Source organism: Stenotrophomonas sp. FR024 (genome assembly GCF_047500745.2).
Lineage (GTDB): Bacteria > Pseudomonadota > Gammaproteobacteria > Xanthomonadales > Xanthomonadaceae > Stenotrophomonas > Stenotrophomonas maltophilia_A.
The window spans coordinates 1-54,004 of record NZ_JAXAXM020000010.1; the positions used below are offsets into that span (position 1 = coordinate 1).

The window sequence follows — 54,004 nt, forward strand, 5'->3', positions numbered from 1 at the left end:
TTTAGGGGGCCCCCCCCCCCCCCCCCGCAACCGGACCCACCCCGCCATCCCACGGAATGCATGCTGTTGTTGCTGTTGCTTTGGCCTCGGCAGGTGCAGGGCTGCAAGCCCTGCCGAACACCCCCTACCTGCGAGGCGCGAGCTGCTCGAGCATTTCCCAGGACTTCAGGCCGCGCGGCCCCAGGTGATGGGCCAGCACCCGCCGCATCGGCAGGCGCAGGCTGGCCAGGTCGGCGGCATCGGGCTCTTCATCGGCGGCCAGCGCCAGCAGCGCAGAACCCGTCGCGGCCGCCCGGCGTTCCCCACCGCGCTCGCTGAGCAGGCGCTGCGCGCCTTCCTGTGGGTCCAGTTCGTAGCGCGCGGCCGGGTCGATCGGCTGGCCGTCGCTGGCGCTGTCCAGATCGAAACCCAGGCCCAGCGCAGACAGCAGCTCGCGCTCAAACCGGCGCAGGGTCCAGGCCAGGCCGGCGCCCACGGCCAGCCGCGCGCGTGCCTCGCCGTAGGCCAGGTACAACTCCGGCAGCGGGTCCTGGCGCGGGGCCAGGCGCAGGGTCAATTCACTCAGATAGAAGCCGGCCAGCATCGCCTGGCCGACCAGGCGCGGGGCAGCATCCAGTGCCTCGGCACCCCGCAGCTGGGCCAATTCGCCCCGCTGCTGGGCACTGAAGCGGATCCACTGCAGCGGCTGCAGGGCCGCGCGCAGCACCTGTCCCTTGGCGGTGGATACGCCACGCGCGAGCAGGCCGATCCGGCCATGCTGCGCGCTCAGCACTTCGACCAGCAGGCTGGTCTCGCGATAGGCCCGTGCATGCAGCACGAAGCCGGTGTCGTCCTCGATCATCATCGAAGCGACTGCAACGGCTTACTCGTAACCGAAGGCCTTCAGTGCGGCCTCGTCGTCGGACCAGCCTTCACGCACGCGCACCCAGGTCTCCAGGAACACCTTGGCACCGAACAGGCGCTCCATCTGCAGGCGGGACTTGGCCCCGATCTCCTTCAGGCGGGTACCACCCTTGCCGATCACGATCGCCTTCTGGCCCTCGCGCTCGACCCAGATCACCGCACCGATGCGCAACAGGTTGCCATCTTCGGTGAAGCGCTCGATTTCCACGGTGGTGGCATACGGCAGCTCTTCGCCGAGCTGGCGCATCAGCTGTTCACGTACCAGTTCGCCGGCCAGGAAGCGCTGGCTGCGGTCGGTGATCTCGTCTTCGCCGAACATCGGCGGCGCTTCCGGCAGCAGCGCCAGTACGTCGCGTACCAGTGCTTCCAGGCCGTTGCGCTTCTGCGCCGAGATCGGATGTACCGACGAGAAATCGCGGCCGGCCGTGACTTCCTGCAGGAACGGCAGCAGCGCGCCCTTGTCCTTCAGTCGATCGATCTTGTTGACCACCAGCACCACCGGGATGCCGGCGTCACGCAGCACGTTGAACGCCAGGCTGTCTTCCTCGTCCCAGCGACCGGCTTCGATCACCAGCAGGCCGGCATCGACGCCTTCCAGCGAGCCACGCGCGGCGCGGTTCATCACCCGGTTCATCGCCCGCTTCTGCACCTTGTGCAGGCCGGGGGTGTCGACCAGCACCAGCTGGCCTTCCGGATAGGTGGCGATGCCCAGCAGGCGATGGCGCGTGGTCTGCGGGCGGTTGGAAACGATGCTGACCTTGGCGCCGACCAGGGCATTGGTCAGGGTCGATTTGCCCACGTTCGGGCGGCCGATGACGGCCACGCTGCCGCAATGATGGGAAGTTTGTTCGCTCACTTGGAATCCAGTTGTTCTAGGACGGCTGCAGCCGCCTGTTGTTCGGCAAGCCGCCGCGAGGCGCCTTCGCCCTCGGTGCTGGCGGCCGGGTCGGCTACGTTGCAGCGTACCCGGAAGTGCTTGGCGTGGTCGTCACCGGATTCTGACACCAGTTCATACTGCGGCAACGCCTTCTGTCGGGCCTGCAGCCATTCCTGCAGGCGGGTCTTGGGGTCCTTCTCGGGCCGACCGGAAGCCGGCAGTGCCTCGATCGAAGCGCTGAACCAGGGCAGTACCACCGCCCGGCAGGCCTCGAAGCCGGCATCCAGGTAGATCGCGGCCACCACGGCTTCCACCGCGTCGGCCAGGATCGAATCGCGGCGATGACCACCGGACTTCATTTCGCCGGGGCCCAGCGTCAGCCGCTCGCCCAGTTCCAGGGTGCGCCCGATCACCGCCAGCGCGCCTTCACGCACCAGCTCGGCACGGGCACGGGTCATCGCGCCTTCGTCAGCCTTGGGCCAGCGTCGGTACAACGCCTCGGCCGCCATCATGTTGACGATGCTGTCGCCGAGGAACTCCAGGCGCTCGTTGTGCGGCGCACCGGCACTGCGATGCGTCAGCGCCTGCTTGAGCAGGGCCGGGTCGCTGAAGGCATGACCGATCAGGTCGCCACGTTGGATGAATTTACTGGGCACCGCTTCGTGTCAGGTCCTGGGAAGAATCGAATTTGCCAACCACATCGAGGTTGCCGATCAGCTGACGGCGCACTTCGTAGTTGACCTTGAGGGTCCAGCCATTGTCGCGACGGTCGAACTTCACGTTGGCCGGCTTCACGTTGTCCGAATAGTTGATGTACAGGCGCTTGAAGAACAGGTCCTGGATGCGCGCCGGCTCCATGCTGCCCACGCCCGGCTCGTTGGCCAGGCTCTTCATCGCCGAGCGCACCGCGTAGTACTCCTGATACATCGGGAACAGCTTCATGCCGATGTAGAGGAAGAAGCCAACCACGATCAGGACCGTCAGGAACGAGGTCAGGGTCATGCCACGCTGCGTGTTCATCGTCTTCATTGCGTTCTCCCCAGATACGCGTTGGATGTGAAAATACTCAGTTGGTGCCCGCTCAGTTGATGCTCGAGCCGATCCGCGACGGCTCGAAGCCATCCTTGCAGAACCAGCCCTGGCAGTTCAGCCAGATCAGGAATGCCTTGCCACGCAGGTTCTCTTCCGGCAGCAGGCCCCAGAAACGGCCATCGTCGCTGTTGTCGCGGTTGTCGCCCATCACCAGGTACTTGCCGGCCGGCACGGTCCACTGGCCCTGGCCACGCGGATAGTCGGTCTCCAGCACCGTGTGGGTGCGGCCCGGCAGGTGCTCGACCAGCAGGTTGGCGCCCTCGCCCTGGCCCTTGTGGCCGGCGTAGATGCCCTTGTTGTCGTACTTCAGCGGCTCACCGTTGAGGATCACGCCGTCGCCTTCGAAGACCACGGTGTCGCCCGGCACGCCGATCACGCGCTTGATGAAGTTCTCGCCCTTGGCCGGATCGTTCTCGCCATGGCCGGGGAAGTGGAACACCACCACGTCACCACGCGAGGGCTCGCCCACCGGCACGAACTTGGTGTTGCTGATCGGCAGGCGCAGGCCGTAGGAGAACTTGTTGACCAGGATGAAATCGCCGATCAGCAGGTTCGGCATCATCGAGCTGGACGGGATCTTGTACGGCTCGGCAATGAAGCTGCGCACGATCAGCACGATCGCCAGCACCGGGAAGAACGCACGCGAGTAGTCCACCAGCACCGGCTCGGAATCGAGCAGGCCCGCGCGCTGGGCGCGACGCTTGGCGAGGTACAGCTTGTCCGCGAGCAGGATCAGGCCCGAGGCCAGGGTCAGCACGACCAGGAGGATCTCAAACAGTTTCATTCAGGGTCCTTTGCAACGTCACCAGACGACCGGCCCCGCAGGGCCGGTGCGGGCTTACTTGTTGTCCATCTGCAGCACGGCCAGGAACGCTTCCTGCGGGATCTCCACGCGGCCGACCTGCTTCATGCGCTTCTTGCCTTCCTTCTGCTTTTCCAGAAGCTTCTTCTTGCGCGAAACGTCGCCACCATAGCACTTGGCCAGCACGTTCTTGCGCATGGCCTTGACCGTGGTACGGGCGATGATCTGCGAGCCGACGGCGGCCTGGATGGCCACGTCGAACATCTGGCGCGGGATCAGGTCCTTCATCTTTTCGCACAGCTCGCGGCCGCGACGGTCGGCATGGCTGCGGTGCACGATCAGCGACAGTGCATCGACCTTGTCACCGTTGATCAGTACGTCCACGCGCACGAACGGGCCTGCGTCGAAGCGCACGAAGTGGTAGTCCAGCGAGGCATAGCCACGGCTGACCGACTTCAGCTTGTCGAAGAAGTCCAGCACCACCTCGGCCATCGGCAGCTCGTAGCTGATCTGCACCTGGCTGCCCAGGTAGTTGATGCCGATCTGGCTGCCGCGCTTCTCTTCGCACAGCTTGATGATGTTGCCGATGTACTCCTCGGGGGTGAGCACGTTGGCACGGATGATCGGCTCGCGGATCTCCTCGACCTGGTTCACCGGCGGCAGCTTGGCCGGGTTGTCCATGTTGATGATCGAGCCATCGGTCTTCAGGACTTCATACACCACCGTCGGCGCGGTGCTGATCAGGTCCAGGTTGTATTCGCGCTCCAGGCGCTCCTGCACGATTTCCATGTGCAGCATGCCGAGGAAGCCGCAGCGGAAGCCGAAGCCCATCGCCTCGGAGCTTTCCGGCTCGAAACGCAGCGCGGCATCGTTCAGGCGCAGCTTGTCCAGCGCTTCGCGCAGGTCCGGGTAGTCCTCGGCATCGACCGGGAACAGGCCGGCGAACACGCGCGGCTGCATTTCCTGGAAGCCCGGCAGCGGCTTCGGCGCCGGGTCGCCGGCCAGGGTCAGGGTGTCGCCGACCGGCGCACCGTGCACGTCCTTGATGCTGGCGGTGACCCAGCCCACTTCGCCAGCCTTCAGTGCCGGCAGCACCTTGCGCTTCGGGGTGAACACACCGACGTTGTCGACCTGGTGGTTGCGGCCGGTGGACATCACCTGCAGCTTGTCGCCGGCCTTGATCTCGCCCTGCATCACGCGCACCAGCGAGACCACGCCCAGGTAGTTGTCGAACCAGGAGTCGATGATCAGCGCCTGCAGCTTCTCGGTGTCGCGCGGCTTCGGCGGCGGGATGCGATGCACGATCGCTTCCAGCACGTCCTGCACGTTCAGGCCGGTCTTGGCACTGACCGGCACGGCGTCGGAGGCGTCGATGCCGATCACGGCCTCGATCTCGGCCTTGGCACGCTCGATGTCGGCGGTGGGCAGGTCGATCTTGTTGATCACCGGCACCACTTCCAGGCCCTGCTCCACGGCGGTGTAGCAGTTGGCCACCGACTGCGCTTCCACGCCCTGGGCCGCATCGACCACCAGCAGCGCGCCTTCGCAGGCGGCCAGCGAGCGGCTGACTTCATAGGAGAAGTCGACGTGGCCGGGGGTGTCGATGAAGTTCAGATGGTAGGTCTGCCCGTCCTTGGCCAGGTACGGCAGCGACACCGACTGCGCCTTGATCGTGATGCCACGCTCGCGCTCGATCGGGTTGGAGTCGAGCACCTGCGCTTCCATCTCGCGGGCCTGCAGGCCACCACAGAGCTGGATGATGCGGTCGGCCAGCGTGGACTTGCCGTGGTCGACATGGGCGATGATGGAGAAGTTGCGGATGTTCCGCATCGAATCAGAAGACATAGGTGGCGGCGGCGCGCGGCGTCGTCAGGGTAACGGTCGATTATCGCATGCCCGGCGCCCGCCCGCGAAAACGGCCTCATCGGACCGGGCCCGGAATGGCCGAAGCCCCGCCAGGGCGGGGCTTCGGGGAAAAGCAGGAGCCGCCGAAGCGGCCCCGGCAGGCCTTACTGGCCGGCCTTGACCGCGACGAACGCGCTGTTGCCGCTGCCGGTGCGCACCAGCAGCATCACCACGTCACCCTTCTTGTAGCTGGAAAGCGCACGGTTCAGCGCGTCCACGCTGCCGACCTGGGTGCTGGCCACCTGCAGGATCACCATGCCCGGAGACAGGCCCGCATCACGCGCGCCCTGGCCCTTGACCCCGGTGATGCGCACGCCTTCGCCCGATTCCAGGCCCAGCTGCTTGCGCTGCGGTGCGGTCAGGTCACTGACGTCCAGCCCCAGCAGGGCATTGGCGCCGGCCTGCGGAGCCGCATCGCTGTCGCCGGTGGCCGGGCCACGCGAACCGGCCTGCCCGTCTTCGGTCAGTGCGGTCAGGGTGGCACTGAGGTCGCGCGGCTTGCCATCACGGATCACACCCAGGGTGACCCGGCTGCCCGGTGCCATCGCGCCGATCAGCGGCGGCAGGTCGGACCAGCTGTTGACCGGCGCGCCGTTCACCGAACGGATCACATCACCGATCTTCACCCCGGCCCGGGCTGCAGCCGAGTCCGGCACGATCTGGTTGACCAGGGCGCCGCGGCTGTCCGGCAGGCCCATCGCCTGCGCCTTCAGCCCGTCGATTTCCTGCACCACCGCGCCGAGCTGGCCACGGGTGACCTTGCCGGTCTTCTTGATCTGCTCGACCGCGCTCATCGCCAGGTCGATGGGGATCGCGAAGCTGATGCCCATGTAGCCGCCCGAGGCGGAGAAGATCTGCGAGTTGATGCCGACCACTTCGCCACGGGTGTTCAGCAGCGGGCCACCGGAGTTGCCCTGGTTGATCGCCACGTCGGTCTGGATGAAGGGCACGTAGCGCTGGTCCGGACCACCTGTGCTGCGGCCGAGGGCGCTGACCACGCCGGCAGTGACCGAGTGGTCGAGGCCGAACGGCGAACCGATCGCGACCACCCACTGACCCGGCTTGAGGGAGTTGGAGTCGCCAACGCGCACGGTCGGCAGGTTCTTGCCGTCGATTTTCAGCAGTGCCACGTCGTACTGCTGGTCGCTGCCCACCACTTTCGCGGTGAACTCACGGCGGTCACCCAGCTTGACCTTCACCTCGCTGGCATCGGCCACCACGTGGTAGTTGGTCAGCACATAGCCATCGGGCGAGATGATGAAGCCCGAGCCCATGCCGCGGCCCTTGATGCTGGGGCCACCGTCCGGACCGCCCGGGCCCTGCCCCGGCATCGGGAAATCCGGGCCGAAGAAGCGGCGGAAGAACTCCGGCATGTCATCGTCGCCGCCCATCGGGCCCCGCGAGGCCTGGCGGTTGTTGCGGACGATGGTGGTGTCGACGTTGACCACGCCAGGCCCGACCTGCTCGACCAGATTGGTGAAGTCAGGCAGGCCCGTGACCAGCGGCTGGGCCGGGGCCCGCGGCGCGGCGGCCGGCGCGGCCTGGGTCTGGGCGGCCGGAGCCGGGGCCTGCGCGCAGGCCACCAACGGCAGGGTCAGGGCCAGCAGGCCCATGGCCTGCGTGCGGAGTCGGGGAGTCATCGGACGGCAACCTCCGGATCGGATGGAAAGAGGAATACGGGCCCCGCCGACGGCGGGGCGTGAAAGCGCCCGGCTCAGTCGCGCGGGCGCGGCGGCACCGGCAGGTCGTCCTGCAGGCGCGGCTCGAACGGGTAGAACGCGGCGCCACCGGCGTGGGCCGGGAAGCTCGCATTGAGCGCGCCACCGGCAGCGGGCGCCAGGCTGGAGCGCGGCCACGGTCGCGCCTGCAGGCCACCAACCTCACCGAACGGCATGTTGCGGCTGGCATTGGCCGGCACGGTCGGGGTCAGCGGCGCCTGTGCGGCGGCCACGGCGCGTTGCGGCATGTCCTCGCGCTGGGCGGCACGCGCAGCCTGCTGGCTGCGGGTAGCGCTGGCGCGACGGGTGTCCTGGCGTCGGCTGGCCGCGGCCATGGCCACTGCCGGTACACCGGCCACGGCCATTGCGGCGGTATCCACCGAGGCTTCGGTTACCGGAGCCGGCGTCGTCGGCGCGGGCGCAAGTTCGGCCTGGCTGGCGATCACCTGCGGTGCCAACGGCTCGCCCGGGGTGGCTTCCTTCAGCTTCTCGCCGCCCATGAACAGCGCCACCGCCGCCACCGAGGCGGCCAGTGCGGCGCCACCGCCCCAGGCCCGCCAACCGCTGCGGCGCACCTCGCGGCGCGGCTCGGCCTGCGGCGCCGGTTCGGCAGCGATGGCGGCGGCCACGGCCGCGCTGAAGCCGGCCGGCGCCAGCGCCGAGGCCTGCCCGCGCATCACGTCACCCAGCAGCTGCCAGCGTTCCTGGCAGCCGGCCAGCTCGGGGTCGTGCTCCATCCGGCGCAGCAGGAAGCGCGCTTCGTCGGCGCCCAGCTCGCCATCGACCAGGGCCGACAGCTGTTCGCGATGGCGCTGGTCCAGGCGCTGCCCGGCGGGCGATTGGTGGTTCTGCGATTCGTTGAACGGATTACTGGTCATACGCGGCTCTTCTCACGGGTGGCGCTGCCGATGTCCAACAGCGGCCGGAGTTCGGTGTCGATCGCCTCGCGCGCCCGGAAGATCCGTGAACGCACGGTGCCGATCGGGCACCCCATTTTCTGCGCGATATCTTCGTAACTCAGGCCTTCCACCTCGCGCAGGGTGATCGCCAACCGGAGTTCTTCCGGCAGCGCATTGACGGCCTTCATCACCGTCTGTTCCAGTTCCTGGCGCATCAACTCGCGTTCGGGCGTATCGGTGTCGCGCAGGCGCGTCCCGCTGTCGAACTGTTCGGCGTCACCGATGTCGATGTCATCGGTCGGCGGCCGGCGATTGTGTGAAGCCAGGTAGTTTTTGGCGGTATTCACGGCGATTCGATGCAACCAGGTTGAGAACTGGGCATCGCCGCGGAAACTTCCGATCGCGCGGTACGCACGGATGAAAGTGTCCTGGGCGACGTCCTGACATTCGCTCCAGTCGGCGATGTAGCGACCGACCAGGGCCACCACGCGATGCTGGTACTTGCGCACCAGGACATCGAACGCGGCGCTCTCGCCGTGCTGCACGCGCCGGACCAGTTCCAGATCCAGCTCCTGAGGTGTATCAACATCGGCCATGAGGGGCCGCACTCCTGTCAGCCCAACCGACGTCGGGCAATGAGACTGCCAATCCCGGGAAAAGTTCAGTCGCCGATCACCTGGCGCCGCACCAGCTTTTAACCACCGTTCCGTTAGCGTCCCGGTCCACGGCCATGGATCCGGGGTCGCCACTCCCCTGCTATTGGGATTTGACGCGGGGGAAACAACCTCTGGATCATAGCCGCTTCTCCATACACAACCGGATGGAACGTCCATGCTCTCAGGCTTCGATGGTCTCCGCTTCAGCCACTGGCACCCCGAGATCCGCGACGACGGCGTGGTGGTTCTCTCCCTGGATCGTCAGGACAGCAGCGTCAACGCCATGTCGCAGGACGTGCTGCTGGAACTGGGCGACCTGCTTGAGCGCATCGCCATGGACCCGCCCAAGGGCGTGGTGATCCAGTCGCTGAAGAAGGCCGGCTTCATCGCCGGTGCCGACCTGAAGGAATTCCAGGAATTCGACCGCCGCGGCACCGTGAACGATGCCATCCGCCGTGGCCAGTCCACCTACCAGAAGCTGGCCGAGCTGCCCTGCCCGACCGTGGCGGCGATCCATGGCCACTGCCTGGGCGGCGGCACCGAGCTGGCGCTGGCCTGCCGCTACCGTGTGGCTTCGAATGACAGTTCGACCCGCATCGGCCTGCCGGAAACCCAGCTGGGCATTTTCCCGGGCTGGGGCGGCAGCGCGCGCCTGCCGCAGCTGGTGGGCGCACCGGCGGCGATGGACATGATGCTGACCGGCCGCACCCTGTCAGCCTCGGCTGCGCGTGGCATCGGCCTGGTCGACAAGGTGGTGGCACCGGCGGTGGTGCTCGACACGGCCGTAGCGCTGGCGCTGTCCGGCACCACCCGCCCGTTCAAGCAGCGCGCGACGGCCTGGGCCACCAACACCTGGCTGGCACGCACCCTGCTGGCACCGCAGATGGTCAAGCAGGTCGCACGCAAGGCCAAGAAGGACCAGTACCCGGCGCCCTACGCGCTGATCAGCACCTGGCAGCGCAGCGGCGGCAAGCCGATCCAGGCACGCCTGGATGCCGAGCGGCGTGCCGTGGTGAAGCTGGCCAGCACGCCGACCGCGCGTAACCTGATCCGCATTTTCTTCCTGACCGAGCGCCTGAAGGGCCTCGGCGGTGGTGATTCCGGCATCCGCCACGTGCACGTGGTCGGCGCCGGCGTGATGGGCGGCGACATCGCCGCGTGGGCCGCCTACAAGGGCTTCGACGTGACCCTGCAGGACCGCGAGCAGCGCTTCATCGACCCGGCCATGGAGCGCGCGCAGGCGCTGTTCGCCAAGAAGGTACGCGACGAGAGCAAGCGTCCTGCAGTGGCCGCGCGCCTGCGTGCCGATCTGGAAGGCAACGGCGTGGCCGAGGCCGACCTGGTGATCGAGGCGATCATCGAGAACCCCGAGGCCAAGCGTGCGCTGTACCAGACGCTCGAACCGAAGATGAAGCTGGACGCGCTGCTGACCACCAACACCTCGTCGATTCCGCTGGTGGAGCTGCGCGACCACATCCAGCGCCCGGCACAGTTCGCTGGCCTGCACTACTTCAACCCGGTCGCGCAGATGCCGCTGGTGGAAATCATCCATCACGACGGCATGGCGCCTGAGACCGAACGTCGCCTGGCCGCGTTCTGCAAGGCACTGGGCAAGTTCCCGGTGCCGGTGGCCGGCAGCCCGGGTTTCCTGGTCAACCGCGTGCTGTTCCCGTACATGCTGGAAGCCGCCACCGCCTATGCCGAAGGCATCCCGGGCCCGGTGATCGACAAGGCCGCTGTGAAGTTCGGCATGCCGATGGGCCCGATCGAACTGATCGACACCGTGGGCCTGGACGTGGCCGCTGGCGTTGGCCGCGAACTAGCACCGTTCCTCGGCCTGCAGATTCCGGCCGCGCTGCAGACGGTGGAACCGGACAAGCGCGGTAAGAAGGATGGCCAGGGCATCTATACCTGGGAAAACGGCCGTGCGAAGAAGCCGGACGTGGCCAGCGATTACCAGGCACCGGCCGATCTGGAGGACCGCCTGATTCTGCCGCTGTTGAACGAAGCGGTGGCCTGCCTGCACGAAGGCGTGGTGGCCGATGCGGACCTGCTGGATGCCGGCGTGATCTTCGGCACCGGCTTCGCACCGTTCCGCGGTGGTCCGATCCAGCACATCCGCGCGGTGGGTGCCGACGCGATCGTCGAGCGATTGAAGGCGCTGCAGCAGCGCCATGGTGACCGTTTCGCCCCGCGCCCGGGCTGGGACAACCCCGCCCTGCGCGAACCGGTGGTGTGAATTTATCGGCCGGGCCTGCGGCCCGGCACCCGCAGAGGCAACAGCAACAGCCGAAGCCAGAGCCGGAGCAACAGCCGGCTCTGGCTTTTCTGTTTGTTGGGCGGGGTGGTGTGGGCTTGCAGGACACGCCGTAAACCCGTCCATGGGGGCTCGATGGCGCCATCCATGGCGCCAACGGTCCTGCAAGCCCACACCGCCCCACCCCTGACAGTTTCCCGGTGACGGTCAGTGACCTTCGGGAGCTGGTAGGTGTCGACCTTGGTCGACACGCTTGGTCCACGCCATGCGTGGATGCGAGCGAAGCGACCGGCGTTTGATTTTGATTTTCTTTTTTCTTCTCCGTGGCTGGACGCACACGGAAACTGTCAGAGGCCGGGCGGGGTGGGTTCGCGGGGGTGTCCGCGGCATGGATGCCGCGGCCAAGCCTCCAAGGACGGATTCTGTTCAGGGGTGAGATATATCAGGGGTGTTGGCGAGATATATGCCGGACAACCCCGGACAACGCGGGATTACCGCTCACCTTCATTCAACACTCATTGCGCGTGGCGCAATCACTCGCCGGCCTGTTCCAGGTTAGCGAGTTGCGTGAGGATCTGATGCTCTCGAACTCTAAGCTGCCCCAATTCGATCAGTAGCCCGATCTTGCTGCTGCTCAAGGCCCCAGACTTCCGACGACGCTGCATCATCGTGGCGATGATATCTCCATCTTCAGCGTCCAAAGTGCGGAGTTGCTGTGAGTAGTCGTTGACCGTCGTCTTGCTGATGGAAAAGCCGAGCTCAGCCAGCCATTGGGAGATTTCGACAGACTGCGAATACCCGTTGTTCCGCAGTCTCTCCTGTACCTCGGCCAGGACTGCAGGTGGCAGCGTGGTCATTTTGGGCGGTCTGGGCATGGCTTCTCTCGAAAGTTGCAGTCAGGGCGATGAGCGAAACAGATCCAGTTGATCAAGCCCGCCGGCACGATCCTGAGCCCGACGGATCAGCCGGCGAATGCTTCTTTCGTGCATCCCGGTCTCGTGGGCCAGTTTAGCGGTCGAAGCGCCGGCCAGGTAGGCGCGCAAGATCTCGATCTCCCGCTGCGTAGCTTTGAAGTGCGCATCCTTCGGGTACGTGATGGTCTGCCCGCCCCAGTGTTCAGCCAGGCTATCGGCCACCGCTGCTCCCACCAGGTCAGCAACCTCGGCTGGAAGCGCATGCTCACGACTTAGCAGACCTGCCACCACTTCGGCAATCTCGCTGAGAAGCTCATGACGGCGGGCCTCCATCGACCTCATGCCGAAGGGGCCTCCCGCCGGGCGCGGCGATTGGCATCGATCTGAAGAGCGGCAATCACTTTGGACAACTGATCCGGGTTGCACCATTCCAGGCGTCCTACCTTGAACATGTGGCGGGCCACCGAATGGGCATATTCCCACTCACGCCCCGAATCAGCCAGCAGGGCTTCGATCTTGGACAGCTGAGGGGACAGGTCGCCCTTGGGGCGGCCTGCCCAACGTTTGGCTGCGTACGCCGCCTTGGCGGGAATTCCACCCAGGCGACGCAGCTCGTTGGCGATCGCATCGAGCTGCCGGCGATCGCATTTGCCGGCGCTTCGCTGGGAGGCCCCGTGCTCCTTGGAGACGCGCTCAACCAAGTCACGGTAGACGTCCTCGGAGAGACCGAGCTTCTTGGCGCCGGCGTGGATCGCGGCCAGCACCCGGTTACGGCCGTCGCCGGCCTTGCGAATGCGCGTCATGCCTTGCTCCTTGCGCCCTGAGCGGCCCGGAGGGCGGTCTGCCATGCCGGCACTTCCTGACCGGCATGATCCAAGAGCCGCCGCAGTCCTTCGCGCGCACCAGGCACGATACGGCCGCCGTCCTTCAGGACGGCGGCCACCTGGGACTTCTTCGTCAGCGGATTGCGGCGGATCAGCGGCCCCTCGCTCGCGGCCAGCTCTGGCGGGAGCCAGAAAAGCGGGACGGTGTAGGTTGCCCGCATGGCCGGCCAGTGGCCGCGCTGGCTCTCACTGCCCATCTCCATGAGGTCCGCCGGCACTGCCCGCCGCAGTTTGCGGTCGGCGAAGAACGCTGGCGTCGAACCAGGCGGCATCAGGTAGCCAAGAACCGCATCCACCGCCGCTCGAACGGCTGAGCGTGACGGGCCGTTGGCCACGGCGCGAGGCGCGGCCTTGTAGGCCCGCCATGCCGCGTCGTACACGGTCTCATCCATGAGACACCTCCACTTCCTCGACCTGCATGAGGCAGGAATCGAGATCGGGCCGGTCGTCCCAATCGACCAAGCGGATGCCGTGGGGCGACGGCCAGCCCTCCAGCTGATCGAACTCACGCTGCATACCCTCGGTCGAGTAGCTGGAGTTCACGTCCAGCACCCACCCCATGAACTCGGCACCCGCCATCTTGATGACGGCCAGTACCGCGTCGCCGTCGGCTTCTCCAAGGCGCTCATCGGCACCGGTCCAGAACTTGTTGATTTCCGTCGCCAGCTTCGGCGTCAAGATGCTGTGGTCGATCTCAAGCTGTACCTGGCCTTCGCCCCAGTCACGTTCAATCTTGTAGCGCTTGATGGTCATGCCGGGCCTCACGGGTTCGTTGAAAGGTGGAAGGCCTGTTCCAGCAGCACGAACAGGTAGCGAATCTCACCGCTCTGGAGGGCGAAGCGGGCATCGAACTCGGCGCGATGGCTATCGGCGTCGGCTTGCTCCAACTGCGAGAGCGCACCGTCCAGGAACTTCAGCTTTCGCACCACCAGGTCATCGCCCAGCTCGAAGGACAGCGCGTCCTCCAGCACCAGGGCCAACTTGGTGACCTGCTTGCCGGCATCCAGGTGCTTGTCGATCTCGTCGCTGCGCAGTTCCTGGTCGCTGCAGCGCACCTTGGCGCCACCCTCGACCGGATCGCGCAGCTCGGCGGACTCTCCAAGGGATAGCCCGTCCGGCAGCGGCTCGCCAGCGATCCAGCCGGTCAGGATCGAGCGCGGCGCGACCTGGGCATTCAGCGGGATTGCCGGGAAGCTGCCCAGCAGGCCACGGATATCGGACACGAAGGCCTCGCCCACCTTGCGGCTGGAGGTATCCACGGCCACATAGCCGTGGGTGAGGTCCAGGATCGCGTCGTGGCGAGTGTTCTTGACGAAGGCCTTGGGCAGCAGCTCGTGCAGGATGTCGTCCTTCATGCGCTTGCGCTCGCGGCCACCGGGTCGGCGCCCCTGTTCCTGCTCCATGACCTGAAGACGGCTCTCCAGCGCACGGTTGACCACCGCTCCGGGCAGAATCTTGTCCTCGCCACCCACCGTCAGCCAGAGGAAGTTGCCCTGCCGGCACGACAGGTGCTCCTGCTCCTCGCGACCGAAGGGGGAAATGAAGCCGCGCGAGTTCATTTCCAGCGGACCGACCGGCTTCAGAACGCCATACGGCAGCACGGATTCGACTTCGGAGAAGTCGGTGCTGGTCGGAAAGCGGAACAGCACCAGGTTACGCATGAACATGGCGGTTCTCCTTTGAGTCGGTGTTGCGGTTGCTGGCGCGCAGTGCGCCCCAGCGCAGCCGACGCGGATGCTGGGAACACCACGCAAGCCAAGCCCCAAGCGCGTCACCCTTTGCCCGCTGCGTCTGCGCCTCTGGCACACCCGGTACAAGCAGCATCCCCTGCATCATTCCCTTTCCGTGCCTGGCTGCGACGCTGATCACCTTGCGCAGCTGCGCGCTGCTCCCTTCGGCAATGAAGATTGCGCCGTCCGGCACGTTTGTTCCGAAGCCGATCTGGCCATTGGCCCAGCAGTACGCGATCACAATTGCACCTCGCAGATGGATTTCTGAACCTCGTGGATCAGATCCAAACGTTGGTTGGCGGCAGCCGGCGCGGCGGCCATCGCGCCCACCGCCTGCTGAGCGCAGGGGCCGCACATGGGCGACTCGGGCGCACCGGTGGGCATGTCGCAGTTGACGCAGGCATGACGCGGCCCGGTGGTGGCCACCTCGGGGTCGGTGCGATCTTCGAAGTGCAGCAGCGCCGGCTGGGAGATGTGGCGCTTCAGGCGCCAGGGCAACGCGTCTCCGCGCGCCTCGATGTACCGCACTGCCTGACGGACGGCATAGCGAGCAGCGGTCGCGTCTTCGCCTTGGACGTTGCCGCAGGTGGCGTCGAAAAAGCGCAACCCGTCCAGCTCGACGGCCAGAGCGTGGATCTCGACGTCGGCCCGCGCCGCTCGGTCGGCGATCTCCACCGCCAGGGCCAAGGTGCTGGCATTGAGTGCACCGCGAACACCGTCGAAGCGGAAGGTGCAGGTGTCTCGGATCTTCGGCATGTCAGACTCCGGCCACGTCGAGGGAAATCGGCTGGTACTGACCCCGTGCATCGCGCTCGTAGAAGCGCACGTAGGTCTTGCTGCCCACCACCGTCACCGCATCACTGATCGCGGTCATTGCCCGCTGCCAGCGGGCGTCATCGAACTGCAGCCGGCGCAGTGACAGCACCTCTGCCGTCTTGATGCTGCCGTCCTGGCCCACCTTGAAGGCGCTGTTGACCAGGGTGCGCAGCTCGGCGCGTGAGCCTTCGGTCCAGTCGTTCAGGCACTCATCGATGAGGGCCTTGGCGGCCTGCAGGCGCTCATCGAACTGGATGGTGTCCTGGCAGGCGCGCAGGATCTTGAAGCGGCCATCGTAGGAATACAGGCTGACGTTGCCCTTGTCGCCGCCGATCTTGGCGCCGTACTGCTCGCCGCTGAGCTGCACGAACGCGCCGATATCGGCGAACGTATCCGCCTTGAACGTGCGCAGTGCTTCGCGCAGTTCCAGGGCGCGCTGGATCTTCTCCTGCACCAGCTGGTCACGCGCCAGATCGATCGGCTTGATCTGTGCCTCGGGCACCAGCCGACCGTTACGGTCCTCGCGGTAGCCTTCGGGAATGGATGGGGTCATTGGGCGCCTCCTTGGGCGGCGGGGGTGACAAACGGTTGAGTGGGCCGAAGGACATCGGGGACTCCTTCGACATGGATAGGGCTGGTGGCGGTGAACCAGTCGGCGCGCCAGCGGCGGGCGGCATCCAGCGAGATGCCGAGCAGGCCGGAAATGCGCTGTGGTGTGAGCTGGCGCGGGTTCTGCGTACGCGCCCACAGCGCAAAGCGCATCGCGCGCAGGTGGTCGTAGCGCTGGCGGCCGGTGCGTGCCATCACTCCACCCCACCGAAGATGCGATCGAAGTGGCTATGCAGCGAATCGACCAAGCGACCACCGAGGTAAGGCGGCAGCTCGCCTTCCAGATCCTCCTGGGACTGACACACGGTGCCGATGGAGGGCATCAGCGGGCCTTTGTCGAAGGCGGGACCTTCGTAACCGCCAGCAGCAGATCGGGCCTTCTGCGCCCCTGTCATACCCGGCCGGGTACCACGCACACGCTGCGCCTGCGCGGCCGCCAACGCCGCTTGGTCGATCTTCCAGTCGGGGTTGAGGCGATAGTCGCGGGTCAGCCCCTCGCCAACGCGCAGGATCATCCCGCATCCCAAGGCCGCGTAGACTGCGTTGGACACATGCCAGCGGGATCGGAAGCCGTGCTCCATCACCCGGTCGATCAGATCCGCAGAACGGACCACGCTGGTGCCCAGTGACAGGGCGATGGCGTGCTGCATTGCGACGCTGGGGATGGCGCTCATGGCTGAACGACCTGCGGTTGAGTGATGCCGGCTTCCGTACGCGTCAGCACGATGACCGGTGCAGGGCTGGGCGTGGTGCGAGCGACCACGCAAACCACCGCGCGATGCTTGCCGTCGACCTTGCTGCGGGCCTGGGCGTCTTCGATCGCCTTGGCCGAGTCGGTGAAGGTGTCGCCACCCACCCACTCAGCAGGGACCACCAGGAACTGGCCGCGCTCAGCCATGAGCCACCTCCCGCAGCACCGGAGGACGCTGGGTCCACTCCAGCTGCACGCCCTGGTACTCGGCGGCCATCACGCGGTCCTGGCCGCCGCTGCCGTTGGGCTGGCGGCGCTTGAGGTGGCCACCCACCATCGTGGGAGGGCGGTCCAGAATCAGCACCGCGCGACGGCCGTTGCTGTGCAGGCCCAAGATCTCGATGCCGCTGTTCTCCAGCTCGCGGGCAGTGTTCGCGGCGGCATACAGCACATCGGAGTTACGTTCATGGTTCATGGTTGGATTCCTCGTCGGTAGCGGGCTTGTCCAGCCCGAGTTGTCCGTACAGATCCGGGAGCGCAACGCGCTTCATCGCGCTGACCTGCTCCAGGGAGGTCATGGCGCGCCCGACCAGGAAGGTGCAGGCGCGGTCCAGTTCGGCCGCACTGGCGGCAAGGTGGTAACCGTGAGCCGGGTGGGCGCAGATCGGGTGTCCCTCGCGCCGCAGCTGCTCGATGATCTGGCGCAGGCGGCGCTCGTCGGCGGTGCTGGTACGTGAGGTGATCTGCTGCACCAGGTCGCGGGCGGTGATGCCGTTGACGGCGCCGCGACGGCCCTGCAACTGCAAAAGCACCGTCTGTGGGGACAGCTCTTGCGGCAGCAGGGCCAGCTGCATGTCAGATGGCCCCCCGATCAATGCCGGCGGCAATCGCCAGGTCCAGAATCTCGTCCAGTTCCAGCAGCCAGCGCTTGTTGGTGCTCTGCGAGATCACCAGCACGCCGGTGTGGATCCACACCTCGATCAGGTACTCACGCCTGGAGTCAGGGTCCTGTACCTGGATAGCCCCCACTCGCGACGCTGTGGGGAACATGTGGCAGTCCTGCACCAGCACCCCGATGGACTTCTTTCGCTGTGGGTGCTGGGCGCTGTGGCGCTTGCGGTTGTGCACCTGGCCAAGGCAACGCTGGAGGGTCGGAACGGCCATCATTCCTCCTCGTCTTCATCGCCGTCGCGCAGCTGGTCGACCAGTGCACGCAGCTGCTGCAGGTTGAGGCTGTCCAGCAGCGAGGCCATGTTCTGGCCATCCTGCCAGTCGATGTGCGCTCGGCGGAACAGATCCCGGTGCATCACCGTTACCTGGCGATCGGGGAGTTCTGCCTCGCGCAGCAGCTGATGCGCGAAGCTGCGCAGGTACGGCAGCCCGTCGGTGGGGGCGCGGTCAGCCATGAGCCACCCCTTCACGCTGCAGCACCTCGGCCGGCACATGGGCAGTGATGCGCTCCCAGTTAGCGCGCGGCACGATCACTACCTGCAGGATGTCCACGTTTACCGGTGCAGGACGGTCTTGCATCTCGAAGGGAACCGCCACAACGCGCGTTGCAAGCGGCCACTGCGCCGTCATCGGCTCAACCACCATGCCTTCTACGGCCGGCCAGCCTTCAGTTCGAATGGCCATCTCACACCCCCCGCACGACGTCGGCGGTGACGGTCGGCACGCCCAGGTCAGCGGCGCGGTTCATCGCGGCGGTGAGCGCGTTCTGGACGGCCAGCGGGTAGAGCAGCGAGCCCGCACCGCGCGAGGGAACCAGCTTGGCGCGCAGCGCGTCGATGGCGCTCTGTTCCACCACCTTGTCCAGCGGCACCTGGGCGCGCTTGAAGCGGTGGGCCAGGTAGGCGCCCAGCTCATTGTCCAGCGGCGGCAGCGTGATGATTTCAATGCGCTGTACTACTTCGCGCACCTCCGGGTTGTGTTCGGAGAGCTTCACGCCCAGCTCGGGCTGGCCGATCAGGATCACCGACAGCAGTGGGCGCAGGCCGTCCTTCAGCTCGCGGAAGCGCTTGAGGTGCTTCAGGGTTGGCAGCGGCAGGCTGTGGGCCTCTTCAATCACCAGAACGTGGCTGTGACCGGCGCGGGCGCTGTCACGCAGCGATTCGTGCAGTTGGCGGAAGCGGGCTTCGGGGCTGCTCTTCGGCTTGGCCAGCGGCGCGACGGCGGCCATGATCGCCTCAGCGATGTGGTGGCTGCGCAGGGTCTTGCCCACCGCATCGCTGCCTTCGCTGGCCAGCACGTAGGGCTTGATCACAATGACGGCCTGTTCCTCGCGCTGGATGCGATCGACCAGGTCTTCGCACAGCGTGCTCTTGCCGGCACCGCTCTCGCCGATCACCGCAGCGAAGCCGCCGTGGCGGGCAACCTGGTACATGCTCTCGCGGACATAGCGGATATCCGGAGAGAGGAACACGTCTTCGGCGCTGGCTGGATCGGCGAAGGGATTGGTGGTCAGGCCGAAGTGGCGCTTGGCCTGTGGGGTCAATGCCTGAAAACGCAGTAGCATGGGATCTTCCTCGTCGTGAATGTCGTTGTCGTTATCGGTGTCTTGCGTTGGGGAAACCGGGGCCGGCGTGTTGGAGCACGTCGGCCCCTCCTTTTCATGCCAGTGGGCGTCGGTCACGCCGTGCTGGGTCAGGCAGGAACTGATGGCAGCGCGCACCGCTGCTGGATCGCAGCTGGTGGGCAGCTGGCCGTGATTGATCAGGGCATTGAGGGCCGGTCGGCTCAGGCCGGCGGCTGTGGCCAGCACGCCCTGCTTGATGCCGGCATCGGTGAGCAGGCGCTTCAGGCGCAGCGTCATGCCGCACCTCCTTCCACCAGGCGCAGGCCGCCGCGCTCCGGCGTCGCCAAGGTTTGTGCCCAGGACTCGACCTGATCCACCGGCAGGCCTTCAGGCCAGCGCTGGGCGGTGCGTGCGTAGTGGTCGGGCAACCAGGCCGAACCGGCTGCCTCCACCAGTGGCTTCAGGCGCATTGCCGCTTCCACGTGGTTCAGTGGCGGCAGTTCGGCGCGGATCGGCGTAATGGAATCGACGTTGAAGCGAGGCGCTTCCACCACATCGGGGACGGCAACATCGACTCGGTGTCCGCGGCGCGGCAGGTGCTGGATCTCCGGTGCCTGCTGCACCGATTTGTACGGATCGATCCTTCCCCCGAACGGCATTGCCTTGCCCTTACGCTGCGCCTTGGCCTGCTCGTCGGTCTGCGCATCCATCGCCAGACGTTCGACCCGCTTGCGGTTGGTATCGGCCGGCGTATCGGACTGCGCACGGTAGGTACCGACCGCCACTGCGCCGGTAAAGCCGTAGGCGTCGGCCTCCAGCGGCTCCATCGTGTACCAGGTATCGCGCCCAGCGTCGTCGGTGAACAGGGCCTGCGCTCCGAATTCACTGCCGAAGGCATTGCGGGCCACAGTCAGCTTCTGGCCCACGATCACACCCGGGACGCCGGATACATCAAAGCTCTTGCCCAGGAAGCTGATCCGCAGCAGCGGGCTGACCTTGCGCAGTTCCGGTGCTCGGGTAGCAAGCTTCATGCAATCCTCGACAGCCGGTACCAACCGCAGCTGATCCGGTTTGATCGTCATCCACGCCTGATAGCGCGAGGACTTGTGCCGGGTGTGCTGAGCGGTGGCATTGAAGTTGCGCATCCAGCGCCATGCCGAGTCATTGAGCTGCTCCAGGCTCTGTACGTTGTCAAAGCGCAGGCGATGCTCGAACTTGCGCTCGATCAGGTCGTTGGTCTTCTCGACCTGGCCCTTGGCCCACGGCTGGCCGGGCTGGTTGATCCAGATACGGATGCCCAGCGCGGCACACAGGTTCTTGAACATCGCGCCGGTATTGGCGCTGCCCGGATCCACCATCACCATCATCGGCGCACCGCACAGCGGGTCAGCCGCGCCGCGATACTGCATGGCATTGATGAACGTACGGCACAGGTTCTCGCCGCTCTCCGCGCCCAGCACGTACTCCACGTAGAAGGCACCGCTGGTGTGGTCGGTGAACACGTAGCGCCAGACGCGCTCGTTCTCTACGCGCGCCAGGTTCTTCGGCTTGTTCTTGTAGAACTCGCTGGCAGGCATCGCGTGCAGGCCATCCTGCCGCTTGAGGTAATACAGCACGCACAGGCTGGGATCGGCCTGCCACACCTGGTTGGGGTGTTCGCTGGCCAGCTGCACCTTCGGGGCCGGCGCTGACAGCTGATCCGGGTGTAGGCGATTGACGCGCAGAGCCTTGGCCGCCGAGCTCTCGCTCAGCTGACGGATCTCACCCGTTTCACCATCGATCACCTCGCCGCGCACCATGTCGTTGGCGCGAAGCATGTCGATGGCCTCGCCGATGCTGGCCAGGCGCTTGCCGGTGCCGCGGCGTGATTCGAGCAGCACTGCCGAAATCAGCTCCAGTTCCTCAAGGGTCCATCCCGAATTGCCGCGATCGCTGCGGCGCTTGCGAGGCTTCAGCGAACAGGTCAGCTTCGAGACCTGTCGATACAGTGTCTGCACGCTGCAGCCCCATTCGGCGGCGTATCGCTCGGCAATGGCGCGCTTCTGGCCGTGGCCGGCGCAGAGCAGGTCAGCAGCGGCCTGCTCGATCAAGCTGGCGCTGAGGGCCATATCAGCCCTCCCGCTTCCAGTCGGCCAGGCGGCGGTCATGGATCACCGTCACGCCGACCTCCTGGTGGTCGCGGACAAGGCGCAGGTCGTTGATCAGGCTGGCGATCAGGCCGGCAACCTGCTCTTCGACATTGAGGTCGTGCTGTTCGGCGTGCTGCATCAGCGCAATCACCGCACCACTGAAGCCAGCTTCTTCACTGCCGCTGGCAATGGCGATGCGCACCTGGGCGGCCGCCTGCTCCAGCTGGGTCAGCAATTCCTGCGATTGCTCGTCGGGCGTGGCCTTCTTCCACTTCCGCTGTGCTTTTGCTGTCTTCTCCTCCGCCTTGTTGAGATCGTCGCTCAACTTGGTGATGCGCTGGTCCTTTGCCTCGCCGTCAGCCTTTGCTTCACGCAATGCGGTGCGGAGCTGGCTGGCGCTCATGCGCTCTACGTCGTCCAAGGTGATGCCGGCAACTGAGTCACCGGAGTCCAGTGCCTGAATCTCTTCATCGTCCAGGACGGCGAGCTCGATCACTTTGGTTTGGGTGCCTGCGGCAGCCAAAAGGGACTTAGAGTCCCATTTGGAAAATTTAAGGGCGACACCCATGAAGCGTGACGCCATGCGTCGATGTAGGCCTCGCTGAGTGCATTGATCAATGAACTCTCCGTGCCCGACTTGCTCTTTGATGAGCAGCAGGCCCCGGCCCATTTCGAGGATGTCCTCGACGGAGCGGCGTTGGCGGTACTCGACCATGCTCCAGAGCGAGTCGGTGTCCAAGGCACCTGCGTAGCCCAGCGTGGTGGCCAGGCTCTTCACCTGCGCCTCGGCCTGCGCCATCACCTGCAGTTCCTGGCTGCGCTCGACCAGCTTGCTCGTGTCCAGTTCCGTGCCCACCGGCTCGGCCTGGGCGAGCGGCTTGGCGCCGCGCTTGTTGGGTTGCTTCTCTGCCATTTCGATCCTCGTCATCAGTTGGGGCTACGGCTGTAGCGGTTCTTGAAGTCGTCCAGCTGGCGCTCTTCGCGGGCTACCTCGGCCTGATGGGCCAAGGCGATCTGGACAATTCGGGGGGACAGGCGCCAGTTGTCCTGGTCGAAGGGGGAGCGCTCGACCAGGCCGTCCTCGGCCATGCGCTGCAGGTTGCGCAACGTGGTACTGGGCGATTCGCCAATGCCGTCGGCAATGGGCTTCAGGCGCAGGCCGGAGTGGCTGTGCCCGGCCAAGGCGAACAGCAGGCGGGCGAAGATGCTTTGCTCGCTCATGCTGCAGCTCCCTGCTGGCGGCGGGCCAGCTCTTTCAGGATGCGAACGGCCCGGCGATCGGCCGCGTCCACGGCGCCAGCCAGCGGCAGGGTGCTGGCCAGCGGCTCGTCCGATTCGACGGCGCACTGCCAGTTGTTCACGGCCGTGGCGTACTGGTCGCGGGCCGAGGCGAGCAACAGCTCCAGTTCGCGGGTGGGCACCTCATCCAGGGGGCGGCCGGAAGTGTTCATGCCACGTCCCTCACGCCGGCTGCCTTGAGCAGTTGGGCGCGCAGCGCCTGGCCCTTCGGGCCCGCCCAAGTGCCGTAGATAGCCTGACGGGCTGCGCTGGGGTTCACGCCGTGCTGGCGGCACCAGGCGCTGACGGTAGTGTTCTGGAGGGTCATGCCGGCGCGGACCTTGTTCATCAGATCGCGTCCGGGAGGTAGGTGCTGAACCATGTCGTATCCTTGCGGTGTTGTTTAAACCGGGCAGGACAAGAATGGTGCAGATATCTGCACCTGTCAACACTTATGAGTGAATTAATCTGCACCATCGGGTCGCGCCTTCGCGACGAGCGATCACGTCTTGGGCTAAGCCAGACCGCCCTTGGCGAAATCGTTGGCGCTTCGAAGCGGACCGTGATCGATTGGGAGAAGGGTGCTACGTCCCCCACTTCAGCCCAGCTCGCTGATTTGGCGGAGATCGGGCTGGACCCTCTCTACGTTCTAGTCGGCCAGCGCAGCGTAGCCAGGCCTGGTTTGGCCCAGGAACAGATCGCGATGTTCAACGAGGTCATTGACACGTTCTGGGCACTTTCCGACGACAGTCGCGCGATAGCTCTGACGATGCTCGGGGGCCTGTTGCGAAAAGACGTCCAAGCTGAAGCATCTCGAAGTGTCCGTAAGCGGACGCCTAACTAAGGAGAGTGGAATGATTCGATTGAAAAAGAAGGTGGTACTCGGTTTCTGTTTAGCGATCTCGGCGTATGCGTATGCGCATGCGAGTGGGGGCGTGCGAGAGGCTACTCCGAAGGAGCTTGCCGCTATTAAGGCGGGACTTGAAACTCAGCTTAAGGATGCCTCTAGTGCTCGGTTCAGTAATGTCCGGGTCAATGGAGAAGGCTCATTCTGTGGTCTGGTGAATTCCAAGAACGGCTTCGGCGCCTATGGCGGCTACACCCCAATGACTGGGTTGCTGTTCGATCTAAATGGAAAGTTGACTGCTCATGTAATGGGCCTCGACTCTCCGGAGGCAGTCCAAATGGTATGTGAGGACAAGGGGCTAAGCCTCCCGCCGGCTTGACTTCCATTGTGTCGAGCGTCGATGTCCCGAGCATTGATCTTTCAAAGCTCCCAATTACCTGTCGGCTGCCGCAAGCGCTCACTCTTCCACGCAGGCCGCAGTGGCTCATGCGGACCGCGGTCCCAAGACTACCTCCCAATAGAAATTGACACTCTGCCCATCGGTTTGGTGCGCACTGGCGCACCTGGCCGACGGGCATCCTCGTCTGCCCGTCGGCCATTTTTCCTTGGAGATGGCGCATGGCAGCAGAGCAACCCAGTAACAAGGCACTGCCCATCGCGGGCGGAATGCTGGCGAGCATGCTGGCGTTGCTGCTCGGGTTGGTACAGCCCTTTGAGGGCTACTCGGCCCAGCCCTACCGTGATGTAGTCGGCAAGCTGACGGTCTGCTACGGCCATACGGCAAAGGTCGAACAGCGCACCTACACCCGCGCAGAGTGCGAGCGCCTGCTCCAGTCGGACCTTGGTGTCGCCTGGAACACCGTTCAGAGCTGCATCAAGGTGCCGATGGCGGACTACCAGGCAGCCGCACTGACGTCGTTCGCGTTCAACGTTGGCCCTGGTGGTGCTGGCGTCAAGGACGGCCTGTGCACCCTGCGCAACGGCCAGCAGCCACGCATCCGCATCTACGCCAACCAAGGCCGATGGGATCTTGCATGCGCCCAGCTGAGCAACTGGGCCAACGCCGGTGGCCGGCCATACAAGGGGCTTGAACGCCGCCGCACGGCCGAGCGCGCGATGTGCGAGGGCCGGTACTGATGATTCGCGCCCTGATCGCAACGGTCGCCCTGCTGCTGGTGCTCCTGCTGGTGGCCATTGCCGCAGCACTTCTCTACCGCGGCAATGCCCTGGATGCGCAGGCTCGTGACGCCACGGCGCAGCAGCGTCTGACCACGCTTGAATCGCAGCTTGAAGACGAGCGCAGCGCTCGTGGCATCGAGCACACCCAGGCCAAGGCGATGGCCCAGATCGGAGACGAACATGAAAATGATCGGGAGGCGTCCGCGTCCGTCCCTGCTGCCGTTGTGGCTGACGTGCGTACTGGCGATCTCAGGCTGCGCAACGACCTCGCCACCTGCCACACCGCTCGCCTGTCCCAAGCCGTCTCTGGCGCCGTCGAACGTAATGCGAGCGCCCAACTACGAGCAGAGGTCGCGGGCGATCTTGTTCGAGTCGGACGCGACGCCGACAACCACGTCCGGGCCTGCCAGCGCGTCATCGGTGTCCTCACCGGACAGCACCCTTCCGTCGAGGCCAACCCATGATCGTTGAAGTGCAGCCGCTCTACCTGGTGTGGTTCGCCGGCATCGGCATCACCCTGCTCGGCGGCCTGATCGCCGGCGGTCGCTGGCTGGTCAACCAGCTGCAGCAACGCACTGATCAGCAGTTGGCCATCCTGATTAACGACAGCAAGCGTTGGCGCGAGGTTGAGAGCCACCTCACCGACTTCCGCCTGGAAGTTGCGAAGGAATACGTCCGCCGCGAGGACTATGCCCGCGGGCAGAGCGTCATCGAGGCAAAGCTCGATGCAGTGGCCTCGAAGATCACGAACATGCAAAGCAAGGGGAACACGCCGTGAGTCACGGAAATCAGGGCCCGGATCTGGGCAAGTTGCGCCGGGAGCAGCTGCGCTGGCTGATGCTGCTGGTGCTGGATCGCTCTCGCCCCTATCCGATCGGCGAAGCCGTCCTGGCCGGCGCCGCCCAGGACATGTATCCGGATGCCACCGCTTTGGAAGTGCGCAGGGAGCTGGATTACCTGGACACCCGCCGCCTGATCGACATCACCAAATCCCCTTCGGGGCCGTGGTCGGCTGAGCTGACGCGCCACGGTGTGGATATTGTCGAGTACAGCATCGACTGCGGGCCGGGCATCGCGCGCCCACCGAAGTACTGGTGATCCCATGCCTCCCGTGAGCAAGATCGACCTATTGCCGGCCGAGGTGCGCGACGAGCTGGATCGGCGCCTGGTCGCCAATGCCTTCGGCGGCAGCATCTCGCTGTCCGAATGGCTGGGCGAGCAGGGCTATGAGATCAGCAAGACCACCGTCAACGAGCGGGCCAAGCGGCTCAAGCGCCGCCTGGCCTCGATCAGTGCCAGCACCGAGGCCATGAAGCTGGTGGCCGAGCAGGCGCCGGATAATGCCGCCGAGCGCGGCAGTGCACTGCTGGGCCTGCTGCAGACCGACCTGTTCGAAGCGCTGCTGCAGTTCCAGGAAGCGGCCGACCAGGACGATGAGAGCATTTCCCCAGCCGATCGCATTGCGCTGTACAGCAAGGCGGCCAAGGCCATTGCTGAACTGACCCGCTCTTCCATCGTGCGCGAGAAATGGGCCGGCGAGATCCGCCAGAAGGCGCTGGTCGACGCGGCCAGCCGGGTCGAGGAGGCTGCACGGGCCAAGGGCCTGGACGCCGAGGGCGTGGAGTTCTGGCGCAACAAAGTGCTGCATGGAGTCGGCTAAGTGAGTGCACTGGGCCCCCTGCCGGATACCGAGCGCGTCCTGGACTGGGAGGAGCTGCCCGAGAGCGTGCGCTCGATCTCGGCCAACTTTGACCCGAGCAAGGCCGGTGTGCTGATGGCCCACCAGTCCGAATGGATCCGGATGCAGGAAGGGCTGGATATCGCGGTCTGCGAGAAGGGGCGTCGTACCGGCATCACCTTCGCCCAGGCGTTGAGCGACACCATCACCGCAGCCTCTGCCAAGGACGCCGGCGGCGACAACGTGTGGTACATGGCCGACACCAAGGAAAAGGGTCTGGAGTTCATCGGCTACGTGGCCAAGTTCGCGCCGATCATTGCCCAGGGCCAAGCGTCAAGGATTGAGCAGCACATCTTCCAGGACCAGCAGCCTGATGGCACCAGTCGGCAGATCCAGGCGTTCCGGGTTCGCTTCGCCAGTGGCTTCCGTATCACGGCACTGTCCTCGCGCCCGGAGAACATCCACGGCCTGCAGGGCGTGGTCGACCTGGACGAAGCGGCGCTGCACAAGGACGTGGCCAAGGTGCTCGAGTCGGCCACCGCGCTGCTGATCTGGGGTGGCCGCATCCGCGTGTGGTCCACCCACCGTGGCAAGAAGAACCCGTTCAATCAGCTGGTACAGGACGTCCAGGCAGGTCGCTACGGCAAGAAGGCCGGGGTCATCCGCATCAGCTTCGATGATGCGGTGTCCAATGGCCTGTACGAGCGGGTCTGCGCCATGCGTGGCAAGGCGGCCACCGCCGAGGGCAAGAAGGAGTGGTACACCGCCATCCGCTCGGCCTACGGCCCGCGCAAGGCCGCCATGCGCGAGGAGCTGGACGTCATCCCGCGCGATGGCGATGGCTCAGCCATCCCTTCGGTCTGGATAGATCGGGCCATGCCCGAGGTCCGGCCCGTGCTGCGCCTGGTCTTCGATGACGACTTCCCCAAGCGCTCTGAGAAGGAGCGCGAGATCTGGTGCTCGGTCTGGATTGCTACCACGTTGCTGCCGGTGCTCCGTGCTGCGGTGGCCGGGTTCACCGGGCGCTGGGCGATCGGCATGGACTTCGCGCGCCACCGTCACTTCTCGGTCATCAAGCCTGCCAAGGTCGGGCAGGATCTGCGCCGCGACGTGCCGTTCCTGATCGAGATGGCCAACGCGCCCACCCGCCAGCAGGAGCAGATCCTGTGGGCGCTGCTGGACGCGCTGAAGGAAGGATTCCCTGGTCGCTGGTCATTTGCCGGCGATGCCACTGGTCCCGGCCAGACCTTGATGGAGTACACCGGCGACCGCTACGGCCGGGCTGAGCTCGATACCGAGACGGGCCGCTACATCGGTGGCCCAATCCACGAGGTCACCCTGTCGCGCCCCTGGTACGGCGAATGGATGCCCAAGTACATCGCGCTGTTCGAAGACGGCTTCCTCAGCCTGCCCAGGGACGCGTCCCTGGAAGACGACCACCGCGCAGTGGAGTACGTCGACGGCATCCCGATGGTGCCGCGTCTGGAGCGAAAGGACCTGCAGGATCCGGAGCTGGTGCGCCACGGCGACGGCGCGATCGCCGGCGTGCTGATGCAGTTTGCCGCACTCAACCACGTCACCTCGGTGCCCATCGAGTTCCAGGCGGCCGGCGCGCGCGCCTACATCGGCGACGGCCGAGCCGACGGCGTGGCCACCGTCGTGACCGATGATGCCTTCGGCACGGTCAGCGGCGGAAATGATTTTGGAGGATATGCATGACCACCGCCCGCCCAGAGATCGGCCGCGAGATTGCCACCACTGCCGATGGCATCGACATCACCCGTGGTTACACCGGGCCACTGCTGCTGCCCTTTGACAGTGTCCTGCGCAACCGCGGCGGCTACGACCTTCAGATCTACGAACAGGTGCTGTCCGACCCGGAGGTGAAGACCACCTTCGGCTCTCGCCAGGATTCGGTGGTGGCCTGCGAATGGCAGGTGGAGCCCGGCGGCGAGAAGCGCATCGACCGCCAGGCGGCAGAGTATCTGCAGGAGCAGCTGCATGGCATCGGCTGGGACAACGTCACCCGCAAGATGCTCTTCGGCGTGTTCTACGGCTATGGCGTGGCGGAGATCCTGTACAAGGTCGACGGTACTCGCATCGGCCTGAAGGACATCAAGGTCCGTAACCGTCGGCGCTTCCGTTACGGCAAGGAAGGTGATCTGCGCCTGCTCACCCAGACCCAGATGACCGAGGGCGTGCCGGCGCACGCGCCCTATTTCTGGAACTTCTGCTCCGGTGCCGACCACGACGATGAGCCGTACGGCCTCGGCTTGGCGCACTGGCTGTACTGGCCGGTGCTGTTCAAGCGCAACGGGCTCAAGTTCTGGCTGATCTTCCTTGAGAAGTTCGGCATGCCCACCGCGGTGGGCAAGTACGACACCAACGCAACCGATCCGGAGAAGGCCAAGCTGCTGCAGGCCACCCGCGCGATCCAGACCGACAGCGGCATCATCATGCCCAAGGGAATGGAGCTGGCGTTGCTGGAGGCCGGACGTAGTGGCACGGCCGACTACAAGGCCCTGCAGGACTACATGGATGCCACCATCCAGAAGGTGGTGCTGGGCCAGACCGCCAGTACCCAAGGCACGCCAGGCAAGTTGGGCAACGACCAGCTGCAGCGCGAGGTGCGCCGCGACATCATCACCTCCGATGCCGACCTGGTGTGCGAGTCCTTCAACAAGGGGCCAGCGCGCTGGCTCACCGAATGGAACTTCCCTGGCGCGGCCATTCCTCGGGTCTATCGCGTCACGGAAGAGCCGGAGGATCTGGACGCTACCGCCAGCCGTGACAAGAAGATCCTTGACCTGGGCTACAAGCCCAAGCAGGTCTACATGGATCAGACCTACGGCGACAACTACGAGCCTGTCCAGGCGCCGCAGGATCCGCCTGCGGTACCGACGGCGATCGATGGCGCCCAGTTCGCCGACGCCGGCGGTGCGGTGGTCAGCTTGCTGCGCAGGCACTATCCCGCCGCCTTTGCCGACGGCACCCCGAAGACGCCCGATCCCGCTGTCGAGCTGGGCCAGCAGCTCGATCGCCGGCTGTCGCCCATTGGTGCTGGATGGGTCGAGCAGATCCGCCAGCTGGTCGATGAGGTCGACTCGCTGGAGCAATTGCGCGACCGGCTGTTTGAGCTGCACCCGAACATGACCCTGGACGACTACGCCTCGGTGATGGCCGATGCGATGACGGCCGCGACGCTGGCTGGCCGTACCGACATCCAGGGCGCGGGAGACTGATCAATGGCCGGTGTTGCCTACGCTCAACTTCCGTTCCGGGAGCAGATCGAGTTCTTCCGTCGCAAGAAGAACGTGCTCACCGAGAGCTACCTGGACGTTTGGGAGTCGGAGCACGACTCCAGCTTCATGGTGGCCGGTGCCAACCGTGACGCTCTGCTGGCGGACTTCCGGCAATCCATTGATCGGGTCATTGCTGAGGGGCGGACTCTTCAGCAGTTCCGGGAGGACTTCGACCGGATCGTGGCCACGCATGGTTGGGACTACAACGGCGGTCGGAACTGGCGCTCGCGGGTGATCTACGAGACCAATCTGCGCCAGAGCTACAACGCAGGCCGCTGGGCCCAGCTGCAGCAGCTGATCAAGGTGCGGCCGTTCTGGCGCTATAACCACAACGATGCTGTCGAGCACCCTCGGCCGTTGCACGTGTCGTGGAATGGCCTGGTGCTGCGCCACGACGATCCGTGGTGGCGTTACCACTATCCAGCCAACGGCTGGGGCTGCCAGTGCTATGTCGATGCGCTCAACGAGCGCGACCTGCGCCGGTTGGGCAAGAATGGTCCGGACAAGGCTCCCGAGATCGTGATGCAGTCGGTGACCGTCGGGCAGCGCAGTCCTGGTGGGCCGCGCACCGTATTGACGCCGGCAGGCGTCGATCCTGGGTTCGGCTACGCACCCGGCGCAACGGCCGATCACTGGCCCGGCGGGCGTGGTGGTCCGGTCACCCCGCCATCGTTGACCGGGCAACTCACCTCCGCTCTGCAGAACGCACTGGAGACGGGAGCACGGTTGCCCGCGGCGCCAGCGGCTGCCAGCGCTGCTCAGGCCTTGGCGCGGCCGCGCGCCAGGGATGCGCTGCAGGCCGGCTATGCCAGCTGGCTGACCAGCATTGATGCCGATGCTGCCCACGCTGCCCGCTACCTGGCCGGAGCACTGTCGCCCGGACTGGTTTCGCAGCTGCAGCGTGCCGCCGTTCGCCCAGCGACGGCGGCCTTTGCCGTGTTGGCCGAGCAGCTCCCCATCACTCGGCCTGGCGCGGTGGCCATCGCCGCAGCCGAGCTGCCGATCCGCCTTCTCGATGCGGTGGCCATCCTGCTGAACGCTGCCGCAGGCCGCTTGCGCTATGTGCTGGCGGTGGGGCGTCCTGCCTTTATGGTGGTCGATGTGGCCATCTCGGAAACGGGCGTCAGCACGGTGCAGTCCCAGCTGCAGATGCTGATGCCGGCCGAGCTCCAACGCGGCGTTGCCGATGGCACGCTGCAGCTGCTGCAGGGGACGCTCTGATGGCGCATCTTGAAGTCACCCTTGATTCGGCAACACCTGGTCTGGCCGATGCGCTGCGGCAGCTGGAGGGCGAGGCGCGCCAACTGATCTTGAAGGACTGGGGCGAGTACCTGCTGAGATCCACACGCGAGCGGGCCGCAAAGGAGCGGGACCCGACTGGACGTCGATGGCGCGCGCTTGAGCCCAGCTACAAACGCTGGAAACAGAAGAAGCGCCCCGGCGTGCCGATTCTGAAGTTCGATTTCCACATGCTCGGTGACATGGCTTCATGGCAAACGGACGGGAACGATGCCGTCCTGGTCGGTACCAATGCACCCTATGGCGCCATCCACCAATTCGGCGGCACCATTCAACGCGCCGCGCGTCCGGCCAACATCCACCTGAAGACGGGTAAGGGCGGCAGCCGGTTCGTCAAAGCCAGTCGTAGGAACGCGCGCTACAAGCGCTCGGTCACAATGCCTGCGTACACGAACACCATCGCCGCTCGCCCGTGGCTCGGTGTCAGTCGCGAGGATGAGAAGGAGCTGCTGGATATCGCGCAGGATCACGTGAGCGGCGCCTTCGAGTGATCATCGCGTAGGAGGCGCTGTGCGCGCCTCCATGCCGGGGCCGCCACACTCGGACGTCATCGGGGACTGCTTGGTGTCTGACACGCCTCTCTGGCGTGTTCGCGGCCAATAGCGCGCGGGGTCTTAACTGCAGCTTCCTGCAATGTCGCAAGAGTGATCATTTCTTGCGGACCGCGGTCCCAATACATGAGACAGCGGTGCGGGAAAACTGGCGGCATGAACCAGCCCGCCACCCTGCAGATCTTCAAAGCCGGCACGCACGTTGCCGAAGACGGCCGCACGCTGACCTTCAGCGAAGCGGATGTGCAGCAGATCGCCGATAGCTACGATCCGACACTGCATGAAGCGCCCATCGTGGTGGGCCATCCCAAGACCGACGATCCGGCCTATGGCTGGGGCAAAACCCTTCAGGCCAAGGACGGCCTCCTCGTCGCCGAGCCGCACAATGTTGATCCTGCCTTTGCAGAGCTGGTCAACAACGGGCGCTTCAAGAAGATCAGCGCTTCGATCTTCATGCCCGATTCGCCGGGCAACCCGACGCCGGGCAAGTACTACCTGCGCCACATCGGCTTCCTGGGCGCGCAGCCGCCTGCAGTGAAGGGGCTCAAGTCGGCCTCGTTCGCCGAGGGTGATGACGCCGCCTGCTTTGCCATGTCGCTGGCCCCGCTGGGCTGGACGCTGACGGATCTGTTCCGCCGCTTCCGCGACTGGCTGATCGACACCCAAGGCCTTGAGACGGCCGACCAGGTCATTCCCGACTGGCAGATCCGTGGGATCGAGAGCAGCACACGCGATGACGACGAAGCGCGCAACTCAGCCCTCTTTGCATCGCCATTGCTCACCCAGTTCCCGCGCAGCGCCATCGGCGCGCCAGCGCCCATCCCGGCAACGCCTCCCACTCGTGAACAGGTCAAATCGGAGATCGACCCCATGTCCCAGCAGAACACCCCGGAGCACGCCCAGCGTCAGCAGCAGCTCGACCAGCAGGCTTCCACCCTGGACGCTCGCGAGAAGGCCCTCGCCGCCCGTGAGCAGTCCGCCCGACGCGAAGATGCGGTGGCGTTCGCCGAAGGCCTGGTGAAGGAAGGCAAGTTGCTGCCCCGTCAGCAGCCGGCCGTGGTGGAGCTGCTGCTGGCCCAGCCGAATGGCAAGGAACCGCTGAACTTCGCTGAGGGCGAAACGACGGTGTCCAAGCCAGCTGAGTCGGTCCTGCGCGAGCTGCTGACCAGCCTGCCCAAGGCAGTGGACTTCTGCGAGAAGTCCGGTGGCGACGCACCCAACGCAGCGGCGAACTTCGCCGCGCCCCCGGGCACGCATGTCGATGCCGGCCGCGCGGATCTGTTCAACCAGGCCAAGGCCTACCAGCAGCAGCACCCCGGCACGTCCTGGGCGGCTGCAGTCGCCGCGGTCGGCGGCTGACCTTCCCATCCAGGAGCCCACCATGTCCCAGAACATCGCTCTGCTCACGCTGTCCGTGCTGGCCGCGGCAGCCCTCACCCACAACCGCTTCGTCTCGCCGACCGGTGAAGTCGCCGCTGCCGGCGGCAACGCCTGCGGGGTTGCGCGCTCGGATGCCGCCGTCGGGCAGTTGGCGCCGGTCGACGTCTTGGGCACCACGCAAGTGACCGCAGGTGGCGCAATCGCTGCCGGCGCCGCCCTCCAGGTGGGTGCCGATGGCAAGGCCATCACCGCCGACGCCGGCAAGGTCGTTGCCCGTGCGGCGCCTGGCGCCACGGCCACCGCCGATGGCGATGTCCTCGAAGTGATCCTCATCCCGAACTGACCGGCTAGTGCCGTAGGAGATTTACATGTCTGGACAAATGACCCCCGGCCAGGTTCGCGTCGTTGACCCGATCCTTTCCGAACACGCCCGTGGCTACCGCCAGGCGCAGCTCGTGGCCACCGCGCTGTTCCCCTTCGCCGACGTCGCCGCCTATGGCGGCCAGGTGATCGAGTTCGGCAAGGAGTCCTTCAAGATCTACAACGCCAAGCGTGCCCCCGGTGCCAATACCAAGCGCATCCGCTTCGGCTATGAGGGCAAGCCGTACGCCATCGTCCCGAGCGCACTGGAAGCGCCGGTGCCGCGTGAACATATGCGAGATGCAAGCCAGGTGCCGGGGATCAACCTGAGCACCCGGGCCGTGAACATCGTGCTGCGCTCGCTGCTGCTGGAGTACGAGGTGGACAGCGCCAAGATCGCCACCAATGCAGCCAACTACGACAACGACCACAAAGTCGCGCTGGCTGGCAACAACGTGTGGTCCAACGCTGCTTCGAACCCCGCGCAGGACGTCGAAACCGGCAAGGAAGCTGTGCGTGACAGCATCGGTCTGTATCCCAACACCATGCTGTTGTCTGCCAAGGCGTTCAAGCAGCTCAAGCAGCATCCAAAGCTGATTGATCGCTCGGCCAGCACCGGCATTCGCAAGGTCACCTTGGATCTGCTCAAGCAGGTTTTCGAGATCGACAACATCGTCGTCGGCGGCGGTGTGGTGGCCGATGACAATGGCGCATTCGGTGATGTCTGGGGTACTTCGGCTGTTCTGGCCTACGTCAGCCCTGGCGCTGACGTGAACGCCAACGTCGAGGAGCCCAGCTACGGCTATGGCTATCGCATCGAAGGCATGCCCCTGGTCGAAGTTCCCTACTGGGACAACAGTGCCAAGAGCTGGATCTACGGGGTCAGCAACGATGCCACCCCGGTCCTGGCAGGCATGGCCGCCGGCTATCTGATCAGCGGCGCAGGCAACTGATGACCGGCGCCGGCGAAGGATAGTCGGCGCAGTTGCCGCCTTACCCGTACAACCCAGCGAGCGGCAGCACCAGGCAAACGCGGGCCTGGCCGTGCGGAGCACAGCAGAACCATGCGTGACAGCCGGAGAGCACGGCACCACACCTATTCGGAGAACTCGTCGTGGCCAAGCCCCGCACTGCGCCGCCCAGCGCACCCAAGACCGTCCAGGACGACCAGCCGGCCGACGTGCCAGTCGTGGCGGAAGACAAGACTGTGGACGCGCCGCCGGCGGCGGATGACTCGGTACCGGAGCAAGGCCAGAGCGAGCTGCAGTCCGCCGCGTCGATTGTCTCTGCAGCCGATGGTGCTGCCGTCGACCAATCGCAGGCCAACCATCCGGCAGCGGACCAGGACGCCATCGACGCGGGTGCTCCGTCGCCGGAAGCCGACACCTCCATTGGGGTTGCCGCCGGTGGGGGCGATTCGCCCAATGCACTGGTATCTGATGGTCTCTGGCTGTCTGCATGCTTTGAAGTACTCAGCCCGTTCAAGCACGAGGGCGTGGTCGTCAAGCCGCCGGCTTGGATAGAGATGACCTGGGAAGAGGCTCAGGCCTACCAGGATGCGGGCGTACTCGGTGACGAACCTGCAGACCCGGAAGGGTCGGAGTAACTGGCCGCCATGTCCTACTGCACGCTCGCACTGCTGTCGGCGGCCAAGCTCGCCCAGGAACTGGCGCAGGTGGCCACCCCGGAGCGCTATCCGATTGTGGACGATGCGCTGATGGACGCCACGCTGCTCGGCAGCGATCGCAGTGCGTTCGATCCAGCCGATGTGGCGATCGCCGATCAGGCTGCGGCACATGTGCAGCGCGCCCTGGACGATGCCGATGGCGTGATCAATGGCTACCTGGTCATGCGCAAGCCCAAGCCCTATCCGGTACCGCTGCCGGCGCCGGTACCGGGCATCGTGTCCACCTGGGCCCGGTGGATTGCGCGCTACCTGCTGCACAAGGACCGGGTCAACACCGAGGAACGCACCGATCCGGTGGTACGCGATTACAAGGAAGCGCTGCGCTTTCTGGAGCTGGTGCGCGACGGCAAGTTCAGCCTTGGCGCCGATGACCCGCTGCCTGCGCCCAGCGGTGGTGCACCGGAGGTCTGTGCACCACCGCGAGAGTTCAGCCATCGAACCCTGCAGGACTACGGTCGGTGAGCACCCAGCCCTTCGACACTGGCTTGGTGCGCGATCGCATCCGACAGGGCGTCAGCGACAAGGATCTGCGTCAGGTCCAGGGCAGCGCCGACTACGCCGCCGTTACAGCGCTGCGCGACTTCCCCGCGCCGTGCTGCTACGTGCTGCTGGCCCGGGAGATGCCGCTGGAGACCAAAACCGGCGTTTCGATCCCCGGCCAGCAGGCGCGCCTGGCGCAGTTGGTCGAAGTGAACTTCGCGGTGGTGACCGTCTGCCGCAACTACCGCGAGCAGCGCGGGGCGCAGGTGATCGATGAGCTGCGCCTGCTGCTGGGCAAGGTTCGTCAGCCGCTGCTGGGCTGGACACCGCCCATTCCTGGTGGCCGTGCCTGCCAGCTCATCGAGGGCAACCTCGAGGACTACGACGCTGCCACCGCCCTGTGGGTCGACGTATGGAAGACCCAAGCCGTTCTTCAACCCGAGATTCCGCGATGACTACCCAGACCACTCAGAAGCACACGATCAAGAAGGCGGGCCTGACGCTTGCGAGCAAGCCCATTGCGGAAGGCGAAACGGTGGAGCTTCCTGCCGACCTGGTGCCCTGGGCGGTTGAGCGCGGCTTCATCGACGCTCCCGACGCCGATTCTTCCCCCAATCCGTCGCGCAAGGCCAACGGCCAGGCGACTCCTGCCATCGCCCAGGAGGCGAAGTAAGCCATGTCCAAGACCGAATATTTCTCGTTCCAGGGCCGCGTGTATCTGGGCCTGCGCAATGCCGATGGCAGCCGCGCGCCGGCGCGCTGGGTGTATGACAGCAGCGTCCTGGAGCTGGCCATGTCCAGCACCCGTGAAACCAAGAAGGAGAGCTGGTCGGGTGTGCGCGGCGTCGCCGCTACCATGACCACCGAGCGCAACCTGGGTGTGAGGCTGACGCTGGGTCAGATCAACACCGACAATCTGGCCCTGGCCACCGATGGCACGCTTCTAGATTTGGCTTCGGGCTCGGTCGCCAACGAGGCCATCGGTGCCGTCAAGCCCGGCGACGTGGTCGCGTTGGAGTACGCTGCGATCAGCGCGCTGGTGCTGGAGGGTGGTACGCCGGCAGCACCGCTGGTGGCCGACACCGACTACACCTTCAACCCGGCCACCGGCATCATCACCTTCCTGACCGCCAAGGCCGCGGTGGTCGCTAAGACCTACGAGTACGCTGCCCACAGCGTGGTCAAGGTGTTCGAGAGCAGCAAGTCCGAGTACTACGCGCTGTTCGACGCGGTCAACAGTGTCGACGGTACCACTCAGCGCGTCCGCGCCGACGTGAACCGCATTTCGTTCCCGGCGGCTGAATCTCTGGCGCTGATCAACGACAGCTTCGGTGAGATCGTGCTCAATGGCGAGGCCAAGATCGATCCGGTCCGCCAGTCCGATCCGCGCTTCGGTCTGTACGCCCGCGTCCTGCTGGTGGATGCCGTCTGATGGCCACGCGAATCGGCAATCAGGACCAACCGCCGTCCGAACCCGGCTCGCTGGATTCGGAGGCAGTCGCCGGCGAACTGGACATCCTGGCTGCGCAGCAGCAGGGCCAGGTCGACGGCAAGACGGTGATCGTGCGCGAGTACGGCTTCTTCGAAGGGGCGCGGATCCTGCCGGCAGCGGCTCCGCTGCTGGCCGACCTGCAGCCGCTGTTTGAGGGGCGCGATCCGCCTTCGATGCTGGAGGTGACCGATGTACTGCTCTCGCATCCGGATGTGTTCCGCCACCTGCTGGCCTGTGCTATCGCCCCTCCGCCGGGCGAGGGTACGGATACCGCCGCCGAAGTGCGGGCGCAGGAAGCCTGGCTGGAAACGCTCAATGAAACCGATGGCGAGCAAATGCTGCTGTTGTGGTGGCAGGCCAACGGAAATTTTTTGCTGCGCCGGCTGCTGCGCAACGCCGTCGGCAAAAGGGTGAACCAGTCGGCTACGGACGCGTCTTCACCGACCTGATCTGTGCCGGCTACGGGCGCTGCTTTGCCGACATCGGCCGGATGACGCAGCGCCAGATCCTGCTCGCTTGGGAGCATGTCCAAGCCCAACAACGGCGAGCACGGCGGGAGCGCATTACCGACACCAACGCTGCCTATGCCGGGGGTGATCCGGCGACCACCTTGCTGAAGGAACTGAAGTAACAATGGCTGCCACCCGCAACCTTGAACTGGCGATGCGCATCGCCCTGGATATCGAGCAGGCGCAAAAGAGCCTGCCGGTGCTGCAGCGGGGGCTGGCCTCGATCAAGGATGCTGGCACCGCCGCTGGCGCAGGTCTGGAGGGTGTCACCAAGGGTGCCGACAAGGCGGCCGGCGCGCTGGACCAGGCCAGCCGCAGTAGCGCTTCAGCCGCGGACCGGGTGCGCACGGCCGGCACATCCATGCAGAAGACGGTGGCCGATGAGATCCGCTCGATCTCCGAGCTCGATGCTCGTCTGCAGCAGGGCGCAGCCAGCATGTCCGAGCTGGCTGACACCGAGGCTCTGCTTGATCGGGTCATGGCCCGCGGGCTGATCACCACCGAGGACTACAACAGCGCACTGAAGACGCTGGACAAGCAGGAAGCATCGCTGAGCCGCACTGAGCAGCAGCGTCAACGCTCCCTGGAAGGCGTCATGGGCCGGTACGACGGTGCGTCGGCCAAGCTGCAGAAACTCGAGCGCGACGAGCGCGAACTCAAGGGCGCGGTGGATGCCGGTCGCATCAGCCGCGAGCAGTACAACCGCGCCCTTGCGGGGATCAACATCCAGCGCAACGCCGTCAACCTGGCCGAGATCAACAATCGCGGCCGCGGGCCGGGCGCTATCTCCGCCGGGCAGTACCAGATGGCCATGCGCCAGCTGCCGGCGCAGATCACCGATATCACCACCAGCATCGTCAGCGGCATGCCGATCTGGATGGTGGCCGTCCAGCAGGGCGGCCAGCTGAAGGATTCCTTTGGTGGCGTGGTGCCGGCCGCGCGTGCGCTGGTTGGCGCTATTACCCCCACCATCGCCGTGGTCGGCGGACTGGCCGCGGCAGTGGGCGGCCTGGTACTGGCCTGGAAACGGGCGGCCGACGAAGAGATGGCTTTCCAGCGGGCGTTGATCGTCACCAACAACTATGCCGCCACCAGCACTGCCAACCTGCAGGCCCGGCGCGATCAGCTCACCGGTCTTCAAGGGGTTTCCCGAGGCAACGCTGCTGAGGCGCTGACGAAGGTGGCTCAAACCGGTCGTTTCACCGGTGAGCAGTTCGAGCTCGTCGCCCGCAGCGCTGCGAAGATGCAGGCCTCCGCCGGCCAGGCCATCGATACCACCGTCGCCAAGTTCCTCTCTCTGAGGAAGGATCCGGTCGAGGGGCTACTTACGCTCACCGAGTCGGAGAACTTCCTGACAGAAGCCCAGCTCGCGCGTGTGCGCGCCCTGGTCAAAGAGGGCAACCAGCAGGAGGCAGTGGCGGAGGCGATCAAGATCTATTCCGATCGCCTCGATGAGGTCGCAGATCAGAGCGATGAGACGATGCCGGCGCTCGCGCGCGGTTGGCGGGATGTCAAGAAGGACGTCAGCGGCGCCTGGGGCGCGCTGGGCGACTTCACCAACGCGGTGGTCCAGCTGGCTGGCGAATGGGGTGTGCTGGCCAGGCTGCCGCGGCTGTCCGATCTGTTGGGGATGGGTGTGGTCGGCAGCACGCTGGCCAAGAACTTCGGGCTCCCTTCCTTTGCTGACCTGACCGGCAAGATGGCTGCGCGCATCCGGGCGGCCTCTGGAACCAATGCGCCTGTGAAGGTGCAGATGGCTGGCATCTATGCCCCCCTGACGCCGGAGGAAGAAAAGGCGAGGGAAGAGTTCGAGCGCCTTCGCTTAAGCAATCTGAGCAAGGAGAAGAAGCTTGAAGAGGAAATCGCCAAGATCCGGGCACTGGGTAAAGCCGGCCGCATGGACGATAAGGCGGTCAAGGCCTTGGAGGCGGAGGCTCGAGCACGTTATGCCGAAAGCCTACCCAAGAAGCCCAAGGGTCCCAAGTCAGAAGCCCAGAAGGATGAGGCAGCCGCGCAGCGCGAACTGGAGCGCTTGAAGCAACAGATCGAGCTGGTCGGCACGCTCGATGAGACACGCAAGAAGGCCACGGAGGTGTCCCGCGTCCAGGCCGCCATCGATGAGGGCAACTTCCAGAATGCGTCGTCGAAGACTAAGCAGGAGCTGCTGGATAGCGCGAAGAAGCTTGATGCTGCGAACGCTCTGGTTGAATCCAATCGGAAGCTGCTGGAGGTGCGGGATCAGATTGCCAACCTTGAAGGGCGCGGTCCCGATGCACAGCAGGCCAAGAGCTTGCGCGAGCTCGAGGTCACACGCCGGCAGATGGTCGAGGCTGGCAACCAGTCCGGTGTGGCCGAGGTCGACCGTGCCAAGGAGCTGGTCCGCCTCACAGCCGAACTGCAGAAAATGCAGGAGACCTACAACCGCGCGATGGGTGAAATGGGCTTGGCTCAGCAGCGCATCCAGATCGAGCTGCAGGCCGGGCTGATCACCGAAGCGCAGGCGCGCCAGAAGCTGGTAGATCTGTCCCGGCAGCAGCTGACCGCCCTGGGCGATCTTCCCGATCGCATGCGCGCCACCGCCGAGGCATTGAAGAACCCCGAAGCGCTGCAGGCAGCTGAGCAGATGGCCGTCAAGCTCAAGGAGATGGCCGCCACCACCAACCTGCTGCAGCAGAACGTGCGCACCACGTTCCAGAGCGCATTCCGTGATGCCCTCATGTCGCTGGCCAATGGCAATGCCACCTTGGGCGAGATCGTGCGCAGCTTCTTCCAATCCATTGCCAGTGGCCTGGCTGGGTATGTGGCCGATGAGCTGTCGGCCAAGCTGGCGTCCACCCTGACTGGCAAGCTGTTCGACAAGAGCGCTGACGTCGGTACGCAGGCTGTAGGTGCGGCCGCAACGCAAGCTTCGGCAGTCGCCTTGTCCTCGGCTGGTAGTGTCGTCACCGCTGGCGCCACAGCGGTCACCGGCAGCGCTTCGGCGCTGGCAGGTGCGGGCAATGGCCTGGTCACCGGCGCGAGTGCTCTGGTGGCTGCTGCTGTTCAGCTCAAGCAAGCCGCCCTCGCACTGGCTGCTGCCAACAATGCCAAGGCCGTTGTCAGCATGGTCGGTAGTATTGCTGGTGCGGCCAGCAACACCGGCACCGTCAGCGTGGGTACGCCTACTCCCGTCGGTAGAGCGCAGGGTGGTCCCGTTTGGGGTGCAGGTACAGGTACCAGTGACAGCATTCCTGCCTGGCTCTCCAATGGTGAATTCGTAGCCCGGGCCAAGGTGGTCCGGCAGCCGGGTGCACTGGCATTCCTGCACGCGTTCAACGCCATCGGCATGGATGCCGTCCGGCGCTGGGGTGCTTATGCCTTTGCCGACGGTGGCCTAGTCAGCCAGATGCCCTCGCTGCAGCGGTCGCCGGTCTTCAGCTCGGTGGCACCGGCCGGGACTCCGACTCCGAAGAACATGCGTGTCTACCTTCTGCAGGATCAGGATGAGCTGGTCCAGAAGTTGGCCTCGCATCCAGCGTTTGAGCAAGCGGTAGTAATGACGGCCAGCCGGAATGGCGCTGCGATCCAGTCGGAGTGGCAATGATGTCTTTCTCCGCCAACGGCCCACGCGTGTTTCCGGTACCGGCTGATTGGTCCGACGCCATCACAGAAACGCTGTCGTGGGCCACCAACTACATGCAGGCATCGGCATCTGGTGTCTCCCAGCATTGTTCGTATCGCTCTGATCCGCGTCGGTCCTTTGAGTTCTCTGTGAAGTGTGAGGGCCAGCAGCGCCGGGTCGTCGACATGCTGCTCGCTGGCCACGGTGGTCGTTGGCTCGTCCCCATCTGGCCGGATGCGCAGCTCATTCCCGCGAGATTGCCCGTAGGATCGGTCGAGATTGCCTGCCGAACCAATGGGTTTGATTTCTTCGTCGGCGGACAGGCCTTGCTGTGGGGAGCGGTCAACCGCTGGGAAGTGGTGACGGTGACCTCGGTGGAAGCCGAAGGGCTCTCGCTCGCCGCTGCCACCGCTGGCACATGGCCAACTGGAACCGTGCTGTTTCCCTTGCGAAGGGCTCAGCTGCAGGACAGCGCGGAAGAGTCGCTATGGCATGACAATGCCGGCATCCGTTCGCTGACGTTCGACGTGCTTGACGTCTGTCAGTGGCCCAGCCTGGTCGACCTGCCGCTCTACCTGGGCACGCCCGTCCTGAACCGTTGGGCAGACTGGACTGATCAACCGAAGGCCAGCTATGCCCGCCTGCGAGAGGTATTGGACAACGACAGCGCTGCACCGCTTACCGTGCCCCTTGCAGACTTCGCCTTCCGATCGCAAAGCACACAATGGAAGCTGTTCGGGCGTGAAGAGCACAGCTGGCTGCGCTCTCTGGCGTACACCCTGTGCGGCCGGTCCACGCCTATATGGCTGCCGTCCTACACCAGTGATCTGCGCATCACCGCCGATCTGGCCGTGGGCGCCATCGAGATCCCCATCGAATGGGCGGGCTATGCGCTGTTCGGTGCGCAGGCGCCTGGGCGTCGAGACCTGCGCATCGAGCTGTTGGACGGCACCGCCATTCATCGGCGCATTACTGGCTCGGTGGCCTCCAACGACGTCGAGGTGATCACCCTGGATGCGCCCTTGGACATCAGCGTTTCGGCGTCGCGGGTTCGGGCCGTCCAGATCATGAGCCTGGCCACGCTCGCCAGCGACCAGGTCGAGATTCGACACGCCACCGACGCCGATGGTGTCGCTACCTGCACCCTCGGCTTTGCTTCGGTGGTTCCCCATGTTTGAGGCCTTCGAGACCAGCCGCTTCCTGGCCCGCCCTGTCCATCTGTTCCTGTTCACCCTGCAGGGCAACGCGTACCGGTTCGCATCCGGCGCGCGCGACATGATGATCGGTAATGGGGATGGTGCAAGGCTCTATCGCTCGGCGCCCGGCATCGAGCGCAGTGCTGTGAATGAAACCAGCGAGCGATCGCAGAACAAGCTGACCATCAAGATGCCGTTCCTGTTGAATCCGGCCGCTGCCGAGCTGCCGGTGACGCAGGAGTTCGGCCGTATCTTTCGGCCCTATGCGCCAAGCGGCCGGGTTTCCGTTGTGTGCATGAAGGTCCACAGCAACGACCCGGACCTGCAGGCGGTGATCGAGTGGACGGGCCAGGTGGTATCACCGCGCTTCACTGACACCACCCTGACCCTGACCTGCGAGCGTAATAACTCCCGCAAGGGTTTCCGGGGCAATACGGGCCGGTTCACCCGGGGCTGCTGGAAGGCGCTGTATCGGTGTGGGGTAGCGATGTCGGATCACGCTGTGGAGGCCGTGCTGGCTTCCGTGGGTGGTGCCACCTTGCGCTCAGCTGCGTTTGCCGCGTTCCCCGCTGGTCGCTTGGAAGGCGGGGTCATGGTCTGGGCGCGCAGCAACGGCCTGGCGGAGACGCGGACGATCAACTCGCACGCCGGCGACACCATCACCCTCAACTACCCCGGTCCTGAACTGGCTGCGGGTCTGACGGTCACGGTCGCGCCTGGGTGTGCACACACATTCGCCGACTGCGGCAGCTACTTCCAGAACACGCCCAACTATGGCGGCCAGCCGCAGTTGAACGTGGAGAACCCCTTTGACGGACACCGGATCTCATGGTGAGCACTGATCGGCAACAACCTCGGCGCGGCCTGCGTCGGCTCTTGTATGTGTATGGGTGGCGTCTCAGGTACTGGTGGCATGACACGGAGTCCGGTGCTCTTGCGCGGCGCGTCATGGCGCTTGCGTTGGCCCTAGGCGGCCTCGTGCTACTGGTGAATCAGTTCCGTTCGCCCTTCCCGCAACGGGAGCCGCAGCAGGCCTTTGTGTGGTGGGTGCAGCTGATCATCATGATCGTATCGATGCTGATCAGTGCGCTGCTCGCCCGGACGAACCAGACCAAGCCGGAAGTGCAGACGCCCGATATCCCCACCACCGAAGAAGGCACCGCCGTGAAGCGCATCTATGGAACTGTGCGGATCTCCGAGCCGCAGGTACTTGCGTGGCGGTCGGCCGGTACCGACAAGATCCGCAAGGGAGGCGGCAAGAAATGATCGTAACCCTTGAGCACTTGCGCACGATTCCGGGCTTCGGCAACAAGCCAGGCTTCTGCTCGCGTGGCGGTAGGGACTGGTTTGCCGCGCATGGGTTGGATTGGAATGCGTTCCGTAAGGAGGGTATCGAGGCCGAGAGGCTGGTCGCTACAGGTGATGGCCTGGCCCTGGCATTGGTTGCGCACGCTCAGCGAATGGAGGCCAGCGATGGGCGGCGGAGGTAAGAAGACCGTTGGTTACTGGTACAAGCTCAAGCTGCTTTTCGGCCTGTGTCAGGGGCCGGTGGATGAGTTCGTGCAGTGGGACGTGGATGATGCAACGGCATGGGCTGGCGTGGTCACGTCCAACGGGTCGATCTGGATTCACGCCGAGAACCTGTTCGGCGGTGAGGATGAGCAGGGCGGCATCGAGGGCGAGGCCGAGATCATGTTCGGCCGCGAGGACCAGCAGCTCAATCCCTGGCTTCCGCCGAATCTCGGTGCTGCGCACGGCGCCTATCGTGGGCTGGTCACTGTCCTGTTCAAGGGCGGAAGGTGGTCGGCCTTCACCCCCTATCCGAAGTCGCCCAGCTTCGTCCTGCGCCGGATCAAGGAAGGCTGGCAGGATGGCGTGTGCTGGTATCCGGAGAAGGTGAAGATCCTGCTCGACAAGGATGCCAGCGAGGTCGTTTCCGGCTTCCGCTCCGTGTCCTGGAGCCTGCCCTGCGTCGATATGCAGGGCACGTACTGCACAGTGCCTGGGGATAGCGAGGACCGCTTCACCCTCAATGGCACCGGCGCAACGATCTTCCAGGTCGGCTTGCGGATCAGTGGCTCGGTCGAGACCAAGTACTACAGCGGTGGCTTCCCGATGCCAGGCTCGCCCAGCTTCATCAAGGGCGGCACGGGTTCGGGAAGCATCCTGCCCAATCACAACGTGTATCGCCTGGAGATCAGCAATCCGCCGGCGACGTACCACCTGAACTACACCCCCAATTTTGAGTCTTCGCGCCTGATCCTCGACGGCGCGCCATTGAACGTCGAAGTGGCCAGCAATGCGACCGTCAGGCTGCAGGCGCTGACGATCGATGGCCTGCAGGATGCGCCCAGCCAGTGGCTGACGGCGCGAGTGGAGAGCCTGGATGCCAAGGTGCCGCTGGTCGGGATGAATGCCGCCCACATCCTGTACGACAGCATTACCCACGAAAGCATGGGGGCCGAACCCATCTCGGTGATCGACGATGCCAGCTTCCGCGCAGCCGCGGATGTCTTCTTCGAAGAGGGAATGGGCCTGTGCCCGATCTATGATCCAGATAAGGAGTCCATCGAGCAGTACCAGCAACGGATCTGTGACGCTGCAGGGGCCGTGCTCGTGCAGGGCATGGATGGTCGGTATCGCCTGAACGTGCCGCGCGGGAAGTACGTTCTGGACGAGCTTCCGGTGCTGACCGACGACGACGTCCTGGATTGGGCCGAAGAGCCCGCCACGATGGACAACGCCTGCAACCAGCTGTTCGTGAAGTACTTCGACCCTGTCGAGAACGCGATCGGCACCACCCCCGCGCTGCAGTCGCTGGGCGCGATCCAGGCCTTTGGCAGTGTGGTCTCGGAGAAGGAGGACCGCTCCGGCGAGGTCGCCAACGTGGATCTGGCCCTGAAGATCGGCGCCCGCAATCTGCGCGCCAAGGCCACCTCGCTGCGCAAGTTCGACCTGACCACCACGCCCGTGGCCCGCACGTGGTCACCGGGCAGCTACTTCCGCCTGCAGGCGCCCAAGCGGGGCATCGCCGACATGGTGTGTCTGATGGGCGAGAAGCGTGGCGGCACCCTGAAGTCCGGCGCCATCACCTTCAGCTGCAGTGAGGACGTCTACAGCCAGCCCAATTCGGTCTATGTCGGAACTGAGCCAGGCGGGAAGCCGCCGTCGACGGCGCCGACCGTTTCGCCGCACCAGGTGGCGATGGAGGTGCCCTACGTCGTGCTGGTCTCGCAGCTCAGTGCGGCCGACCTGGCACAGCTCAGCAGTGACGTCTCTTTCCTGCTGGCAGCCTCAGCGCCACCAACGGTGGGGCAGTACTTCCGCCTGATGGCTCAGGCTGGCGGGGCGGAGTACAGCTATCGCGGCCGGGGTGACTGGTGCGCAAGTGCTGCCTTGGTCGAAGAAGCCGGCTATCGCACCGAGAGCTTCACCCTGACCGATCCGCTGGATCTGGGCTCGGTGGCCGTGGGCGATATCGCCCTGGTTGGCGCGGAGATTTGCCGCGTGGATGCCATTGACGCGGCTGCGATGACCCTCACGCTGGGCCGTGCCTGCGCCGACACGGTGCCTCATCTGCACGCGCCGGGCGCCCGCGTGCTGTTCCTCACCGACTTTGCGACCGACACCACCGAGTACGTCGGCGGTGACACCGTCCACGCCAAGCTGCTCACCCGTGGCGCGTCGGCGCTGACGGACCTGGCCGACGCGCAGGATCTGGTGGTCGAGATGGAGGATCGCCAGGCCCGGCCGTATCCGCCGGCGGACGTGCATATTAACGGCGAGCTGTACCCAGAGGACGTCGTCGGTGACGCTGTTTTGAGCTGGGCCCATCGCGATCGCGTGGCGCAGGCGGACCAGCTGGTGGATACCGGCATGGCCAGCATTGGGCCTGAGCCAGGCACCACCTACACCGTAACCGTGTATGACGCCGCTTCCGGCGCCCTGGTTGTCTCCTACCCGGACCTGGTGGGTGCCTCGTTCACTGTGCCGGCCGGCCAGCTGGTCGAGCGCAACCGCGTGCTGCTCAGCTCCCGGCGCGACGGGCTGGATAGCTGGCAGTCGGTGGAGCTGCTGTTCCGTCGTGTCTATCAACTGGATTTCAGCATCAGCGCCTGGCGTGGTGCCAACAACTCCACCGCCTCGCTGGTGTTCACCACGGAGGCCGAGGGCGTGGAGTGGTCGATCGATCAGGGCGTGCTGCCTGCGGGGATGAGCCTGAACACCACCGCCGGTCGGATCGAAGGGATTCCGCTGGGTGGCGCGCCGGGCTACTACCCGATCCGGGTCAAGGGTCAGGATGCGGCGGGCAATGTGGGCTTTGCCGAGACGGAGATTGCGCTGTCGACCATGCGCAGCAGCTTCCCGATGCAGACCGGCTACCAGGAGGCCGGTGGTCGCACGGTGGCGGTCAGCTCCTCCAACCTGCCGGTGCTGGACCCCACGCAGTCGCCATACGCCGGCGGTGCCTCGGTGCGTTTCAATGGCACCGGATTGCGGCAGGAGCTGGAGGCCAGTCTGGGTACGGCCGACTTCAGCGTGGCCATGTGGATACGCCCTGACGCGGCCCCAAGCGACACCTACGCGCGCCTGTTCCAGATCGGCCCGAACACGACCAATGGCGGCCTCTACCTGCGCCGCGAGCAGCTGACCAACCCGATGCAGGTTGGCCTGGATGTGTTCACGGGCGGCAACTACGTGCGCCTCTTCAATGATGCGGTCCTTGCGCTGGCGGAGAACCGGCTGCCGAACAGTGCCTGGTCGCACCTGACGATCTCCAGGCGCGGCGGCGTGGCCCGTATCTTCAAGGATGGCCGCCTGGTCGATGAGAGCACCTTGCCTGCAGCAGCGGTCAACCTCAGCCAGACGGCATTGTCGCTGGCCAGCAACACGACCCTGACCGCCGAGCGGCTGTATGCGGGCCTGGCTGGCGTCGAGGTGCATGCCGGTGCAGCCGTGTATTGGGAGCCCTTCACGCCGCCGGCAAAGCCCTCGGACTTCCCCGCACGCCTGCTGGAGATGCCGGCACTGCCGATCGCGCTGGTTCGCGGTCGGGCCTATGGCCCGTACAGCCTGCACTTCAAGCGGGGCACCGAGGCCAGCCCGGTGACCTGGTCGGCAACCGGCCTGCCGCCAGGGGTCTCGTTGGACGTGGATCAGACCGGCAGCAACTCGACCCTGGGAGGAACCCCATCGTGACCGCCTTCAATGCGGTGATTACCGCCACCGATGCGCTGGGCTCCGTAGAGCGCCGTTCGCGGCTGCACGTCTTCGATCGGGGGCAGCTGTGGGCAGAGGTCGACAACACCGCCCAGATGACGCTGTTCGGGCCGTCTGGGTCGGGCCTGTCGGTGCAGGCAGGGCGCTTGAACCTGCAGTGCGGCAGCACCGGCACCGCTTCAAGGGCGCGCTTTGAGAGCGTGCCGGCCGCCAAGGATTGCCGTGCCCTGGTCGGATTCGTGATCCCGGCCGGTACCGGCGTTCGCACGGACAACGTGGGCCTGCTGCTGCGCACTACCAGCTGGCAGGTCACCAACGACACCTACGCCTACATCCTGGGCGTCGGCCGTCGCAGCGTCACCTCGTTTGGCGTCGAGTTTGGGCGAGGTTCCAACGCGGCCTCCGGGTCTTTCCAGCAGCTGCAGTTCGTCGAGGTGCCAGGCATCACGGATAGCGAGGTGGTGGTGTGGCTGGAGGTGGAGCTGATCGGTTCGACACTGACCGTCCGCCGCCTGGACGGCACCGTTGTCCTGACCCGCTCGGACAGCACCCATCAAGCCGCCGGCCGGGTCGGCGTCAACTATTTCCGTGGCAGCCAGGGCGGCCCTGGGCTCTTCACGGGCTTCTACTTCGAATCGCTCGATCCGACGAGCGAGTACACCGATGAGGCCGGCGACACCTACGTCGACCAGGCCGGCATTGCCTACCAAGGATAAGAACGATGGCTCGATTCAGCTCAAAACCGCAGCTGCAGACCCTGGCCAGCAGCGTGATCATTCCCGGCACGGCGCCGGAGGGCGGCGCCGCCGTCGGTGGCGGCACGGTGTCGCCTGGAAACGACATTCGCCTGACTGTGGGGCAGCTGCTGGCCACGCTTGGCGATGCCGGCGCGAGCCAGGCTACCCGCGTCGGCAGTACAGCCAAGTGGCAGGCCGCCAAGGCGCGCGGCGCGACCAATCCGGCGCGTCTGGCCATCGTGGGCGACTCCAATGTCGCCGGCCAAGGCTCGGGAACGGGAGCTGATGGTCTGGTTGGCGCGGCAACAACCAGCCTGGCGCGGCGCTTCATGGTGAAGAAGGGTGTTCGTACCGACAGCTTCTTCGGCGAGCAGAACGTCACCCTGGCCAATACCGGGCTGGCCAGCTACGACCCGCGCATCACCTTGGGCACGGGCTGGGCACCGGACTCCACCGTCTCCCAGATTTTCGGCGGGCGCCACCTGAAGGCGGCCGGCGGCAGCACGGGAAAGTTGCGGTTCACGCCTGCAGGCGCGTTCTCCAGCTTCCGGGTGTGGTATCCGACCCTTTCCGGCCTGAACACGGCGGTGGGCATCTACGTCGACGGGAGCTTGGTCGATACCGTGTCACAGGACGCGGCTGCGTCGCTGGTGTCGAAGGACTACACGGTGTCCGCCGGCACCCACTACATCGAGGTCGGCGTCGGTAGCGGCGGCGACGCCTTCGTCTGTGGTATCGAGACCTTCGATGGCAGCGCCAGCCCGGTGGCGTTGGTGGGCGGTTACTGCGCGGCCAAGTCTGCGGACCTGATCGTCGCCAGTCAGCCCTGGAATCACCGGCCGATGCTGTCGGCCCTGCGGCCTGACTTCACCGTGGTGATATGCACGATCAACGACACCACCGCCGGCACTGACCCAGGCATGTGGTACGCGAATCTGGAGGCGGTGGTGAAGGCGGCCTCGGCGACCTCTGATGGCTGTCTGTGCGTCGGTTTCGTCCCCAACGATGGCAGGGCCTTGGGTGGGATCTACGGATACGACGCCAAGGCGGCCGCGCTGCGCAACATCGCGGCGGACTACAACTGGCACTTCCTCGATCTGCGGGTGGCGCTGGGCCGCAGCTGGGCCCGGCAGAGCGATCGCGGCCTGGTGTTCGACAACGTCCACCCCAACTCGACCGGAGCCGAAGCGATCGCTTCGGCCCTGAGCGACTTCCTGCAGCTCTAGAACAGGGCGCCAGGCCGACAGCTGCAACTGTCGGCCTGGCACCGCAACACACGCGTACAGCCCGCGTGCTTTTGGCCGAGGCCCTGCTCCCCGCGCGGGGGAGGTAAGCCTCGCCGAGGCTCATCGCAGAGGCTGAGAATGAAGACGACCACGCTGTTCCCTTGGCCAGGCGGCAAGACCCGCCTGCTGCCCCACCTGCTGCCCCTGGTAGCCGATACCCCTCACCGGACCTATGTCGAGGCCTTCGCCGGCGGCGCCGCTCTTCTGTTCGCCAGAGAGCCAGCCAGGGCTGAGGTGCTCAACGACTGCCACGGCGAGCTGGTGCGTCTCTACCGGGTGGTGGCCAACCACCTGGAGGAGTTCGTCCGCCAGTTCAAATGGGCGCTGACGAGCCGGGAAATGTTCCGGTGGTGCCAACTCCAGCATCCTGACACCCTCACGGACATCCAACGGGCTGCACGCTTCTACTACCTACAGCGCCTGGCTTGGGGCGGAAAGGCCACAGGCCAGACGCCAGGCTTCGGTCGGGGTGGCAAAGGCCTGAACCTGTTGCGGATCGAAGAGGATCTGAGCGCGGCGCACCTGCGGCTGCACAAGGTGACCATAGAGCACCTGGCCTGGCAGCAGTGCATGGCCAAGTACGACGGAGCCGATACCCTGTTCTTCCTCGACCCCCCGTATTGGGAGACCGAGGGATATGGAACGCCCTTCGGCATGGAGCAGTACGAGGAGCTGGCCAGCCAGATGGCGAGTCTGCGCGGCGCGGCCATTCTGACCATCAACGATCACCCGGCCATGCGGAAGGTGTTCGGGCAGTTCAGGGACCGGGTGGTACCGATCCGCTACACGATTGGCCGGCAGGCGGTCCAGCGGAGGGAGCTGATCTTCACGACCTGGTAGGTTGGCAGAGGCGCACGGGACGGGTTACGTCCCGTGCAATTTCATTCCGGTGGGCGCAACATTGGCGCCCCACCGTTTATCTCACCTATGGCGGGCGATTTATCGCGCGCCGTTACAGGATTCACGGCGTCCCCCGCGACCCCACCCCGCCCGGCCAAGCGCGGCTTTTGCTTTACGCGACCAACCCCACAGCCACGAGGGGCTGCGCCGTTGGCTGGAACAACCTGTTACCCATACGGGGCATGTCCCCGTCACAGCTGCATGCGATGCTGATCACCTGATCCCTGCCAGCGAGAACGCCCGCATGACCACCATCATCGCCCCGCGCGTGCACGACATCGGCGGCCTAGAAGTCCGCCGGGCCGTCCCGACCCTGCAGGCCCGCAGCATCGGCTCGTTCGTGTTCGTCGACCAGATGGGCCCGGCACTCATGCACCCCGGCACCGCCATCGACGTGCGCCCGCATCCGCATATCGGCCTGGCTACCGTCACCTATCTGTGGTCGGGCGCGATCGGCCACCGCGACACGCTGGGTTCGGACCAGGTGATCCGTCCCGGTGACGTCAACTGGATGACCGCCGGCCGCGGCATCGCCCATTCCGAGCGCACGCCGCAACCTGACCGCGATCACGACAACCCGATCCACGGCATGCAGACCTGGGTGGCGCTGCCGAAATCGCATGAGGAAATCGAGCCGGCGTTCTACCACCATGCCGCCGCCACCCTGCCCGAGCAGCGCCGCAATGGTGTCTGGCTGCGGGTAATCGCCGGCCGCGCCTATGGCGAGGAATCGCCGGTCAAAGTATTCGCCGATACCCTCAACGTGGCGATCGACCTCGACCCGGATGCGGAAATCGATATCGACGACGGCCACCGCGAGCGCGCGCTGTACATCCTCGAAGGCGACGCGCAGCTGGATGGCGTGGACATCCCTGCCCAGCACCTGGTGATCCCCGAGGCTGGTGCGCGTGGCCGCCTGCGCGCAAAGACGCCGGTGAAGGCGATGTTGTTCGGTGGCGAGCCGCTGGATGGCCCGCGTCACCTGTGGTGGAACTTCGTGTCCAGCTCGAAGGAACGTATCGAACAGGCCAAGCACGACTGGGAGGCCGGCCGCTTCGGCACCATTCCGGGCGACGACAAGGAATTCATCCCGCTGCCGCAGTACTGAACATCGCGTGTTGCACACATCCGAAGGTGTATCCCTGCACCCGGCGTTGACACTACAGTCACCCGCTGATCATTGAAATGTGACATAAATCACACTTTCGACCGTCAAAGGAGTGCAACACATGAGCATGGGTAAACGCTTGTCCGCCGAGTTCCTCGGCACGTTCTGGCTGGTTCTGGGTGGCTGTGGCAGTGCCGTGCTGGCCGCCAAGTTCGGCGGTGACGGCAATCCGCTGGGTATCGGTTTCCTCGGCGTTGCGCTGGCCTTCGGCCTGACCGTGGTGACCGGCGCCTATGCGTTCGGCCATATCTCCGGCGCGCACTTCAATCCGGCGGTCAGTGTCGGCCTGTGGGCCGGCGGTCGTTTCCCGACCAAGGACCTGATTCCGTACATCATCGCCCAGGTCGCCGGCGGCCTGCTGGCCGGCTTCATCCTGCTGCAGATCGCATCGGGCGCCAGCGGCTTCGCCATTGATGGCAGCCAGGCCGGTGCATTCGCCAGCAACGGCTACGGCGCGCTGTCCCCCGGCGGCTACAGCGTGGCCGCGGCCTTCCTGTGCGAAGTGGTGCTGACCGCCGTGTTCCTGATCGTGATCATGGGCGCCACCCACGGCAAGGCACCGGCCGGGTTCGCCCCGCTGGCGATCGGCCTGTCGCTGACCCTGATCCACCTGATCAGCATCCCGGTCACCAACACCTCGGTGAACCCGGCCCGTTCCACGGCGGTGGCCTTCTTCGCCGGCAGCGGCGCGGTCAGCCAGCTGTGGCTGTTCTGGGTCGCCCCGCTGCTGGGCGGCGCGATCGGCGGCATCATCTACAAGTGGATCGGCAACGACCGCTGAGGCCTGTGCGGACCATTGCGGCCGACCATCGGCCGCAATGGTTACGCGTGTAACCGCGATTTGTGCGATCGCTCACGTTCCGTTAAGGTTGAGTTGACCGTCCGTGCACATGCCGGCCGGGGCGGCATCCGGGGATGGGATGCCAAGGCTGCCGGTCCATCCGGCGGAGCCAACGACACACCACCTTGGGGGATGCATGAAGTTCGCGCCTGTAGTGTTGTCGAGCCTGCTGTTCGCGGTGGCCCAGGCCGCCGCGCAGGCTCCCACCGAATGTCCTTCATTGCCGGCCAGCAGCGGCCTGCAGTGGCAACAGCAGGCACAGGCCGATTTCCTGGTCTGCCGCGCCAGCACCGGCGATGGCCGCGAGGTACTGAGCCTGATGCTCAGTGCGCGCGATCCCAACCTTCCATTGAACCGCTCGCTGCGCCAGGAAAAGGGCAGCTTCGGCGGTGAATCGCTGTACTGGTACCAGCCCGATCTGGGTGGCCAGCAGCCGCCCGGCTATGCCGAGCGTCGCATCAGTGTGGTCAAGCTCGACAAAGGGCGTTACGCGCAGATTTCGCTGTATCCGGACAGCGCGCAGGAACTGGGCTCGCTGCAGCAGCTGGCGCAGGGCATGAGCCTGACCCCGTCGGCCGTGGCCGCGGGGCGCTGAAGGTGACGGGGATGACTGCCTGGCAGCATCCCCGCAATGCGAGCCGATCCGACGGTAGTGCCGGCCGCTGGCCGGCACCCCGATCCGCCTTTGTCCGAGGCTGCTGCCGGCCAGCGGCCGGCACTCCCTCAGAACTTGCCTTCCTGGAAATCGACGAAGGCCTGCATCAGTTCCTGCCGCGTGTTCATCACGAACGGCCCGTGGCGCATCACCGGTTCGCGCAGCGGACGGCCGGCCACCAGGATCAACCGCGCACCTTCGCTGCCGGCCGAGAGGTGCAACTGCTCGCCACCGCCCAGCACCGCCAGTTCCTGGCGTGCAACGTCGCGCGCGGCGTCCTGCTCACCCACGGTCATCGCACCTTCGAACACGTAGGCGAACGCGTTGTGCCCCTCCGGCAGCGCATAGGTCCAGGCCCGGTCGGGCGCCAGCGTGATGTCGAGGTAGAGCGGATCGGTGGCCGGCTGCACGATCGGGCCATCGGTGCCGTCCACGCTGCCGGCAATCACCTTCACCTCCACGCCCGGCTCCGGGTGCACCACGGGAATGCGCTCGGGTGCGAATTCCTGGTACTTCGGCTCGGTCATCTTCTCCTTCGCCGGCAGGTTCACCCACAGCTGGAACCCGCGCATCTGCCCGCTTTCCTGCTCGGGCATCTCCGAATGCACCAGGCCACGGCCAGCGGTCATCCACTGCACGCTGCCCGGGGTGAGCAGGCCTTCGTTGCCATGGTTGTCGCGATGCCGCATGCGCCCGTCGAGCATGTAGGTGACGGTCTCGAAACCACGGTGCGGGTGTTCCGGGAAGCCGGCGATGTAGTCCTCGGCGCGGTCGGTACCGAACTCATCAAGCAGCAGGAACGGATCCAGGTCGGGCAGCGTCGGGCCGCCGATGACGCGGGTCAGGCGCACGCCGGCACCGTCGGAGGTGGGCATGCCACGGATGGTGCGCAGTACGCGGACCGGTTCGGGAAAGCTCATGGCGACTCCTGTTGGATGGGTGCCACTGAAGATGGACGCCA

The 54,004-nt window shown here is 65.5% G+C and carries 65 protein-coding genes; 32 read left to right on the forward strand and 33 right to left on the reverse strand.

Annotation, left to right across the window (positions count from 1 at the left end; translation table 11 throughout):
• Positions 1-124: 124 nt before the first annotated feature.
• From recO to rpoE, 9 genes are all read right to left on the reverse strand, one after another.
• On the reverse strand, positions 125-844 hold the full coding sequence (recO, locus tag ACMZ91_RS12235; protein ID WP_032129846.1) for a DNA repair protein RecO: 720 nt from the start codon (positions 842-844) through the stop codon (positions 125-127).
• A gap of 18 nt (positions 845-862) precedes the next feature.
• A complete protein-coding gene (gene era / locus ACMZ91_RS12240; protein ID WP_010482823.1) occupies positions 863-1,759 on the reverse strand; it encodes a GTPase Era in 897 nt (298 codons plus the stop codon).
• Complete coding sequence (gene rnc / locus ACMZ91_RS12245; RefSeq protein ID WP_032129847.1) at positions 1,756-2,436, reverse strand: ribonuclease III; 681 nt, start codon at positions 2,434-2,436, stop codon at positions 1,756-1,758. Before rnc ends, era begins: the two co-directional genes overlap by 4 nt.
• Positions 2,426-2,809 (reverse strand): DUF4845 domain-containing protein, encoded by a 384-nt coding sequence (locus ACMZ91_RS12250; protein WP_010482821.1) that lies wholly within the window; start codon positions 2,807-2,809, stop codon positions 2,426-2,428. Before ACMZ91_RS12250 ends, rnc begins: the two co-directional genes overlap by 11 nt.
• Positions 2,810-2,861: 52 nt before the next feature.
• Positions 2,862-3,656 carry a signal peptidase I gene (gene lepB / locus ACMZ91_RS12255; RefSeq protein ID WP_032129848.1) on the reverse strand — a complete coding sequence of 265 codons (795 nt, stop codon included), beginning with the start codon at positions 3,654-3,656 and terminating at the stop codon, positions 2,862-2,864.
• A 54-nt stretch (positions 3,657-3,710) separates the two neighbouring features.
• Positions 3,711-5,504, reverse strand: a complete 1,794-nt coding sequence (gene lepA, locus ACMZ91_RS12260) for a translation elongation factor 4 (protein WP_049463329.1) — start codon at positions 5,502-5,504, stop codon at positions 3,711-3,713.
• A gap of 179 nt (positions 5,505-5,683) precedes the next feature.
• The gene (locus ACMZ91_RS12265; protein WP_032129850.1) at positions 5,684-7,219 is read right to left on the reverse strand and encodes a DegQ family serine endoprotease; all 1,536 of its coding nucleotides are present in this window, start codon (positions 7,217-7,219) and stop codon (positions 5,684-5,686) included.
• A gap of 74 nt (positions 7,220-7,293) precedes the next feature.
• Positions 7,294-8,175, reverse strand: coding sequence for a sigma-E factor negative regulatory protein (locus ACMZ91_RS12270; protein ID WP_032129851.1), 882 nt, complete (start codon positions 8,173-8,175; stop codon positions 7,294-7,296).
• Positions 8,172-8,792 carry an RNA polymerase sigma factor RpoE gene (gene rpoE / locus ACMZ91_RS12275; protein ID WP_010482816.1) on the reverse strand — a complete coding sequence of 207 codons (621 nt, stop codon included), beginning with the start codon at positions 8,790-8,792 and terminating at the stop codon, positions 8,172-8,174. The genes ACMZ91_RS12270 and rpoE overlap by 4 nt, the downstream gene beginning before the upstream one ends.
• A 235-nt stretch (positions 8,793-9,027) precedes the next feature.
• Between rpoE and ACMZ91_RS12280 the strand changes: the two genes are divergently transcribed.
• On the forward strand, positions 9,028-11,091 hold the full coding sequence (locus tag ACMZ91_RS12280; protein WP_049463328.1) for a 3-hydroxyacyl-CoA dehydrogenase NAD-binding domain-containing protein: 2,064 nt from the start codon (positions 9,028-9,030) through the stop codon (positions 11,089-11,091).
• 551 nt (positions 11,092-11,642) lie between these two features.
• Here the strand turns inward: ACMZ91_RS12280 and ACMZ91_RS12285 are convergent.
• Genes ACMZ91_RS12285 through ACMZ91_RS12395 form a run of 23 tightly spaced genes read right to left on the reverse strand, consistent with a single transcriptional unit; the run spans position 11,643 to position 23,024 of the window.
• Positions 11,643-11,966 carry a phage protein Gp27 family protein gene (locus tag ACMZ91_RS12285; protein WP_049440568.1) on the reverse strand — a complete coding sequence of 108 codons (324 nt, stop codon included), beginning with the start codon at positions 11,964-11,966 and terminating at the stop codon, positions 11,643-11,645.
• A 39-nt stretch (positions 11,967-12,005) separates the two neighbouring features.
• The gene (locus tag ACMZ91_RS12290; protein ID WP_049440566.1) at positions 12,006-12,356 is read right to left on the reverse strand and encodes a Mor transcription activator family protein; all 351 of its coding nucleotides are present in this window, start codon (positions 12,354-12,356) and stop codon (positions 12,006-12,008) included.
• Positions 12,357-12,361: 5 nt separating this feature from the next.
• Complete coding sequence (locus tag ACMZ91_RS12295; protein ID WP_049440564.1) at positions 12,362-12,826, reverse strand: regulatory protein GemA; 465 nt, start codon at positions 12,824-12,826, stop codon at positions 12,362-12,364.
• Positions 12,823-13,299: a hypothetical protein gene (locus ACMZ91_RS12300; RefSeq protein ID WP_053092056.1), complete on the reverse strand. Its 477-nt coding sequence runs from the start codon at positions 13,297-13,299 to the stop codon at positions 12,823-12,825. The genes ACMZ91_RS12295 and ACMZ91_RS12300 overlap by 4 nt, the downstream gene beginning before the upstream one ends.
• The gene (locus ACMZ91_RS12305) at positions 13,292-13,660 is read right to left on the reverse strand and encodes a DUF2528 family protein (RefSeq protein ID WP_049403075.1); all 369 of its coding nucleotides are present in this window, start codon (positions 13,658-13,660) and stop codon (positions 13,292-13,294) included. Before ACMZ91_RS12305 ends, ACMZ91_RS12300 begins: the two co-directional genes overlap by 8 nt.
• An 8-nt stretch (positions 13,661-13,668) precedes the next feature.
• Positions 13,669-14,574 (reverse strand): recombination-associated protein RdgC, encoded by a 906-nt coding sequence (locus ACMZ91_RS12310; RefSeq protein WP_049440562.1) that lies wholly within the window; start codon positions 14,572-14,574, stop codon positions 13,669-13,671.
• A complete protein-coding gene (locus ACMZ91_RS12315; protein ID WP_065428103.1) occupies positions 14,561-14,878 on the reverse strand; it encodes a hypothetical protein in 318 nt (105 codons plus the stop codon). Before ACMZ91_RS12315 ends, ACMZ91_RS12310 begins: the two co-directional genes overlap by 14 nt.
• Positions 14,875-15,393 (reverse strand): hypothetical protein, encoded by a 519-nt coding sequence (locus tag ACMZ91_RS12320; RefSeq protein ID WP_414577582.1) that lies wholly within the window; start codon positions 15,391-15,393, stop codon positions 14,875-14,877. The genes ACMZ91_RS12315 and ACMZ91_RS12320 overlap by 4 nt, the downstream gene beginning before the upstream one ends.
• A 1-nt stretch (position 15,394) precedes the next feature.
• Positions 15,395-16,006, reverse strand: a complete 612-nt coding sequence (locus ACMZ91_RS12325; RefSeq protein WP_049403072.1) for a DUF3164 family protein — start codon at positions 16,004-16,006, stop codon at positions 15,395-15,397.
• Positions 16,003-16,260 (reverse strand): hypothetical protein, encoded by a 258-nt coding sequence (locus ACMZ91_RS12330; protein ID WP_126929422.1) that lies wholly within the window; start codon positions 16,258-16,260, stop codon positions 16,003-16,005. Before ACMZ91_RS12330 ends, ACMZ91_RS12325 begins: the two co-directional genes overlap by 4 nt.
• Positions 16,257-16,736, reverse strand: a complete 480-nt coding sequence (locus ACMZ91_RS12335; protein ID WP_049440558.1) for a hypothetical protein — start codon at positions 16,734-16,736, stop codon at positions 16,257-16,259. Before ACMZ91_RS12335 ends, ACMZ91_RS12330 begins: the two co-directional genes overlap by 4 nt.
• Complete coding sequence (locus ACMZ91_RS12340) at positions 16,733-16,960, reverse strand: hypothetical protein (protein WP_049397735.1); 228 nt, start codon at positions 16,958-16,960, stop codon at positions 16,733-16,735. Before ACMZ91_RS12340 ends, ACMZ91_RS12335 begins: the two co-directional genes overlap by 4 nt.
• Positions 16,953-17,228 (reverse strand): Kil protein family, encoded by a 276-nt coding sequence (locus tag ACMZ91_RS12345; protein WP_024957595.1) that lies wholly within the window; start codon positions 17,226-17,228, stop codon positions 16,953-16,955. The genes ACMZ91_RS12340 and ACMZ91_RS12345 overlap by 8 nt, the downstream gene beginning before the upstream one ends.
• Positions 17,218-17,607 (reverse strand): hypothetical protein, encoded by a 390-nt coding sequence (locus ACMZ91_RS12350; RefSeq protein ID WP_024957596.1) that lies wholly within the window; start codon positions 17,605-17,607, stop codon positions 17,218-17,220. Before ACMZ91_RS12350 ends, ACMZ91_RS12345 begins: the two co-directional genes overlap by 11 nt.
• A 1-nt stretch (position 17,608) precedes the next feature.
• Positions 17,609-17,917 (reverse strand): hypothetical protein, encoded by a 309-nt coding sequence (locus ACMZ91_RS12355; RefSeq protein ID WP_049440555.1) that lies wholly within the window; start codon positions 17,915-17,917, stop codon positions 17,609-17,611.
• Positions 17,917-18,159 (reverse strand): hypothetical protein, encoded by a 243-nt coding sequence (locus ACMZ91_RS12360; RefSeq protein ID WP_049440554.1) that lies wholly within the window; start codon positions 18,157-18,159, stop codon positions 17,917-17,919. Before ACMZ91_RS12360 ends, ACMZ91_RS12355 begins: the two co-directional genes overlap by 1 nt.
• Complete coding sequence (locus tag ACMZ91_RS12365) at positions 18,152-18,388, reverse strand: hypothetical protein (protein ID WP_152906962.1); 237 nt, start codon at positions 18,386-18,388, stop codon at positions 18,152-18,154. Before ACMZ91_RS12365 ends, ACMZ91_RS12360 begins: the two co-directional genes overlap by 8 nt.
• Before the next feature lies 1 nt (position 18,389).
• Positions 18,390-19,565, reverse strand: a complete 1,176-nt coding sequence (locus tag ACMZ91_RS12370) for an ExeA family protein (protein ID WP_049440550.1) — start codon at positions 19,563-19,565, stop codon at positions 18,390-18,392.
• Positions 19,562-21,376 (reverse strand): TnsB C-terminal domain-containing protein, encoded by a 1,815-nt coding sequence (locus ACMZ91_RS12375; protein WP_049440548.1) that lies wholly within the window; start codon positions 21,374-21,376, stop codon positions 19,562-19,564. Before ACMZ91_RS12375 ends, ACMZ91_RS12370 begins: the two co-directional genes overlap by 4 nt.
• A 1-nt stretch (position 21,377) precedes the next feature.
• The gene (locus ACMZ91_RS12380; protein ID WP_236253130.1) at positions 21,378-22,325 is read right to left on the reverse strand and encodes a hypothetical protein; all 948 of its coding nucleotides are present in this window, start codon (positions 22,323-22,325) and stop codon (positions 21,378-21,380) included.
• A complete protein-coding gene (locus ACMZ91_RS12385; protein WP_049440546.1) occupies positions 22,325-22,618 on the reverse strand; it encodes a helix-turn-helix domain-containing protein in 294 nt (97 codons plus the stop codon). Before ACMZ91_RS12385 ends, ACMZ91_RS12380 begins: the two co-directional genes overlap by 1 nt.
• The gene (locus ACMZ91_RS12390) at positions 22,615-22,848 is read right to left on the reverse strand and encodes a hypothetical protein (protein ID WP_049440544.1); all 234 of its coding nucleotides are present in this window, start codon (positions 22,846-22,848) and stop codon (positions 22,615-22,617) included. Before ACMZ91_RS12390 ends, ACMZ91_RS12385 begins: the two co-directional genes overlap by 4 nt.
• The gene (locus ACMZ91_RS12395; RefSeq protein WP_152906961.1) at positions 22,845-23,024 is read right to left on the reverse strand and encodes a hypothetical protein; all 180 of its coding nucleotides are present in this window, start codon (positions 23,022-23,024) and stop codon (positions 22,845-22,847) included. Before ACMZ91_RS12395 ends, ACMZ91_RS12390 begins: the two co-directional genes overlap by 4 nt.
• A gap of 105 nt (positions 23,025-23,129) precedes the next feature.
• On the opposite strand from ACMZ91_RS12395, the gene ACMZ91_RS12400 reads away from it, so the two are divergent.
• The 31 genes from ACMZ91_RS12400 (at position 23,130) to ACMZ91_RS12550 (ending at position 52,983) form a co-directional block, all read left to right on the forward strand.
• Positions 23,130-23,519 (forward strand): helix-turn-helix domain-containing protein, encoded by a 390-nt coding sequence (locus tag ACMZ91_RS12400; protein ID WP_053092055.1) that lies wholly within the window; start codon positions 23,130-23,132, stop codon positions 23,517-23,519.
• Positions 23,520-23,529: 10 nt separating this feature from the next.
• Entirely contained in the window at positions 23,530-23,901 is a 372-nt protein-coding gene (locus tag ACMZ91_RS12405) for a hypothetical protein (RefSeq protein WP_152906960.1), read from the forward strand.
• Positions 23,902-24,200: 299 nt separating this feature from the next.
• Positions 24,201-24,659, forward strand: coding sequence for a lysozyme (locus ACMZ91_RS12410; protein ID WP_414577585.1), 459 nt, complete (start codon positions 24,201-24,203; stop codon positions 24,657-24,659).
• Positions 24,659-25,165 (forward strand): lysis system spanin subunit, encoded by a 507-nt coding sequence (locus ACMZ91_RS12415; protein WP_049440600.1) that lies wholly within the window; start codon positions 24,659-24,661, stop codon positions 25,163-25,165. Before ACMZ91_RS12410 ends, ACMZ91_RS12415 begins: the two co-directional genes overlap by 1 nt.
• Positions 25,162-25,479 (forward strand): hypothetical protein, encoded by a 318-nt coding sequence (locus ACMZ91_RS12420; protein ID WP_049397725.1) that lies wholly within the window; start codon positions 25,162-25,164, stop codon positions 25,477-25,479. Before ACMZ91_RS12415 ends, ACMZ91_RS12420 begins: the two co-directional genes overlap by 4 nt.
• Positions 25,476-25,799: a hypothetical protein gene (locus ACMZ91_RS12425; protein WP_024957611.1), complete on the forward strand. Its 324-nt coding sequence runs from the start codon at positions 25,476-25,478 to the stop codon at positions 25,797-25,799. Before ACMZ91_RS12420 ends, ACMZ91_RS12425 begins: the two co-directional genes overlap by 4 nt.
• Before the next feature lie 13 nt (positions 25,800-25,812).
• Complete coding sequence (locus ACMZ91_RS12430; protein ID WP_197618490.1) at positions 25,813-26,361, forward strand: DUF3486 family protein; 549 nt, start codon at positions 25,813-25,815, stop codon at positions 26,359-26,361.
• A complete protein-coding gene (locus ACMZ91_RS12435; RefSeq protein WP_049440535.1) occupies positions 26,362-28,098 on the forward strand; it encodes a phage protein in 1,737 nt (578 codons plus the stop codon). It begins immediately after the preceding gene.
• Complete coding sequence (locus ACMZ91_RS12440; RefSeq protein WP_049440533.1) at positions 28,095-29,621, forward strand: DUF935 domain-containing protein; 1,527 nt, start codon at positions 28,095-28,097, stop codon at positions 29,619-29,621. Before ACMZ91_RS12435 ends, ACMZ91_RS12440 begins: the two co-directional genes overlap by 4 nt.
• Before the next feature lie 3 nt (positions 29,622-29,624).
• Positions 29,625-30,902 carry a phage head morphogenesis protein gene (locus ACMZ91_RS12445; protein ID WP_049440531.1) on the forward strand — a complete coding sequence of 426 codons (1,278 nt, stop codon included), beginning with the start codon at positions 29,625-29,627 and terminating at the stop codon, positions 30,900-30,902.
• Positions 30,902-31,471 (forward strand): phage virion morphogenesis protein, encoded by a 570-nt coding sequence (locus tag ACMZ91_RS12450; RefSeq protein ID WP_049440529.1) that lies wholly within the window; start codon positions 30,902-30,904, stop codon positions 31,469-31,471. The genes ACMZ91_RS12445 and ACMZ91_RS12450 overlap by 1 nt, the downstream gene beginning before the upstream one ends.
• Before the next feature lie 303 nt (positions 31,472-31,774).
• Positions 31,775-32,890 carry a hypothetical protein gene (locus ACMZ91_RS12455; protein ID WP_414574394.1) on the forward strand — a complete coding sequence of 372 codons (1,116 nt, stop codon included), beginning with the start codon at positions 31,775-31,777 and terminating at the stop codon, positions 32,888-32,890.
• Between the two features lie 22 nt (positions 32,891-32,912).
• Positions 32,913-33,254 (forward strand): capsid cement protein, encoded by a 342-nt coding sequence (locus ACMZ91_RS12460; RefSeq protein ID WP_024957618.1) that lies wholly within the window; start codon positions 32,913-32,915, stop codon positions 33,252-33,254.
• Between the two features lie 25 nt (positions 33,255-33,279).
• On the forward strand, positions 33,280-34,224 hold the full coding sequence (locus tag ACMZ91_RS12465; protein ID WP_024957619.1) for a major capsid protein: 945 nt from the start codon (positions 33,280-33,282) through the stop codon (positions 34,222-34,224).
• 161 nt (positions 34,225-34,385) lie between these two features.
• Positions 34,386-34,877: a flagellar biosynthesis protein FlhF gene (locus ACMZ91_RS12470; protein ID WP_049440526.1), complete on the forward strand. Its 492-nt coding sequence runs from the start codon at positions 34,386-34,388 to the stop codon at positions 34,875-34,877.
• 9 nt (positions 34,878-34,886) lie between these two features.
• A complete protein-coding gene (locus ACMZ91_RS12475) occupies positions 34,887-35,420 on the forward strand; it encodes a gp436 family protein (RefSeq protein ID WP_049440524.1) in 534 nt (177 codons plus the stop codon).
• Positions 35,417-35,893 carry a phage tail terminator protein gene (locus ACMZ91_RS12480; protein WP_065428101.1) on the forward strand — a complete coding sequence of 159 codons (477 nt, stop codon included), beginning with the start codon at positions 35,417-35,419 and terminating at the stop codon, positions 35,891-35,893. Before ACMZ91_RS12475 ends, ACMZ91_RS12480 begins: the two co-directional genes overlap by 4 nt.
• Complete coding sequence (locus ACMZ91_RS12485) at positions 35,890-36,111, forward strand: hypothetical protein (RefSeq protein ID WP_049403053.1); 222 nt, start codon at positions 35,890-35,892, stop codon at positions 36,109-36,111. The genes ACMZ91_RS12480 and ACMZ91_RS12485 overlap by 4 nt, the downstream gene beginning before the upstream one ends.
• A 3-nt stretch (positions 36,112-36,114) precedes the next feature.
• A complete protein-coding gene (locus ACMZ91_RS12490) occupies positions 36,115-36,870 on the forward strand; it encodes a phage tail tube protein (protein ID WP_164084047.1) in 756 nt (251 codons plus the stop codon).
• The gene (locus ACMZ91_RS12495) at positions 36,870-37,379 is read left to right on the forward strand and encodes a DUF6631 family protein (protein ID WP_164084048.1); all 510 of its coding nucleotides are present in this window, start codon (positions 36,870-36,872) and stop codon (positions 37,377-37,379) included. Before ACMZ91_RS12490 ends, ACMZ91_RS12495 begins: the two co-directional genes overlap by 1 nt.
• 184 nt (positions 37,380-37,563) lie before the next feature.
• A complete protein-coding gene (locus ACMZ91_RS12500; protein WP_164084049.1) occupies positions 37,564-41,022 on the forward strand; it encodes a phage tail length tape measure family protein in 3,459 nt (1,152 codons plus the stop codon).
• Entirely contained in the window at positions 41,022-42,218 is a 1,197-nt protein-coding gene (locus tag ACMZ91_RS12505) for a hypothetical protein (RefSeq protein WP_164084050.1), read from the forward strand. The genes ACMZ91_RS12500 and ACMZ91_RS12505 overlap by 1 nt, the downstream gene beginning before the upstream one ends.
• Positions 42,211-43,071: a phage BR0599 family protein gene (locus ACMZ91_RS12510; protein ID WP_164084051.1), complete on the forward strand. Its 861-nt coding sequence runs from the start codon at positions 42,211-42,213 to the stop codon at positions 43,069-43,071. Before ACMZ91_RS12505 ends, ACMZ91_RS12510 begins: the two co-directional genes overlap by 8 nt.
• 152 nt (positions 43,072-43,223) lie before the next feature.
• Positions 43,224-43,502: a hypothetical protein gene (locus ACMZ91_RS12515; protein ID WP_139042348.1), complete on the forward strand. Its 279-nt coding sequence runs from the start codon at positions 43,224-43,226 to the stop codon at positions 43,500-43,502.
• A gap of 207 nt (positions 43,503-43,709) precedes the next feature.
• The gene (locus ACMZ91_RS12520; protein ID WP_164084052.1) at positions 43,710-47,435 is read left to right on the forward strand and encodes a LamG-like jellyroll fold domain-containing protein; all 3,726 of its coding nucleotides are present in this window, start codon (positions 43,710-43,712) and stop codon (positions 47,433-47,435) included.
• A complete protein-coding gene (locus ACMZ91_RS12525; protein WP_164084053.1) occupies positions 47,432-48,172 on the forward strand; it encodes a hypothetical protein in 741 nt (246 codons plus the stop codon). The genes ACMZ91_RS12520 and ACMZ91_RS12525 overlap by 4 nt, the downstream gene beginning before the upstream one ends.
• Before the next feature lie 5 nt (positions 48,173-48,177).
• Positions 48,178-49,419 carry an SGNH/GDSL hydrolase family protein gene (locus ACMZ91_RS12530; protein ID WP_197656001.1) on the forward strand — a complete coding sequence of 414 codons (1,242 nt, stop codon included), beginning with the start codon at positions 48,178-48,180 and terminating at the stop codon, positions 49,417-49,419.
• Positions 49,420-49,557: 138 nt separating this feature from the next.
• On the forward strand, positions 49,558-50,319 hold the full coding sequence (locus tag ACMZ91_RS12535; protein WP_164084055.1) for a DNA adenine methylase: 762 nt from the start codon (positions 49,558-49,560) through the stop codon (positions 50,317-50,319).
• Between the two features lie 304 nt (positions 50,320-50,623).
• Complete coding sequence (locus ACMZ91_RS12540) at positions 50,624-51,487, forward strand: pirin family protein (RefSeq protein ID WP_414577587.1); 864 nt, start codon at positions 50,624-50,626, stop codon at positions 51,485-51,487.
• Between the two features lie 121 nt (positions 51,488-51,608).
• Positions 51,609-52,328, forward strand: a complete 720-nt coding sequence (aqpZ, locus tag ACMZ91_RS12545; RefSeq protein ID WP_032129854.1) for an aquaporin Z — start codon at positions 51,609-51,611, stop codon at positions 52,326-52,328.
• A gap of 196 nt (positions 52,329-52,524) precedes the next feature.
• A complete protein-coding gene (locus ACMZ91_RS12550) occupies positions 52,525-52,983 on the forward strand; it encodes a hypothetical protein (protein WP_032129855.1) in 459 nt (152 codons plus the stop codon).
• Between the two features lie 128 nt (positions 52,984-53,111).
• Here the strand turns inward: ACMZ91_RS12550 and ACMZ91_RS12555 are convergent, their stop codons facing one another.
• Complete coding sequence (locus tag ACMZ91_RS12555; protein WP_032129856.1) at positions 53,112-53,963, reverse strand: pirin family protein; 852 nt, start codon at positions 53,961-53,963, stop codon at positions 53,112-53,114.
• Positions 53,964-54,004 lie beyond the last annotated feature (41 nt).

What these genes read in the sequence shown, in the direction of transcription:
- recO (WP_032129846.1), bottom strand. Translation starts at nt 844, where the DNA reads ATGATGATCGAGGACGACACCGGCTTCGTGCTGCATGCACGGGCCTAT.
- ACMZ91_RS12250 (WP_010482821.1), bottom strand. Translation starts at nt 2,809, where the DNA reads ATGAAGACGATGAACACGCAGCGTGGCATGACCCTGACCTCGTTCCTG.
- lepB (WP_032129848.1), bottom strand. Translation starts at nt 3,656, where the DNA reads ATGAAACTGTTTGAGATCCTCCTGGTCGTGCTGACCCTGGCCTCGGGC.
- lepA (WP_049463329.1), bottom strand. Translation starts at nt 5,504, where the DNA reads ATGCGGAACATCCGCAACTTCTCCATCATCGCCCATGTCGACCACGGC.
- ACMZ91_RS12265 (WP_032129850.1), bottom strand. Translation starts at nt 7,219, where the DNA reads ATGACTCCCCGACTCCGCACGCAGGCCATGGGCCTGCTGGCCCTGACC.
- ACMZ91_RS12270 (WP_032129851.1), bottom strand. Translation starts at nt 8,175, where the DNA reads ATGACCAGTAATCCGTTCAACGAATCGCAGAACCACCAATCGCCCGCC.
- rpoE (WP_010482816.1), bottom strand. Translation starts at nt 8,792, where the DNA reads ATGGCCGATGTTGATACACCTCAGGAGCTGGATCTGGAACTGGTCCGG.
- ACMZ91_RS12280 (WP_049463328.1), top strand. Translation starts at nt 9,028, where the DNA reads ATGCTCTCAGGCTTCGATGGTCTCCGCTTCAGCCACTGGCACCCCGAG.
- ACMZ91_RS12285 (WP_049440568.1), bottom strand. Translation starts at nt 11,966, where the DNA reads ATGACCACGCTGCCACCTGCAGTCCTGGCCGAGGTACAGGAGAGACTG.
- ACMZ91_RS12290 (WP_049440566.1), bottom strand. Translation starts at nt 12,356, where the DNA reads ATGGAGGCCCGCCGTCATGAGCTTCTCAGCGAGATTGCCGAAGTGGTG.
- ACMZ91_RS12295 (WP_049440564.1), bottom strand. Translation starts at nt 12,826, where the DNA reads ATGACGCGCATTCGCAAGGCCGGCGACGGCCGTAACCGGGTGCTGGCC.
- ACMZ91_RS12300 (WP_053092056.1), bottom strand. Translation starts at nt 13,299, where the DNA reads ATGGATGAGACCGTGTACGACGCGGCATGGCGGGCCTACAAGGCCGCG.
- ACMZ91_RS12305 (WP_049403075.1), bottom strand. Translation starts at nt 13,660, where the DNA reads ATGACCATCAAGCGCTACAAGATTGAACGTGACTGGGGCGAAGGCCAG.
- ACMZ91_RS12310 (WP_049440562.1), bottom strand. Translation starts at nt 14,574, where the DNA reads ATGTTCATGCGTAACCTGGTGCTGTTCCGCTTTCCGACCAGCACCGAC.
- ACMZ91_RS12320 (WP_414577582.1), bottom strand. Translation starts at nt 15,393, where the DNA reads ATGCCGAAGATCCGAGACACCTGCACCTTCCGCTTCGACGGTGTTCGC.
- ACMZ91_RS12325 (WP_049403072.1), bottom strand. Translation starts at nt 16,006, where the DNA reads ATGACCCCATCCATTCCCGAAGGCTACCGCGAGGACCGTAACGGTCGG.
- ACMZ91_RS12335 (WP_049440558.1), bottom strand. Translation starts at nt 16,736, where the DNA reads ATGAGCGCCATCCCCAGCGTCGCAATGCAGCACGCCATCGCCCTGTCA.
- ACMZ91_RS12340 (WP_049397735.1), bottom strand. Translation starts at nt 16,960, where the DNA reads ATGGCTGAGCGCGGCCAGTTCCTGGTGGTCCCTGCTGAGTGGGTGGGT.
- ACMZ91_RS12345 (WP_024957595.1), bottom strand. Translation starts at nt 17,228, where the DNA reads ATGAACCATGAACGTAACTCCGATGTGCTGTATGCCGCCGCGAACACT.
- ACMZ91_RS12350 (WP_024957596.1), bottom strand. Translation starts at nt 17,607, where the DNA reads ATGCAGCTGGCCCTGCTGCCGCAAGAGCTGTCCCCACAGACGGTGCTT.
- ACMZ91_RS12355 (WP_049440555.1), bottom strand. Translation starts at nt 17,917, where the DNA reads ATGGCCGTTCCGACCCTCCAGCGTTGCCTTGGCCAGGTGCACAACCGC.
- ACMZ91_RS12360 (WP_049440554.1), bottom strand. Translation starts at nt 18,159, where the DNA reads ATGGCTGACCGCGCCCCCACCGACGGGCTGCCGTACCTGCGCAGCTTC.
- ACMZ91_RS12365 (WP_152906962.1), bottom strand. Translation starts at nt 18,388, where the DNA reads ATGGCCATTCGAACTGAAGGCTGGCCGGCCGTAGAAGGCATGGTGGTT.
- ACMZ91_RS12370 (WP_049440550.1), bottom strand. Translation starts at nt 19,565, where the DNA reads ATGACGCTGCGCCTGAAGCGCCTGCTCACCGATGCCGGCATCAAGCAG.
- ACMZ91_RS12375 (WP_049440548.1), bottom strand. Translation starts at nt 21,376, where the DNA reads ATGGCCCTCAGCGCCAGCTTGATCGAGCAGGCCGCTGCTGACCTGCTC.
- ACMZ91_RS12380 (WP_236253130.1), bottom strand. Translation starts at nt 22,325, where the DNA reads ATGACGAGGATCGAAATGGCAGAGAAGCAACCCAACAAGCGCGGCGCC.
- ACMZ91_RS12385 (WP_049440546.1), bottom strand. Translation starts at nt 22,618, where the DNA reads ATGAGCGAGCAAAGCATCTTCGCCCGCCTGCTGTTCGCCTTGGCCGGG.
- ACMZ91_RS12390 (WP_049440544.1), bottom strand. Translation starts at nt 22,848, where the DNA reads ATGAACACTTCCGGCCGCCCCCTGGATGAGGTGCCCACCCGCGAACTG.
- ACMZ91_RS12395 (WP_152906961.1), bottom strand. Translation starts at nt 23,024, where the DNA reads ATGAACAAGGTCCGCGCCGGCATGACCCTCCAGAACACTACCGTCAGC.
- ACMZ91_RS12400 (WP_053092055.1), top strand. Translation starts at nt 23,130, where the DNA reads ATGAGTGAATTAATCTGCACCATCGGGTCGCGCCTTCGCGACGAGCGA.
- ACMZ91_RS12405 (WP_152906960.1), top strand. Translation starts at nt 23,530, where the DNA reads ATGATTCGATTGAAAAAGAAGGTGGTACTCGGTTTCTGTTTAGCGATC.
- ACMZ91_RS12410 (WP_414577585.1), top strand. Translation starts at nt 24,201, where the DNA reads ATGCTGGCGTTGCTGCTCGGGTTGGTACAGCCCTTTGAGGGCTACTCG.
- ACMZ91_RS12415 (WP_049440600.1), top strand. Translation starts at nt 24,659, where the DNA reads ATGATTCGCGCCCTGATCGCAACGGTCGCCCTGCTGCTGGTGCTCCTG.
- ACMZ91_RS12420 (WP_049397725.1), top strand. Translation starts at nt 25,162, where the DNA reads ATGATCGTTGAAGTGCAGCCGCTCTACCTGGTGTGGTTCGCCGGCATC.
- ACMZ91_RS12440 (WP_049440533.1), top strand. Translation starts at nt 28,095, where the DNA reads ATGACCACCGCCCGCCCAGAGATCGGCCGCGAGATTGCCACCACTGCC.
- ACMZ91_RS12445 (WP_049440531.1), top strand. Translation starts at nt 29,625, where the DNA reads ATGGCCGGTGTTGCCTACGCTCAACTTCCGTTCCGGGAGCAGATCGAG.
- ACMZ91_RS12450 (WP_049440529.1), top strand. Translation starts at nt 30,902, where the DNA reads ATGGCGCATCTTGAAGTCACCCTTGATTCGGCAACACCTGGTCTGGCC.
- ACMZ91_RS12460 (WP_024957618.1), top strand. Translation starts at nt 32,913, where the DNA reads ATGTCCCAGAACATCGCTCTGCTCACGCTGTCCGTGCTGGCCGCGGCA.
- ACMZ91_RS12465 (WP_024957619.1), top strand. Translation starts at nt 33,280, where the DNA reads ATGTCTGGACAAATGACCCCCGGCCAGGTTCGCGTCGTTGACCCGATC.
- ACMZ91_RS12475 (WP_049440524.1), top strand. Translation starts at nt 34,887, where the DNA reads ATGTCCTACTGCACGCTCGCACTGCTGTCGGCGGCCAAGCTCGCCCAG.
- ACMZ91_RS12485 (WP_049403053.1), top strand. Translation starts at nt 35,890, where the DNA reads ATGACTACCCAGACCACTCAGAAGCACACGATCAAGAAGGCGGGCCTG.
- ACMZ91_RS12490 (WP_164084047.1), top strand. Translation starts at nt 36,115, where the DNA reads ATGTCCAAGACCGAATATTTCTCGTTCCAGGGCCGCGTGTATCTGGGC.
- ACMZ91_RS12495 (WP_164084048.1), top strand. Translation starts at nt 36,870, where the DNA reads ATGGCCACGCGAATCGGCAATCAGGACCAACCGCCGTCCGAACCCGGC.
- ACMZ91_RS12500 (WP_164084049.1), top strand. Translation starts at nt 37,564, where the DNA reads ATGGCTGCCACCCGCAACCTTGAACTGGCGATGCGCATCGCCCTGGAT.
- ACMZ91_RS12505 (WP_164084050.1), top strand. Translation starts at nt 41,022, where the DNA reads ATGTCTTTCTCCGCCAACGGCCCACGCGTGTTTCCGGTACCGGCTGAT.
- ACMZ91_RS12510 (WP_164084051.1), top strand. Translation starts at nt 42,211, where the DNA reads ATGTTTGAGGCCTTCGAGACCAGCCGCTTCCTGGCCCGCCCTGTCCAT.
- ACMZ91_RS12520 (WP_164084052.1), top strand. Translation starts at nt 43,710, where the DNA reads ATGGGCGGCGGAGGTAAGAAGACCGTTGGTTACTGGTACAAGCTCAAG.
- ACMZ91_RS12530 (WP_197656001.1), top strand. Translation starts at nt 48,178, where the DNA reads ATGGCTCGATTCAGCTCAAAACCGCAGCTGCAGACCCTGGCCAGCAGC.
- ACMZ91_RS12535 (WP_164084055.1), top strand. Translation starts at nt 49,558, where the DNA reads ATGAAGACGACCACGCTGTTCCCTTGGCCAGGCGGCAAGACCCGCCTG.
- ACMZ91_RS12540 (WP_414577587.1), top strand. Translation starts at nt 50,624, where the DNA reads ATGACCACCATCATCGCCCCGCGCGTGCACGACATCGGCGGCCTAGAA.
- aqpZ (WP_032129854.1), top strand. Translation starts at nt 51,609, where the DNA reads ATGAGCATGGGTAAACGCTTGTCCGCCGAGTTCCTCGGCACGTTCTGG.
- ACMZ91_RS12550 (WP_032129855.1), top strand. Translation starts at nt 52,525, where the DNA reads ATGAAGTTCGCGCCTGTAGTGTTGTCGAGCCTGCTGTTCGCGGTGGCC.
- ACMZ91_RS12555 (WP_032129856.1), bottom strand. Translation starts at nt 53,963, where the DNA reads ATGAGCTTTCCCGAACCGGTCCGCGTACTGCGCACCATCCGTGGCATG.